The 54,947-nt window shown below is 68.5% G+C and carries 57 protein-coding genes and 1 tRNA gene (2 of these 58 only partly in view); 24 read left to right on the top strand and 34 right to left on the bottom strand.

All coding sequences use genetic code 11. The annotated features are described in order from the left end of the window. From accC to EZ242_RS09275, 4 genes are all read left to right on the top strand, one after another. Nucleotides 1-781, top strand: the 3' portion of a protein-coding gene (gene accC / locus EZ242_RS09260) for an acetyl-CoA carboxylase biotin carboxylase subunit (RefSeq protein ID WP_135284846.1). 569 nt of this gene lie to the left of the window's left edge; only the last 781 of its 1,350 coding nucleotides appear in the window; its start codon lies beyond the left edge, outside the window; the stop codon is at nt 779-781. A 208-nt stretch (nt 782-989) separates the two neighbouring features. Further along, the gene (prmA, locus tag EZ242_RS09265; protein ID WP_135284847.1) at nt 990-1,871 is read left to right on the top strand and encodes a 50S ribosomal protein L11 methyltransferase; all 882 of its coding nucleotides are present in this window, start codon (nt 990-992) and stop codon (nt 1,869-1,871) included. 142 nt (nt 1,872-2,013) lie between these two features. After that, nucleotides 2,014-3,147, top strand: coding sequence for a zinc-ribbon and DUF3426 domain-containing protein (locus EZ242_RS09270; RefSeq protein WP_167784703.1), 1,134 nt, complete (start codon nt 2,014-2,016; stop codon nt 3,145-3,147). Between the two features lie 36 nt (nt 3,148-3,183). Continuing rightward, nucleotides 3,184-4,071, top strand: a complete 888-nt coding sequence (locus EZ242_RS09275; protein WP_135284849.1) for a carbohydrate kinase family protein — start codon at nt 3,184-3,186, stop codon at nt 4,069-4,071. A gap of 27 nt (nt 4,072-4,098) precedes the next feature. Here EZ242_RS09275 and EZ242_RS09280 read toward each other — a convergent pair whose 3' ends face one another. From EZ242_RS09280 to EZ242_RS09325, 10 genes are all read right to left on the bottom strand, one after another. After that, entirely contained in the window at nt 4,099-4,866 is a 768-nt protein-coding gene (locus EZ242_RS09280; RefSeq protein ID WP_135284850.1) for an SDR family oxidoreductase, read from the bottom strand. Further along, on the bottom strand, nt 4,866-5,867 hold the full coding sequence (locus tag EZ242_RS09285; protein WP_135284851.1) for a branched-chain amino acid ABC transporter permease: 1,002 nt from the start codon (nt 5,865-5,867) through the stop codon (nt 4,866-4,868). Before EZ242_RS09285 ends, EZ242_RS09280 begins: the two co-directional genes overlap by 1 nt. After that, a complete protein-coding gene (locus EZ242_RS09290; RefSeq protein WP_135284852.1) occupies nt 5,867-6,751 on the bottom strand; it encodes a branched-chain amino acid ABC transporter permease in 885 nt (294 codons plus the stop codon). The genes EZ242_RS09285 and EZ242_RS09290 overlap by 1 nt, the downstream gene beginning before the upstream one ends. 176 nt (nt 6,752-6,927) lie before the next feature. Beyond that, nucleotides 6,928-8,127, bottom strand: coding sequence for an ABC transporter substrate-binding protein (locus EZ242_RS09295; RefSeq protein WP_135284853.1), 1,200 nt, complete (start codon nt 8,125-8,127; stop codon nt 6,928-6,930). A gap of 54 nt (nt 8,128-8,181) precedes the next feature. Beyond that, a complete protein-coding gene (locus tag EZ242_RS09300; protein WP_135284854.1) occupies nt 8,182-8,889 on the bottom strand; it encodes an ABC transporter ATP-binding protein in 708 nt (235 codons plus the stop codon). A gap of 1 nt (nt 8,890) precedes the next feature. After that, nucleotides 8,891-9,664, bottom strand: coding sequence for an ABC transporter ATP-binding protein (locus EZ242_RS09305; RefSeq protein ID WP_135284855.1), 774 nt, complete (start codon nt 9,662-9,664; stop codon nt 8,891-8,893). A gap of 104 nt (nt 9,665-9,768) precedes the next feature. Continuing rightward, a complete protein-coding gene (icmF, locus tag EZ242_RS09310) occupies nt 9,769-13,068 on the bottom strand; it encodes a fused isobutyryl-CoA mutase/GTPase IcmF (protein WP_135284856.1) in 3,300 nt (1,099 codons plus the stop codon). 71 nt (nt 13,069-13,139) lie between these two features. After that, nucleotides 13,140-15,278, bottom strand: coding sequence for a TRAP transporter large permease subunit (locus tag EZ242_RS09315; protein ID WP_135284857.1), 2,139 nt, complete (start codon nt 15,276-15,278; stop codon nt 13,140-13,142). Further along, complete coding sequence (locus tag EZ242_RS09320; RefSeq protein WP_135284858.1) at nt 15,275-15,892, bottom strand: TRAP transporter small permease subunit; 618 nt, start codon at nt 15,890-15,892, stop codon at nt 15,275-15,277. Before EZ242_RS09320 ends, EZ242_RS09315 begins: the two co-directional genes overlap by 4 nt. A 102-nt stretch (nt 15,893-15,994) precedes the next feature. After that, on the bottom strand, nt 15,995-17,101 hold the full coding sequence (locus EZ242_RS09325) for a TRAP transporter substrate-binding protein (RefSeq protein WP_135284859.1): 1,107 nt from the start codon (nt 17,099-17,101) through the stop codon (nt 15,995-15,997). A gap of 117 nt (nt 17,102-17,218) precedes the next feature. Between EZ242_RS09325 and EZ242_RS09330 the strand changes: the two genes are divergently transcribed. Genes EZ242_RS09330 through EZ242_RS09345 form a run of 4 tightly spaced genes read left to right on the top strand, consistent with a single transcriptional unit; the run spans nt 17,219 to nt 20,259 of the window. After that, the gene (locus EZ242_RS09330) at nt 17,219-17,641 is read left to right on the top strand and encodes a rhodanese-like domain-containing protein (RefSeq protein WP_135284860.1); all 423 of its coding nucleotides are present in this window, start codon (nt 17,219-17,221) and stop codon (nt 17,639-17,641) included. A gap of 34 nt (nt 17,642-17,675) precedes the next feature. After that, nucleotides 17,676-18,905: a bifunctional glutamate N-acetyltransferase/amino-acid acetyltransferase ArgJ gene (argJ, locus tag EZ242_RS09335; protein ID WP_135284861.1), complete on the top strand. Its 1,230-nt coding sequence runs from the start codon at nt 17,676-17,678 to the stop codon at nt 18,903-18,905. Nucleotides 18,906-18,928: 23 nt separating this feature from the next. After that, the gene (locus EZ242_RS09340) at nt 18,929-19,795 is read left to right on the top strand and encodes an ATP-binding protein (protein WP_135284862.1); all 867 of its coding nucleotides are present in this window, start codon (nt 18,929-18,931) and stop codon (nt 19,793-19,795) included. Continuing rightward, nucleotides 19,792-20,259 (top strand): NUDIX domain-containing protein, encoded by a 468-nt coding sequence (locus EZ242_RS09345; protein WP_135284863.1) that lies wholly within the window; start codon nt 19,792-19,794, stop codon nt 20,257-20,259. Before EZ242_RS09340 ends, EZ242_RS09345 begins: the two co-directional genes overlap by 4 nt. A 10-nt stretch (nt 20,260-20,269) precedes the next feature. Here the strand turns inward: EZ242_RS09345 and EZ242_RS09350 are convergent, their stop codons facing one another. From EZ242_RS09350 to EZ242_RS09385, 8 genes are all read right to left on the bottom strand, one after another. Beyond that, nucleotides 20,270-20,497 (bottom strand): DNA gyrase inhibitor YacG, encoded by a 228-nt coding sequence (locus EZ242_RS09350; protein WP_135284864.1) that lies wholly within the window; start codon nt 20,495-20,497, stop codon nt 20,270-20,272. A gap of 13 nt (nt 20,498-20,510) precedes the next feature. Next, nucleotides 20,511-21,266: a cell division protein ZapD gene (gene zapD / locus EZ242_RS09355; RefSeq protein ID WP_135284865.1), complete on the bottom strand. Its 756-nt coding sequence runs from the start codon at nt 21,264-21,266 to the stop codon at nt 20,511-20,513. A 10-nt stretch (nt 21,267-21,276) separates the two neighbouring features. After that, nucleotides 21,277-21,876, bottom strand: a complete 600-nt coding sequence (gene coaE, locus EZ242_RS09360; RefSeq protein ID WP_135284866.1) for a dephospho-CoA kinase — start codon at nt 21,874-21,876, stop codon at nt 21,277-21,279. 17 nt (nt 21,877-21,893) lie between these two features. Beyond that, nucleotides 21,894-22,718 carry a prepilin peptidase gene (locus EZ242_RS09365; RefSeq protein WP_276606535.1) on the bottom strand — a complete coding sequence of 275 codons (825 nt, stop codon included), beginning with the start codon at nt 22,716-22,718 and terminating at the stop codon, nt 21,894-21,896. 14 nt (nt 22,719-22,732) lie between these two features. Next, nucleotides 22,733-23,950, bottom strand: coding sequence for a type II secretion system F family protein (locus tag EZ242_RS09370; protein ID WP_135284868.1), 1,218 nt, complete (start codon nt 23,948-23,950; stop codon nt 22,733-22,735). Nucleotides 23,951-23,983: 33 nt separating this feature from the next. Continuing rightward, the gene (gene pilB, locus EZ242_RS09375; protein ID WP_135284869.1) at nt 23,984-25,723 is read right to left on the bottom strand and encodes a type IV-A pilus assembly ATPase PilB; all 1,740 of its coding nucleotides are present in this window, start codon (nt 25,721-25,723) and stop codon (nt 23,984-23,986) included. A gap of 141 nt (nt 25,724-25,864) precedes the next feature. Next, nucleotides 25,865-25,941 (bottom strand) — tRNA-Pro (locus tag EZ242_RS09380). A gap of 46 nt (nt 25,942-25,987) precedes the next feature. Beyond that, complete coding sequence (locus EZ242_RS09385) at nt 25,988-26,917, bottom strand: polyprenyl synthetase family protein (RefSeq protein WP_135285006.1); 930 nt, start codon at nt 26,915-26,917, stop codon at nt 25,988-25,990. Nucleotides 26,918-27,129: 212 nt separating this feature from the next. On the opposite strand from EZ242_RS09385, the gene rplU reads away from it, so the two are divergent. From rplU to proB, 4 genes are all read left to right on the top strand, one after another. Next, complete coding sequence (gene rplU, locus EZ242_RS09390; protein ID WP_135284870.1) at nt 27,130-27,441, top strand: 50S ribosomal protein L21; 312 nt, start codon at nt 27,130-27,132, stop codon at nt 27,439-27,441. A gap of 15 nt (nt 27,442-27,456) precedes the next feature. Continuing rightward, nucleotides 27,457-27,714, top strand: coding sequence for a 50S ribosomal protein L27 (gene rpmA, locus EZ242_RS09395; protein ID WP_135284871.1), 258 nt, complete (start codon nt 27,457-27,459; stop codon nt 27,712-27,714). Nucleotides 27,715-27,790: 76 nt separating this feature from the next. After that, nucleotides 27,791-28,867 carry an Obg family GTPase CgtA gene (gene cgtA / locus EZ242_RS09400; RefSeq protein ID WP_135284872.1) on the top strand — a complete coding sequence of 359 codons (1,077 nt, stop codon included), beginning with the start codon at nt 27,791-27,793 and terminating at the stop codon, nt 28,865-28,867. A gap of 33 nt (nt 28,868-28,900) precedes the next feature. Continuing rightward, entirely contained in the window at nt 28,901-30,055 is a 1,155-nt protein-coding gene (gene proB, locus EZ242_RS09405; RefSeq protein ID WP_135284873.1) for a glutamate 5-kinase, read from the top strand. Nucleotides 30,056-30,079: 24 nt separating this feature from the next. On the opposite strand, the gene EZ242_RS09410 is transcribed toward proB, so the two are convergent. Then, nucleotides 30,080-30,592, bottom strand: coding sequence for a CNP1-like family protein (locus EZ242_RS09410; RefSeq protein ID WP_135284874.1), 513 nt, complete (start codon nt 30,590-30,592; stop codon nt 30,080-30,082). Continuing rightward, on the bottom strand, nt 30,589-31,254 hold the full coding sequence (locus EZ242_RS09415; protein WP_135284875.1) for an RNA pyrophosphohydrolase: 666 nt from the start codon (nt 31,252-31,254) through the stop codon (nt 30,589-30,591). The genes EZ242_RS09410 and EZ242_RS09415 overlap by 4 nt, the downstream gene beginning before the upstream one ends. 132 nt (nt 31,255-31,386) lie before the next feature. On the opposite strand from EZ242_RS09415, the gene EZ242_RS09420 reads away from it, so the two are divergent. Then, complete coding sequence (locus EZ242_RS09420; protein ID WP_135284876.1) at nt 31,387-33,132, top strand: proline--tRNA ligase; 1,746 nt, start codon at nt 31,387-31,389, stop codon at nt 33,130-33,132. After that, a complete protein-coding gene (locus EZ242_RS09425; RefSeq protein WP_135284877.1) occupies nt 33,129-33,767 on the top strand; it encodes a lytic transglycosylase domain-containing protein in 639 nt (212 codons plus the stop codon). Before EZ242_RS09420 ends, EZ242_RS09425 begins: the two co-directional genes overlap by 4 nt. A gap of 13 nt (nt 33,768-33,780) precedes the next feature. Here EZ242_RS09425 and EZ242_RS09430 read toward each other — a convergent pair whose 3' ends face one another. The 5 genes from EZ242_RS09430 to hemA form a co-directional block, all read right to left on the bottom strand. Then, entirely contained in the window at nt 33,781-34,779 is a 999-nt protein-coding gene (locus EZ242_RS09430; protein ID WP_135284878.1) for an AAA family ATPase, read from the bottom strand. A gap of 133 nt (nt 34,780-34,912) precedes the next feature. Then, nucleotides 34,913-35,248 (bottom strand): Grx4 family monothiol glutaredoxin, encoded by a 336-nt coding sequence (gene grxD, locus EZ242_RS09435; RefSeq protein WP_135284879.1) that lies wholly within the window; start codon nt 35,246-35,248, stop codon nt 34,913-34,915. A 71-nt stretch (nt 35,249-35,319) separates the two neighbouring features. Then, nucleotides 35,320-36,156 carry a peptide chain release factor N(5)-glutamine methyltransferase gene (prmC, locus tag EZ242_RS09440; RefSeq protein WP_135284880.1) on the bottom strand — a complete coding sequence of 279 codons (837 nt, stop codon included), beginning with the start codon at nt 36,154-36,156 and terminating at the stop codon, nt 35,320-35,322. Beyond that, nucleotides 36,153-37,250: a peptide chain release factor 1 gene (gene prfA / locus EZ242_RS09445; protein ID WP_135284881.1), complete on the bottom strand. Its 1,098-nt coding sequence runs from the start codon at nt 37,248-37,250 to the stop codon at nt 36,153-36,155. Before prfA ends, prmC begins: the two co-directional genes overlap by 4 nt. 89 nt (nt 37,251-37,339) lie before the next feature. Beyond that, on the bottom strand, nt 37,340-38,611 hold the full coding sequence (hemA, locus tag EZ242_RS09450) for a glutamyl-tRNA reductase (protein ID WP_135284882.1): 1,272 nt from the start codon (nt 38,609-38,611) through the stop codon (nt 37,340-37,342). A 70-nt stretch (nt 38,612-38,681) separates the two neighbouring features. On the opposite strand from hemA, the gene EZ242_RS09455 reads away from it, so the two are divergent. The 4 genes from EZ242_RS09455 to queF are packed head-to-tail and all read left to right on the top strand — an operon-like array spanning nt 38,682 to nt 41,460. Beyond that, nucleotides 38,682-38,960 carry a hypothetical protein gene (locus tag EZ242_RS09455; RefSeq protein WP_135284883.1) on the top strand — a complete coding sequence of 93 codons (279 nt, stop codon included), beginning with the start codon at nt 38,682-38,684 and terminating at the stop codon, nt 38,958-38,960. 7 nt (nt 38,961-38,967) lie between these two features. Further along, nucleotides 38,968-39,750, top strand: a complete 783-nt coding sequence (gene yaaA / locus EZ242_RS09460) for a peroxide stress protein YaaA (protein WP_135284884.1) — start codon at nt 38,968-38,970, stop codon at nt 39,748-39,750. Then, on the top strand, nt 39,747-40,610 hold the full coding sequence (locus EZ242_RS09465; RefSeq protein WP_135284885.1) for a 2OG-Fe(II) oxygenase: 864 nt from the start codon (nt 39,747-39,749) through the stop codon (nt 40,608-40,610). The genes yaaA and EZ242_RS09465 overlap by 4 nt, the downstream gene beginning before the upstream one ends. Before the next feature lies 1 nt (nt 40,611). After that, complete coding sequence (gene queF / locus EZ242_RS09470; RefSeq protein ID WP_135284886.1) at nt 40,612-41,460, top strand: NADPH-dependent 7-cyano-7-deazaguanine reductase QueF; 849 nt, start codon at nt 40,612-40,614, stop codon at nt 41,458-41,460. Between the two features lie 69 nt (nt 41,461-41,529). Here queF and EZ242_RS09475 read toward each other — a convergent pair whose 3' ends face one another. Genes EZ242_RS09475 through EZ242_RS09500 form a run of 6 tightly spaced genes read right to left on the bottom strand, consistent with a single transcriptional unit; the run spans nt 41,530 to nt 47,947 of the window. After that, nucleotides 41,530-44,745 (bottom strand): pilus assembly protein, encoded by a 3,216-nt coding sequence (locus EZ242_RS09475; protein WP_135284887.1) that lies wholly within the window; start codon nt 44,743-44,745, stop codon nt 41,530-41,532. 8 nt (nt 44,746-44,753) lie between these two features. Beyond that, on the bottom strand, nt 44,754-45,344 hold the full coding sequence (locus tag EZ242_RS09480) for a pilus assembly PilX family protein (RefSeq protein ID WP_135284888.1): 591 nt from the start codon (nt 45,342-45,344) through the stop codon (nt 44,754-44,756). A 2-nt stretch (nt 45,345-45,346) separates the two neighbouring features. Next, nucleotides 45,347-46,450, bottom strand: coding sequence for a PilW family protein (locus EZ242_RS09485; RefSeq protein WP_135284889.1), 1,104 nt, complete (start codon nt 46,448-46,450; stop codon nt 45,347-45,349). After that, the gene (pilV, locus tag EZ242_RS09490; protein ID WP_338101463.1) at nt 46,447-47,025 is read right to left on the bottom strand and encodes a type IV pilus modification protein PilV; all 579 of its coding nucleotides are present in this window, start codon (nt 47,023-47,025) and stop codon (nt 46,447-46,449) included. Before pilV ends, EZ242_RS09485 begins: the two co-directional genes overlap by 4 nt. Beyond that, nucleotides 47,004-47,507, bottom strand: coding sequence for a GspH/FimT family pseudopilin (locus tag EZ242_RS09495; protein ID WP_135284891.1), 504 nt, complete (start codon nt 47,505-47,507; stop codon nt 47,004-47,006). The genes pilV and EZ242_RS09495 overlap by 22 nt, the downstream gene beginning before the upstream one ends. A 5-nt stretch (nt 47,508-47,512) precedes the next feature. Then, entirely contained in the window at nt 47,513-47,947 is a 435-nt protein-coding gene (locus EZ242_RS09500) for a type IV pilin protein (protein WP_135284892.1), read from the bottom strand. A gap of 282 nt (nt 47,948-48,229) precedes the next feature. Between EZ242_RS09500 and EZ242_RS09505 the strand changes: the two genes are divergently transcribed. Together EZ242_RS09505 and EZ242_RS09510 are read left to right on the top strand one after the other, a co-directional pair. Continuing rightward, nucleotides 48,230-48,616 (top strand): response regulator, encoded by a 387-nt coding sequence (locus EZ242_RS09505; RefSeq protein ID WP_135284893.1) that lies wholly within the window; start codon nt 48,230-48,232, stop codon nt 48,614-48,616. 23 nt (nt 48,617-48,639) lie between these two features. Further along, a complete protein-coding gene (locus EZ242_RS09510; protein ID WP_135284894.1) occupies nt 48,640-49,446 on the top strand; it encodes a helix-turn-helix domain-containing protein in 807 nt (268 codons plus the stop codon). Between the two features lie 27 nt (nt 49,447-49,473). On the opposite strand, the gene EZ242_RS09515 is transcribed toward EZ242_RS09510, so the two are convergent. From EZ242_RS09515 to EZ242_RS22380, 3 genes are read right to left on the bottom strand one after another with little or no spacing between them, the layout of a single operon-like run. Then, the gene (locus EZ242_RS09515) at nt 49,474-50,190 is read right to left on the bottom strand and encodes a haloacid dehalogenase type II (protein ID WP_135284895.1); all 717 of its coding nucleotides are present in this window, start codon (nt 50,188-50,190) and stop codon (nt 49,474-49,476) included. A gap of 34 nt (nt 50,191-50,224) precedes the next feature. Continuing rightward, nucleotides 50,225-52,240, bottom strand: a complete 2,016-nt coding sequence (gene ftsH / locus EZ242_RS09520; protein WP_135284896.1) for an ATP-dependent zinc metalloprotease FtsH — start codon at nt 52,238-52,240, stop codon at nt 50,225-50,227. 25 nt (nt 52,241-52,265) lie between these two features. Continuing rightward, nucleotides 52,266-52,460, bottom strand: a complete 195-nt coding sequence (locus tag EZ242_RS22380; protein WP_240787031.1) for a hypothetical protein — start codon at nt 52,458-52,460, stop codon at nt 52,266-52,268. Between the two features lie 120 nt (nt 52,461-52,580). On the opposite strand from EZ242_RS22380, the gene EZ242_RS22385 reads away from it, so the two are divergent. The 4 genes from EZ242_RS22385 to rimO form a co-directional block, all read left to right on the top strand. Next, the gene (locus tag EZ242_RS22385; RefSeq protein WP_240787032.1) at nt 52,581-53,117 is read left to right on the top strand and encodes a DUF4334 domain-containing protein; all 537 of its coding nucleotides are present in this window, start codon (nt 52,581-52,583) and stop codon (nt 53,115-53,117) included. 50 nt (nt 53,118-53,167) lie between these two features. Beyond that, nucleotides 53,168-54,262, top strand: a complete 1,095-nt coding sequence (locus tag EZ242_RS09530) for a CaiB/BaiF CoA transferase family protein (RefSeq protein WP_135284898.1) — start codon at nt 53,168-53,170, stop codon at nt 54,260-54,262. 96 nt (nt 54,263-54,358) lie between these two features. Further along, a complete protein-coding gene (gene phaR / locus EZ242_RS09535) occupies nt 54,359-54,898 on the top strand; it encodes a polyhydroxyalkanoate synthesis repressor PhaR (RefSeq protein WP_240787033.1) in 540 nt (179 codons plus the stop codon). 34 nt (nt 54,899-54,932) lie between these two features. After that, a protein-coding gene (gene rimO, locus EZ242_RS09540) for a 30S ribosomal protein S12 methylthiotransferase RimO (RefSeq protein WP_135284900.1) crosses the window boundary here: on the top strand, nt 54,933-54,947 show its 5' end (the start). 1,386 nt of this gene lie beyond the right edge of the window; only the first 15 of its 1,401 coding nucleotides appear in the window; its start codon is at nt 54,933-54,935; its stop codon lies off the right edge, out of view.

A 54,947-nucleotide genomic window follows, 5' to 3' on the forward strand; every position in this document is an offset into this window, starting at 1 on the left:
CGCCGCCTTCGGCAACCCGGCGGTGTACATGGAGAAGTTCCTCCAGAACCCGCGCCACATCGAGATCCAGGTGCTGGCCGACAAGCACCGCAACGCGGTGTTCCTCGGCGAGCGTGACTGCTCCATGCAGCGGCGCCACCAGAAGATCATCGAGGAAGGGCCGGCGCCGGGCATCCCGCGCAAGCTGATCGACCGCATCGGCGAGCGCTGCGTGGCCGCCTGCAAGAAGATCGGCTACCGCGGCGCCGGCACGTTCGAATTCCTGTACGAGAACGGCGAGTTCTACTTCATCGAGATGAACACGCGCGTGCAGGTGGAGCACCCGGTCACCGAGATGATCACCGGCGTGGACATCGTCAAGACGCAGATCATGGTGGCCGCCGGCGAGAAGCTGCCCTTCACCCAGCGCGACGTCCAGATCCGCGGCCACGCCATCGAGTGCCGCATCAACGCCGAGGACCCGTACAAGTTCGTGCCCTCGCCGGGCCGCATCACCCTGTGGCACGCGCCGGGCGGCCCCGGCGTGCGGGTGGACTCGCACGTCTATCACAACTACTTCGTGCCGCCCAACTACGACTCCATGATCGGCAAGATCATCGTGCACGGCGACACGCGCGAGCAGGCCCTGGCCCGCATGCGCACCGCCCTGCTGGAGACCGTGGTCGAAGGCATCAACACCAACATCCCGCTGCACCGCGAGCTGATGGTGGACGCGAAGTTCATGGCGGGCGGCACCAACATCCACTACCTCGAAGACTGGCTCGCGCACCACAAACGGTAAGGGCTTCCCCCCCCCCCCCGGGGCGGCCTGCGGCCGCTTTCCCTTCAAGGGGGCGGCATCAGCGGCCCGGCGAAGCCGGTTCCGCGATGGCCCTGCCGTGGGGGACACCCCCCTTGCGGCCTGCGGCCGCGTCCCCCGCTTGAGAGCGGGCTTGTTATCGTGAGCTCGCTGCGCGGCGCGTGGCTCCTTATTCGCTTCGGAGCTTTTTATGTTCGAGTTGACCCTGCTGGTTCCCGAGGCGGCCGTCGAGGCCGTGGGCGATGCTCTGGAGGCGTTGGAGGCCTTGAGCGTGTCCGTCGAGGACGCGGACGCGCAGACGCCGGCGGAGCAGGCGCTGTTCGGGGAGCCGGGCATGCCGCCGCCCAAGGAAGGATGGCAGCGCTCGCGGCTGGTGGCCTTGTTCGCCGAGGAGGCGCAGGCGCGCGAGGCGGCGGGCCTGTTGCAGCTGCAGGACTTTTTTGCGGGCAGCGCGGTGCTCGGCATCGCCGAGTTGCCTGAGCAGGACTGGGTGCGCCTGACGCAGTCGCAGTTCGAGCCGGTGGAGATCACGCCGGAGTTCTGGATCGTGCCGAGCTGGCACGCGCCGCCGGCCCAGGCGCGCGAGGTGATCCGCCTGGACCCGGGGCTGGCCTTCGGCACCGGCACCCACCCCACCACGCGCATGTGCCTGCGCTGGATCGCCACGCACCCGGTTGCCGGGCGGCGGGTGCTGGACTACGGCTGCGGCTCGGGCATCCTGGCCATCGGCGCGGCGCGCTTCGGGGCCGGCGAGATCGATGCGGTGGACATCGACGAAGCGGCGGTCCAGGCCACGCGGGACAACGCGGTGGCCAACCAGGCCCTCGTGCGCGCCGGCCTGCCCGACGCGGCCACGGGACGCTATGGCCTGGTGCTGGCGAACATCCTGGCCTCGCCGCTGAAGGTCCTCGCGCCCTTGCTGTGCGCCCATGTGGACGCCGGCGGCGACCTGGTGCTCGCGGGCATCCTGGAGCGGCAGGCCGATGAGCTGCGCGCGGCCTATGCGCCCTGGTGCCGGCTGGACGTGGCCGATACCCAGGAGGGCTGGGTGCTGATGACGGCGCATTTCTGAGCCCGGGCGCGCTGGCCCGCGTGCCGGCCCTGCGCGTGAGGCCGGCGCACTAGAATCGGCGGCTCATGAGCCATACACCCTCGTCGCACCCCAGCCGCTCGAAGCGCCGGGCCAGGCGCACCCGCATGGGAGCATGGCGGGCGTGATCACCCGCTGCCCAGCCTGTGCCACGCTGTTTCGGGTCGTCCCGGACCAGTTGCGCATCGCCGAAGGCTGGGTTCGTTGCGGGCACTGCTCGGAGGTCTTCGACGCCAACGAGCACCTGCATTCGGAGCTCGCGCAAGCGCCCGAGCCGGCGCCGGTTGCGCCCGAGGCGGGCGGGCACGAGGCCCCGGCTCCGGCGCCCGCCGAGGGCGAGGCCGACGTTGAGGCCGACGTTGAGGCCGACGTTGAGGCCTCCAGCGCACCGGAGCTGCCCGGCGCGCTGGACGCGCACCAGCCACTGCCCGGGCCCATGCCCATCGACATCCTCCTGGACGAGCCGGGCCCGCACACGCCTGCGGCGAACGAACCCTTGAGCGCGCCGCCGGACCCGGCGGGCACTGCGGCCGACGCCGATGCCCAGTCCGAGGTCCCTGCATCCGCGAGCGCGACCGCGAGCGCACCCGCGTTGCCCTCCACCGAACTCGTGCCGGTTCAGGCGGGCGCCGCCCCCGCCAACGAGCCCGCCTGGTACGCCGAGTACAAGCGCGGCTTCGACAGCCCACCCGAGCCGGGCGCCGAGGACGAACTCGTCGGCCCCGACCTGGACGAACTCTCCTTCGTGCGCGAGGCGCGCAGCCGCGCCTTCTGGGACAGCCCCGCCGTGAAAACCGTGCTGGCGCTGCTGGCGCTCACGCTGGTGCTGCTGCTGGCCGCGCAGGTGGCCCTGTACTGGCGCGACCGGCTCGCAGCCATGCAGCCGGCCTTGCGGCCGCTGCTGGAGCTGCTGTGCCGGCCGAGCGGCTGCGTGGTCGGCACGCCGCGCCAGATCGAGTCGGTGGTGATCGACAACTCGTCCTTCAACCGGCTGGGCCCCGACAACTACCGGCTCTCGCTCACGCTGCGCAACCGCTCCGTGACGAACGTCGCCTTGCCCTCGATCGAACTCACGCTGACCGACGCGGCCGAACAGCCCCTGGTGCGCCGCGTGCTCTCGCCACAGGAGCTCGGCTTCACCACGCCTGCGGTCATCAGTCCGGGCAGCGAGCGCTCGACCACGGTGGACCTGAGCCTCGGGGCGGACCCGCTCGCCACGCGCGTGGCGGGCTACCGCCTGCTGGCCTTCTACCCCTGATCCCTCTTTTCTTTTTCCTCTCACGGAACGCACCACATGGCAGCAGTGATCTGTGGCTCCCTGGCCTTCGACACCATCATGAATTTCGAGGGCCGCTTCGCGCAGCAGATCCTGCCGGAGCAGCTCCACATCCTGAACGTGTCCTTCCTGGTGCCGGCCCTGCGGCGGGACTTCGGCGGCTGCGCGGGCAATATCGCCTACGCGCTCAAGCAGCTGGGGGGCGAGCCGCTGCCCATGGCCACGCTCGGCAGCGACGGCGGCGAGTACCTCGCGCGCCTGCGTGAACTGGGCATCAGCACCGACTTCGTGCGGCAGGTGGAGGACAGCTACACCGCGCAGGCCATGATCATGACCGACCGTGACAACAACCAGATCACGGCATTCCACCCCGGCGCCATGATGCAGGCGCACGGCACGCGCATCGAGGCACGAGCGGACATCCGCCTGGGCATCATCTCGCCGGATGGCAGGGACGCGATGCTGCAGCACGCCGAGCAGTTCCAGGCCGCCGGCATTCCCTTCGTCTTCGATCCCGGCCAGGGCCTGCCCATGTTCGACGGTCCCGAGCTGGCCCGCTTCGTCGATCAGGCGAGCTGGGTCACCGTGAACGATTACGAGGGCAAGATGCTGTGCGAACGCACCGGCTGGACGCTGGCCGAGATCTCGCGGCGCGTGAAGGGCCTGGTGGTGACACTCGGTGCCGAGGGCTGCGAGCTGTGGATCGATGGCGAACGCACGCATGTCGCGGGCGTGCAGGCCACCGAGGTGGTCGATCCGACGGGCTGCGGCGACGCCTGGCGCGGCGCCCTGCTGCACGGCCTGGAACAGGGCTGGACGCTGGAGCAGTGTGCGGTGCTGGGCAACCGCGTCGGCGCGCTCAAGATCGCGAGCCGTGGGCCGCAGAACTGGAACTACAGGGACTAGGGGCGAGGGGCTGGCGCCGCAGGGTCTTCAGCCCCTTCCGAGCATCGATCCCCCATCCACCACCACGGTGTGCCCCACCACGTAGTCACCCGCGCGTGAGGCGAGGAAGATGGCGGCGCCGGCCATGTCCTCGGTCTGGCCGATCCTCCGCACGGGCACCCGCAGGGCAACCTCGTCGGCGTGGTCGCGCGCCTGCCGGTTCATCTCCGAGGCGAAGGGGCCCGGCGCAATGCCGCTCATGACGATGTTGTCCTGCGCGAGGCGCAGGGCCATCCGGCGGGTGAGGTGGACCAGGCCCGCCTTGCTGGCGGCGTAGGAATAGGTCTCCCACGGATTGACCGAGAGCCCGTCGATGGAGGCGATGTTGATCACCTTCGCGGGCCGCTCGGCGGCGGCCGCCTTGAGCATGCCATGCAGGGCCTGCGTGAGGAAGAAGGGCGCCTTCATGTTCAGGTCCACCACCTTGTCCCAGCCTTGTTCGGGGAAGGTGTCGAAGGACTCTCCCCAGGCTGCGCCGGCGTTGTTCACCAGGATGCCCAGGCGCGGTTCGCGTGCGGCCAGGCGGGCGGCAAGTTCGCGGGCCGCGTCCACGGTAGAGACATCGGCCGGCAGGGAGTGGCATTCGCCCAGGGCCGAGAGTTCCCGTGCAGCCTCGTCGCAGGCCTGCGCCTTGCGGGCGCTGATGTAGACCCGTGCGCCCTGGCGCAGGAAACCCTCGGCGATCATGCGGCCGATGCCGCGTGATCCCCCCGTCACCAGCGCGACGCGGTCCTGGAGCGAGAAGAGGGTGTCCATCAGGAGCTGGCGCTGTGGCCGGCCGCGGGCGCGCCCGCATTCGCTTCGGCGCTTGCGGTGGCGGCACGCGCGCGGCGCCGGTCGTTCCAGGCGAGCAGCTCGCCGACCATGCCCTTGCGGAAGGCCAGCACGCAAACCACGAAGATGGCGCCGATGATCACCGTGACCCAGGCCCCCACCTTGTCGGCCAGCATGTTCTGCAGCGCGATGACCACGCCAGCGCCGAGCACCGGGCCGAAGAAGGTGCCCACGCCGCCCAGCAGGCTCATGAGGATGACCTCGCCGGACATGGACCAGTGCACGTCCGAGAGGGTGGCGAAGCCCATGACCACGGTCTTGAGCGAGCCGGCCAGTCCGGACAGCGCGGCCGACAGCACGAAGGCCAGCAGCTTGTAGCGATCGACCTCGTAGCCCAGCGAGATGGCGCGCGGCTCGTTCTCCCGGATCATCTTGAGCACCTGGCCGAAGGGCGAGGTGACGATGCGCATGATGCCCAGGAAACAGGCCACGAAGACTGCCAGCACCACGTAGTACATGGTGATGTCCGGCCGCAGCGGCAACACGCCGAAGAGGTGGCCGCGCGGCACGCCCTGCAGGCCGTCCTCGCCGCCGGTGAAGGGCGCCTGCAACGCGATGAAGAAGACCATCTGCGCCAGCGCCAGCGTGACCATGGCGAAGTAGATGCCCTGCCGGCGGATGGCCACCGCGCCGAACAGCAGGCCGAGGAAGGCCGCCACCACCACGCCGGCCAGGATGCCCAGCTCCGGCGTCCAGCCCTGGGAGCGGATGAACCAGCCGGTGACGTAGGCTGCGCCGCCGAAGAAGGCCGCGTGCCCGAAGGACAGCAGGCCGGTGAAGCCCAGCAGCAGGTTGAAGGCGCAGGCGAACAGGGCGAAGCACAGGAGCTTCATCACGAAGATCGGGTACAGCCCCAGGAAGGGCGCCGCCAGGCCCAGGGCCAGCAGCAGCAGGTACGTGACGCGAAGGACGTTGCGGCTCATCACGCCACCTTTCCGAACAGGCCCGCCGGCCGCAGCATGAGGACGATGGCCATGATGACGAAGACCACCACGTTGGACGCCTCGGGATAGAAAACGCGCGTGAGCCCCTCGACGATGCCCAGGCCCAGGCCGGTGAGCACCGAGCCCATGATGGAGCCCATGCCGCCGATCACCACCACGGCGAACACCACGATGATGAGGTTGGAGCCCATGAGCGGCGTGACCTGCACGATGGGCGCGGCGAGCACGCCGGCGAAGGCGGCCAGCGCGGCGCCCGCGCCGTAGGTCAGCATGACCATCAGGGGAACGTTCACGCCGAAGGCCTGGACCAGCTTGGAATTTTCGGTGCCGGCGCGCAGGTAGGCGCCCAGGCGCGTGCGCTCGATCAGGAACCACGTGCCCAGGCAGACGATGAGAGAGGCGACCACAACCCAGGCCCGGTAGTTGGGCAGGATCATGAAGCCGAGATTGGTGGCGCCGGACAGCAGCTCCGGCACGGGATAGGACTGCCCCGAGACGCCGTAGCGATCGCGGAACACACCCTCCAGGATCAGGGACAGCCCGAACGTGAGCAGCAGCCCGTAGAGCGGATCGAGCCCGTAGAGGCGCTTGATCATGGTGCGCTCGATGATCACCCCCAGCACACCGACCACCAGCGGCGCGACGATGAGCGCGAGCCAGTAGTTGATGCCGAAGCTGTCCAGCGCGATCCAGGCCGCGAAGGCACCCAGCATGTAGAGCGCTCCGTGCGCGAAGTTCACGATGTCCAGCAGGCCGAAGATCACCGCCAGCCCGAGGCTGAGGATCGCGTAGAACGCGCCGTTGACCAGGCCCAGCATGAGCTGGCCCAGGAAGGCCTGGTGGGGGATGCCGAAGATTTCCATGTTGTTCTAGGGGCTGGAGGCCAGGGGCGAGAGGCTAGAGACTAGAGCCTGGGGAAAGGCGCGGGGCACCGGGGGCGGGTGGGGGCAGGGGCTGCAAGCGCTGGAGGGCGAGGGAATCGGCTGTTTCCCCAGCGTCCAGCCTCCAGCCTCCAGCCTCCAGCCCCTCCCCTAGCAGATCACTTCTTCACCAGCGGGCACTTGCTCTCGGCCAGCGTGGTGAAGGCCTGGTCGCCGGGCACCTTGGTCACGAGCTTGTAGTAGTCCCAGGGCTGGGTGGACTCCTTGGGGCCCTTGACCTGGAACAGCGACATCTCGTGGATCATGCGGCCGTCCTGGCGGATCTTGCCTTTGGAATAGAAGTCGTTGACCTGCATCTTCTTCGCCTGCTCCATGACCTTGTCCGCGTCGGTGGTGCCGGCGGCCTGCACGGCCTTCAGGTAGGTGGTGGTGGCGGAGTAGTCGGCCGCCTGCAAGCTGGAGGGCATGCGCTTGTACTTCTCGAAGAAGCGCTTGGCGAACTTGCGCGATTCGTCGTCCTGGTTCCAGTACCAGCTGTCGGCCAGCTGCAGGCCCTCGGTGTTGTTCAGGCCCAGGCTGTGCACGTCGTTGATGAACACCAGCAGGCCGGCGACTTTCATGCTCTTGTTGACGCCGAACTCCTTGGCCGCCTTCACCGCGTTGGTGAAGTCGCCGCCCGCGTTGGCCAGCCCCAGGATGTCGGCCTTGGAGCCCTGGGCCTGCAGCAGGAAGGAGGAGAAGTCCGAGGCGTTGAGCGGGTGGCGCACGGTGCCCACCACCTGGCCGCCGTTGGCCTTGACCACCGAGGCGGCGTCGTTCTCCAGCGAGTGGCCGAAGGCGTAGTCAGCGGTGAGGAAATACCACTTCTTGTTGCCGGCCTTGACCAGCGCGGAGCCGGCCACCTTGGCCAGTGCCACCGTGTCGTAGGCGTAGTGGACGGTGTAGGGCGTGCAGTCTTCGTTGGTCAGGCGGGCCGAGCCGGCGCCGATCACGAAGAAGGGCACCTTCTTCTGCGAGGCCACCTTGGACATGGCCAGGGCGGTGCCGGAGTTGGTGCCGCCCACCAGCATGGCGAGCTTGTCGTTGTCGATCCACTCGCGGGCCTTGGAGCTCGCGACGTCGGCCTTGTTCTGGTGGTCGGCCGTGAGCACCTCGATCGGGCGGCCCAGCACCTTGCCGCCGAAGTCCTGCACGGCCCACTTGACCATCTCGCCACCGGCGGGGCCGTCGATGTCGGCGTACAGGCTGGACATGTCCGTGATGAAGCCGATGCGCACCGGCTCGTTGTTGCTCTGGGCCAGGACGGTGGTGCCGCCGAGGGCCACGGCCATGGCCGCGACGAGGGTCTTGAGTTTCATCGAACGTCTCCTTGGTTGAAAAGGGAATCGGTGTCCCGGGCCCGGTGGGGGGCCTCAGACACCCAGGTATTCATGGACGACCGCTGTATTGGCCAGCAACTCGTCCTTCGCGAACTCGCGCACGATCTTGCCGTGCTCCATGACATAGAAGCGGTCGGCCAGCGGCGCGGCAAAGCGGAAGTTCTGCTCTACCAGCACGATGGTGTAGCCCCTGGCGCGCAGCGTGCGGATCATCTCGGCGAGCTTTTGCACGATGACGGGGGCCAGGCCCTCGGAGATCTCGTCGAGCAGCAGCAGGCGCGCGCCGGTGCGCAGGATGCGGGCCACCGCCAGCATCTGCTGCTCGCCGCCGGACAGGCGCGTGCCGGGGCTGCTGGCGCGTTCCTTGAGGTTGGGGAACATCTCGTAGATCTCGGCCACGCTCATGCCGCCCGCGCCCACGGTGGGCGGCAGCATCAGGTTCTCCTGCGCCGAGAGGCTGGCGAAGATGCCGCGTTCCTCGGGGCAGTAGCCCACGCCCAGGCGCGCCACCTTGTGCGACGCGAGCTTGATGGCCTCCTGCCCGGCGATGCGGATGGAGCCGGTGCGCCGGCCCGTGAGTCCCACGATGGCGCGCAGCGTGGTGGTCCGGCCGGCGCCGTTGCGCCCCAGCAGCGAGACCACCTCGCCCTCGCGCACCGAGAGGTTCACGCCGTGCAGCACGTGCGACTCGCCGTACCAGGCGTGCAGGTTCTCGATGCGAAGCAGTTCGTTGGCCGCCATGTCAGTGCGCTCCCTGCAGTTCGGTGTCGGCCGAGCCCATGTAGGCCTCGATCACCTGCGGGTTCCGGGAGACTTCCTCGTAGGGGCCGTCGGCAATGACGGCGCCGCGCTGCAGGACCGTGATGCGGTCGGCGATGGAGGAGACCACGTTCATGTTGTGCTCGACCATGAGGATGGTCCGCCCGGCCGAGACCTTCTTGATGAGTTGCGTGACCCGGCCCACGTCTTCATGGCCCATGCCCTGGGTGGGTTCGTCCAGCAGCATCAGCTCGGGTTCCAGGGCCATGGTGGTGGCCAGCTCCAGGGCGCGCTTGCGGCCGTAGGGCAGGTTGACGGTGAGCTCGTCCGCGAAGTCCTGCAGGTCGACCTCGGCCAGCAGCTGGCGGGCGCGCTCGTGCAGGGCGTGCAGGGATGCTTCGGACTTCCAGAAATGGAAGGAGGTGCCCAGGTTGCGCTGCAGGGCCGCGCGCACGTTCTCCAGCACGGTCATGTGCGGGAACACGGCTGAAATCTGGAACGAACGCACGATGCCCCGGCGCGCGGTCTGCGCGGGTTTTTCGTGCGTGATGTCGCGGCCGTTGAAGACGATGCTTCCCCGCGTGGGCGGCAGGAACTTCGTCAACAGGTTGAAGTAGGTGGTCTTGCCGGCGCCGTTGGGACCGATGAGGGCGTGGATGTCGCCCCGGCGCACCTTGAGGTCCACCTCGCTCACGGCGACGAAACCCTTGAACTCCTTGGTCAGGCCCCTGGTTTCCAGGATGTACTCGGATGACAACAGGCTCTCCAGTGCAGGTCGCGCGGAGTCCTCCCTCCGCAAGCCCGCGACTGTAGGCAGGTGCCGGGCACAGCGCCAGAGGGGGAAACCTTAGGTAGTTCCGCTCACATGTTGCGCCGGTACTGGCCGCCCACCTCGAACAGCGCATGCGTGATCTGTCCGAGCGAGCACACCCGCACGGCGTCCATCAGCACCTCGAACACGTTGGCGTCGGCGATCACGGCCTGCTGCAGCCGGCGCAGCTGGACCGGCGCCTCCTCGGCATGGCGCGCCTGGAAGTCGCGCAGGCGCGCCAGCTGGCCCTGCTTTTCCTCCTCGGTGGAGCGGGCCAGCTCCAGGGTCTCGGGGACCACGTCGCCCTGCGGGTTGCGAAAGGTGTTGACGCCGATGATGGGCAGCTCGCCCGTGTGCTTGAGCATCTCGTAATGCATGCTCTCGTCCTGGATGCGGCCGCGCTGGTAGCCGGTCTCCATGGCGCCCAGCACGCCGCCGCGCTCGGCGATGCGCTCGAACTCGGCCAGCACCGCTTCCTCCACCAGTTCGGTCAGCTCCTCGATCACGAAGCTGCCCTGGTTGGGGTTCTCGTTCTTCGCCAGCCCCCACTCGCGGTTGATGATGAGCTGTATGGCCATGGCCCGGCGCACGCTGTCGGCCGTGGGCGTGGTGATGGCCTCGTCGAAGGCATTGGTGTGCAGGCTGTTGCAGTTGTCGTAGATGGCGATCAGCGCCTGCAGCGTGGTGCGGATGTCGTTGAACTGGATCTCCTGCGCGTGCAGGCTGCGGCCCGAGGTCTGGATGTGGTACTTGAGCTTTTGCGAGCGCTCGTTGCCGCCGTACTTCTCCTTCATGGCCACGGCCCAGATGCGCCGCGCCACGCGACCCATCACGGTGTACTCCGGATCCATGCCGTTGCTGAAGAAGAAGCTCAGGTTGGGCGCGAAGTCGTCGATGTGCATGCCCCGCGCGAGGTAGGCCTCCACGAAGGTGAAGCCGTTGGACAGGGTGAAGGCCAGCTGGCTGATCGGGTTGGCGCCGGCCTCGGCGATGTGGTAGCCGCTGATGGAGACCGAATAGAAGTTGCGCACCTTGTGATGCACGAAGTACTGGGCGATGTCGCCCATCACCTTGAGGCTGAACTCGGTGGAGAAGATGCAGGTGTTCTGGCCCTGGTCTTCCTTCAGGATGTCCGCCTGCACGGTGCCGCGCACGTTGGCCAGCACCCATTCGCGGATCTTGGCGGCCTCGGTGTCGGTGGGCTCGCGGCCGTTGTCGGCCTGGAACTTCTCCAGCTGCTGGTCGATGGCCGTGTTCATGAACATGGCCAGGATGCATGGCGCCGGCCCGTTGATGGTCATGGACACCGAGGTGCTGGGCGAGCACAGGTCGAAGCCCGAGTACAGCACCTTCATGTCGTCCAGTGTGGCGATGGACACGCCCGAGTTGCCGACCTTGCCGTAGATGTCCGGCCGGGGGTCGGGGTCCGCGCCGTACAGCGTGACCGAGTCGAAGGCGGTGGACAGGCGCTTGGCCGGCATGCCCTCGGACAGCAGCTTGAAGCGCCGGTTGGTGCGGAAGGCGTCGCCCTCGCCCGCGAACATGCGGGTGGGGTCCTCGTTCTCGCGCTTGAAGGCGAAGGTGCCCGCGGTGTACGGGTAGCTTCCCGGCACGTTGTCCAGCATCAGCCACTTGAGGACCTCGCCGTGGTCCTCGAAGGTGGGCAGCACCACCTTGCGGATGCGCGTGCCCGAGAGCGAGCGCGTGGTGAGCGCGGTGCGGATCTCCCGGTCGCGGATCTTCACGACGTACTCGTCGCCCGCGTAGGCTTCCTGCATGCGCGGCCACTGCGCGAGCAGCTTGCGCGCGTCCGCGTCCAGGCGCGCCTCGCGCCGCTCGGCCAAGTCCAGCGTGGCCTCGGCGGCCGGGGCGCGCTCGGGCTTGTCCACCTTGAGCATGTCGGCGGCGGCGCGCAGTTGCTGGATCTCGCGCGCAAGGCGCGCCTGCGCCCGGGCACGTTGCTTGTAGCCGCGCACCGTGTCGGCGATCTCGGCCAGGTAGCGGCTGCGCGACGCCGGCACGATGGCGTGCTGGTTGGTGCTGTGGCGCCCCGGCACGGCCGCGAGCCGGCCCGGCTGCAAGGGCAGGCCGAGTTCATCCAGGCGCGGCTTGAGGGCCTGGTAGAGCGCCGTGACGCCGTCATCGTTGAAGCGCGCGGCCATGGTGCCGAAGACGGGCATGTCCTCGGGTGGCGTGCCGAAGGCCTCGCGGTTGCGCTGCACCTGCTTGGCCACGTCGCGCAGTGCGTCCATGGCGCCCTTGCGGTCGAACTTGTTGATGGCGACGAACTCGGCGAAGTCCAGCATGTCGATTTTCTCGAGCTGGCTGGCCGCGCCGAACTCGGGCGTCATCACGTACAGCGGCACGTCCACGTGCGGCACGATGGCCGCGTCCCCCTGGCCGATGCCGGAGGTCTCGACGATGACGAGCTCGAAGCCCGCGGCCTTGCAGGCGGCGATGACGTCGGGCAGCGCCGCGGTGATCTCGCTGCCCGCCTCGCGCGTGGCCATGCTGCGCATGAAGACGCGCTGCGCGCCGCTGCCGCCCCAGGGCTGGATGGCGTTCATGCGGATGCGGTCGCCCAGCAGCGCGCCGCCGCTCTTGCGGCGCGAGGGGTCGATGGAGACGATGGCGATGCGAAGCGCGTCGTCCTGGTCCAGGCGCAGCCGGCGCACCAGTTCGTCGGTGAGCGAGGACTTGCCCGCGCCACCCGTGCCGGTGATGCCCAGCACGGGCACCTGGCGCGCGGCAGCGTCCTCGCGCAGGGCGCGCACCAGCTGCGGGTCGGCCTGGCCGTTCTCCAGGGCGGTGAGGAGTTGCGCGAGCGCGCGCCAGGCTGCGTCGCCATGGCCCTGGATGGCCGCCAGCGCACGTGGCGCGTGGCTGCTCAGGTCCACGTCGCAGCGCATGACCATCTCGCCGATCATGCCGGCCAGGCCCATGCGCTGGCCGTCCTCGGGGCTGTAGATGCGCGTGACGCCGTAGTCCTGCAGCTCGCGGATCTCCGCCGGAACGATCACGCCGCCGCCGCCGCCGAAGACCTTCACGTGTGCGCCGCCGCGTTGGCGCAGCAGGTCCACCATGTACTTGAAGTACTCGACGTGGCCGCCCTGGTAGGAGCTCACGGCGATGCCCTGCGCGTCTTCCTGCAGGGCGGCGGTGACCACCTCGTCCACGCTGCGGTTGTGGCCCAGGTGGATCACCTCGGCGCCCATGCCCTGCAGGATGCGCCGCATGATGTTGATGGCCGCGTCGTGCCCGTCGAAGAGGCTGGCGGCGGTGACGAAGCGCACCTTGTGCGTGGGGCGATAGCTCGCCAGGGCCTTGAACTCGGCGGACAGGTCGGTCATCGGGGGTCTCCAGCCCCCGACCTTAAGTGACGTTTACGTCAACGTCAATGTCGCCAGCAGACCGGCCGGACTCAACGCGCGTACAGCACCGACGGCAGCCACAGGCCGATCTCCGGGAAGATGTACAGCAGCACGATGGCCACGATCTGGATCCCCATGAAGGGCAGCATGCCCAGGAAGATCTGGTTCAGCGTGACGTGCGGCGGGCTTACCCCCTTCAGGTAGAAGGCCGACATGGCCACCGGCGGGCTGAGGAAGGCCGTCTGCAGGTTCATGGCCACCAGCAGGCCGAAGAACAGCGGATCGATGCCGAAGTTGTCCAGCAGCGGGATGAAGATGGGCATGAAGATCACGATGATCTCGGTCCATTCCAGCGGCCAGCCCAGCACGAAGATGATGACCTGGGACAGGATGAGGAACTGGATCGGCGTGAGGTTCATCGACAACACCCAGCGCTCGACCAGCTCCTGCCCGCCCAGCAGCGCGAAGGCGGCCGAGAAGATGGCCGAGCCCACGAAGAGCCAGCACACCATGGCCGAGGTCTTAGCCGTGAGGAACACGCTTTCCTTGACCACGTCCAGCGTGAGCTGGCGGTAGGCGATCGCCAGCAGGAAGCCACCGAGCGCGCCCACGGCGGCCGCCTCGGTCGGCGTGGCCAGCCCCATGACGATGGAGCCCAGCACGGCCATGATCAGCAGCACCAGCGGGAAGAAGCTGGTGAGCAGCATCTTGAACACTTCGAGCCGCGCGAAGCTGAGCACGGCGTAGAACACCGCCAGCGCCAGGGCGCCCATGGCCAGGCCGATCCAGAAGCTTCGCGGCGCGTCGCGGGCCTCGGGTGCCGCCGTGGAACCCGGCTCGCCCGCCCCCGGCGGTTCTGCGACCGCGCTCGCGCCAGGAGGTTCGGCGACGCCGCCTGCTGCGCCGGGCGCGGCCGGCTCGGCGACTCCGCCAGCGCCGGGAGGCTCGGCCAGTCCGCCCGTACCGGGCGGCTCGGCCACGCCTGCTGCGGCCGGTGGTTCGGCGACCGTCCCAGCCCCTGGGGGTTCGGCGAGCCCGCCAGCGCCAGGCGGTTCGGCCAGGCCGCCGGCCGCCGGTGGCTCCGCCAGCCCACCCGCACCCGGCGGCTCCGCCAGGCCGCCGGCCGCGCCCGGCGCGGGCAGGCTCGTGCCCGGGGGCTCCTGCAGACCCGTGCCGGCGCTGGAGCGTCGCGTCGTGCCTTCGCCCATGCGCACGAGGTTTTCGTACGCAAGCTCCTGTGGCAGCGGCGCGGTGACGCTGCGATAGGTCCAGAGCGCGACGGCGGCGAAGACGATGAGGGGCAGGGCCACCACGAACAGCTGCTTGAGCAGGTAGCTGGCCGGCACGTCCGCATTGGCGCGCCCCTTCAGGGCGGCCAGCAGGCCGATGACGGCATGGCGGTCGCCCTGGGGACGGGTGATGCGCTGCGTGAGGGGAGGCAGCGGGACGAAACGGTCCTCGGCCGAGAGCGGCGGCGCGAGCGAGGGCTTCACCTTGGCCAGCACGATCATGTACAGGATGTACAGGCCGGCGAGCATGACGCCGGGAAAGAACGCGCCGGCATAGAGCTGCACCACCGACACGCCCGCCGTCGCGCCATAGACGATCAGCAGCACCGAAGGCGGAATGAGGATGCCCAGGCACCCGCCGGCGGTGATGGCGCCCGCCGTCACCTGCACGCTGTAGCCGGCGCGCAGCATGGCCGGCATGGCCAGCAGCCCCATCAGCGTGACGACCGCGCCGACGATGCCGGTGGCGGTGGCGAACACCGTGCAGGTGACCAGCGTGGCCACGCCCAGCGCACCGGGCAGGCGCGCGAGCGCGAGGTGGATGCTGCGGAACAGCTTCTCGATCAGGTTGGCCCGCTCGACCAGGTAGCCCATGAAGACGAACAGCGGAATGGAGATCAGCACGTCGCTGCTCATCACCTTGAAGGCCGACTGCACCATCAGGTTGAGCGTCAGCGGCGTGTCTCGGTTGTAGGCCAGCCAGGTGAAGATCATGCCCATGCCCATGAGCGTGAAGGCCGTGGGGAAGCCGAGCATGATGGCGACCACCACCAGCGAGAGCATGAGCAGGCCGACGTGGCCGCTCTCGATGCGGTCCACGCTCACCAGCATGAAGATCGCCGCCAGCACGATCAGCCCCATGAGGCTGAAGCCGAACCAGAGTTCCTTGCGCACCTTCACAGCTTGCCCTCCGACTCGGCCGGGGGCGCGACCAGCGGCCGGCCAGGCTCGTCCTTGCCGATCGTGGCCTTGATCTTGTCCACGTCCACTTCCTCCACGTCCTCGCCGCGCGAGGGCCACTGGCCCTCGCGGATGCAGATGAGGCAGCGGGCGATCTCCACGAAGCCCTGCAGCAGCAGCAGCGCGCCGGACAGCGGAATGATGAACTTGAAGGGATAGACCGGGATCGGGTCGGCGTTGAAGGTCTGCTCGCGAATGGCCAGCGATTCGGTGAAGTAGGTCCAGCCGGCCCAGGTGAGCGCGACGACGCCGGGCAGGAAGAAGAGGATGTAGAGCACCAGGTCCACCCAGGCCTGCGTGCGCGGACGGAAGAAGCCGTAGAGCACGTCACCGCGCACATGGCCGTTCTTGGACAGGGTGTAGGCGCCGGCCATCATGAAGAGCGCGCCGTACAGCATGATCTGAACGTCCAGCATCCAGCCGTGCGGATTGCCCAGCACGTAGCGTGAAAACACCTCCCACGACACCATCGCGGTCAGCACCACGATGGCCCAGGCGAACAACTTGCCCAGCCAGGTCGAAAGCCGGTCCACGGCCAGCAACACGTTCTGCATCCTCTTCCTCTTCGTCTTCCTCGTTGTCCCAGCCGTGCGGCCCGCAGGCAAACAAAAGGGCGGCCGCTGCGCGACCGCCCTCCGGCCGGCGTGTAGCGGCCCTTACTTCTTGGCGAAGTAGCGGTTGTAGGCCATGCGGAACTCGACCGTGTAGTCGTAATGCCACTGGCCGGCGCGCTGCGCGAAGGTGCGCTGCGAGTCCAGCACCTTCTTGAAGAAGGGGTTCTCCTGCGACTTCTTGGCCGTCACCTTGTCCCAGGCTTCGAGCTGGGCGCGCAGGATGCTGTCCGGTGTCTTGTAGAAGTTGACCTTGTCCTGCGTGCGCAGAGTCTGGTAGTCCTTGGAGTTGCGGTCGATCGCCTTCCAGCTGAAGTCGGCCGAGGAGGCCTGGACGGCGTAGTCGATGATGGCGCGCAGCTCAGGGGCCAGGGCGCTGTACTTGGATTTGTTGAAAAGGATCTCGAACTGCTCGCCCGACTGGTGGAAGCTTTGCAGCATGCAGTTCTTGGCCACGTCGGGGAAGCCCAGCACGCGGTCGGAGGAGGCGTTGTTGAATTCGGCCGCGTCCAGCAGGCCGCGGTCCAGCGCCGGGACGATTTCGCCGCCGGGTAGCGGGTTCACCGCCACGCCGAGTTCATTGAACACGTCGACGGCCAGGCCCACGGTGCGGAACTTCAGGCCCTTCATCTGCGCGACGTTGGCGATGGGCTTGCGGAACCAGCCCAGGGGCTGCGTGGGCATGGGGCCGTACAGGTAGGAGACCACGTCCATGTTGATGGACTTGTAGATCTCCTCCAGCAGTTCCTTGCCGCCGCCGTAGTAGTGCCAGGCCAGGACCATGTTGGGGTCCATGCCGAAGGCCGGGCCCGAGCCCCACAAGGCCAGCGCCGAGTTCTTGCCGTAGTGGTAGGCCACCACGCCGTGGCCGCCGTCGAGCGTGCCCTTGTTGACCGCCTCCAGGAGCTGGAAGGCCGGCACCACGGCGCCGGCCGGCAGCACTTCGATCTTCAAGCGGCTGCCCGCCATGTCGTTCACCTTCTTGGCGAAGTCGTTGGCGAACTCGTGGAAGATGTCCTTGGCGGGCCAGGTGCTCTGGAAGCGCAGGCTGGTGGTCTGCGCGACGGACACCATGGGGGCGGACATGGCGCCGGCGGCGACGGCGGCACCCTTGAGAACGCTGCGGCGGCGCGGCGACTTGGAAACGGTCATCGGTTTGTCTCCTGGTTGGTTAACCCGAAAAATGTCCGGCCTGAGCCTGGCCCGCGCAAGCGGGTTTTCACCGAAGCGGCGGAATCGATCCTCGGGCGCGCTGGCAGAATCCGGCGCATGACGAAGTCTTCCGATCCGATCCAGCCGGCCGAGGGTTATGCCGGCGACGTGACGCCCCAGACCGCCTTCGACTGGTGGCAGGCCGGCCAGGCGGTGATCGTGGACGTGCGCACCGACGCCGAGCGCGACTGGGTGGGTTTCATTCCTGGCGCGGCCCCGGTCGCCTGGAAGCAGTGGCCCGGCATGGCCGTCAACGCCGACTTCGACGCGCAGCTGCGCGCCGCCGTCCCCGCAGGCCGCAAGGCCCTGATGCTGTGCCGAAGCGGCGTGCGCTCCATCGCCGCCGCCCGCCGCGCCACCGAGCTGGGCCTGGAGGCCTACAACATCCTGGAGGGCTTCGAGGGCGACCCCGACGCGCAGGGCCATCGCGGCACCCGCGGCGGCTGGCGCCTGCGGGGCCTCCCCTGGCGCCAGAACTGATCCAAAAGCAATACCGATACAAGAAGGACCCTGAATGCCCGTGAACCTGGCCGCGCCTGCCGCGGCGGATCTCCTGCCCGTCCCCGGCGTGCGCATCGGCGTGGCCGAGGCCGGCGTGCGCAAGGCCGGCCGCAAGGACCTGACCGTGTTCCTGCTGGAGCCGGGCACCGCGGTGGGCGGCGTCTTCACGCGCAACCGCTTCTGCGCCGCACCGGTGCAGGTCTGCCGCGAGCACCTGGCGGCGGGGCAGGGCATCCGCGCCCTCGTGGTCAACACCGGCAATGCGAACGCCGGCACGGGTGAGGACGGCCTGGTGCGGGCCCGCGCGAGCTGCATCGCCCTGGCCCGCCACCTGGACCTGGCGCCCGAGCAGGTGCTGCCCTTTTCCACCGGCGTCATCATGGAGCCGCTGCCGCTGGACCGCATCGAGGCGGGCCTGCCCGCGGCGCTGGCCGATGCGGATGCCGCCCACTGGCTGCGCGCGGCCGAGGGCATCATGACCACCGACACCCTGCCCAAGGCGGTGAGCCGCCGGGTACAGGTGGAGGGGCGCGCGGTCACCATCACCGGCATCAGCAAGGGCGCCGGCATGATCCGGCCGAACATGGCGACCATGCTCGGCTTCCTGGCCACCGACGCCTGCATCGCACCGCAGCTCATGGACTCCTTGGCCCTGGCACTGGCCGAAGGCTCCTTCAACCGGGTCACGGTGGACGGCGACACCTCCACCAACGACGCCTTCGTCGTGATGGCCACCGGCCGGGCCGGACATGCGCCGGTCGAGTCGCTGGACAGCGTCGCGGGCCGCGTGCTGTTCGAGGCCATGCAGGAGGTCGCCCGCCTGCTGGCCCAGGCCATCGTGCGCGACGGGGAGGGCGCGACCAAGTTCATCACCGTGCGCGTGGAGGGCGGCCGCAGCGCCGCCGAGTGCCGGCAGGTGGCCTATGCCATCGCCCATTCACCGCTGGTCAAGACGGCCTTCTTCGCGAGCGACCCAAACCTGGGGCGCATCCTGGCGGCGGTCGGCTACGCGGGCATCGAGGACCTGGACCAGAGCGGCATCGAGCTGCACCTGGACGATGTCCACGTCGCCACGCGCGGCGGGCGCCACCCCGCCTACCGCGAGGAGGACGGCCAGCGCGTGATGAAGCAAAGCGAGATCACGGTTCGCGTCGGCCTGGGCCGGGGCGCGGCGGCCGACACGGTCTGGACCTGCGACTTCAGCCACGACTACGTCACCATCAACGCCGACTACCGGTCCTGATCCGCCTTGCGAAGGAAACCCCGTTGAACGAACAACTCGAGCGCCTGGTGCAGAAAGCCGAACGGCTCATGGCGCGCATCGAAGCCGTGCTGCCGCAGCCGCTGTCCGCGCCTGACTGGGACGCCAGCGTGGCGTTTCGCTTTCGCAAGCGCGCAAGCGGCCACGGCAGCCTGGAGCCCGTGCGGCAGGTGGCGGGCATCCGGCTGGCCGAGCTCAAGGAGATCGACGGCCAGAAGGAGCGCATCGTGCGCAACACGCTCCAGTTCGTGCAGGGCCAGCCCGCCAACAACGTGCTGCTGACCGGTGCGCGGGGCACGGGCAAGTCCTCGCTGATCAAGGCCTGCCTGAACGAGTACAGCGGCCGCGGCCTGCGCCTGATCGAGGTGGACAAGGCCGACCTGGTGGACCTGCCCGACATCGTCGACGTCGTTGCCGACCGGCCCGAGAAGTTCATCGTCTTCTGCGACGACCTGAGCTTCGAGGAAGGCGAGGCCGGCTACAAGGCCCTCAAGTCCATGCTCGACGGCTCGGTCGCGGCGGCCTCGGACAACGTTCTGATCTATGCGACCAGCAACCGCCGCCACCTGCTGCCCGAGTACATGAAGGAGAACCTCAGCTACACGCACACCGAGGACGGCGAGGTGCATCCCGGCGAGGTGGTGGAGGAGAAGATCTCGCTGTCCGAGCGCTTCGGCCTCTGGGTCAGCTTCTATCCCTTCAGCCAGGACGAGTACCTGGCCATCGTGCGGCAGTGGCTCTCGTCCTTCGGCATCGGCGCCGAGCGCATCGAGGCGGCCCGGCCGGAGGCCCTGGTCTGGGCGCTGGAGCGCGGTTCCCGTTCGGGTCGGGTGGCCTACCAGTTCGCCCGCGACTTCGCCGGCCGGCAGTGAGCCCGCGCGCCCCGCTGGTCGCCGACGCGCATCGCCCGCGTGAAGGCGGCGCCGACCGGCAGGCCGTCCAGGTGGCCGTGGGGGTGTTGATCCGGCCCGACGGCAGCTTCCTGCTCACCTCCCGGCCGCCGGGCAAGGTGTATGCCGGCTACTGGGAATTCCCCGGTGGCAAGCTCGAGCCCGGCGAGACCGTCGAGGTGGCCCTGCGCCGCGAGCTGCGCGAGGAGATCGGCGTGGAGATCGGCCCGGTGCATCCCTGGCGCGTGGAGCACGTGGACTACCCCCATGCGCTCGTGCAGCTGAATTTCTGCAAGGTGCACGAATGGTCCGGCACGCTGCACATGCACGAAGGACAGCAGTACGCCTGGGAGCAGCTCCCCGTGCGCTCGGCGCCGGTGTTGCCGGGGACGGTGCCGGTCCTGGAGTGGTTGTCGGCGGAACGCGGCGTGGGCTGGAAGCCCTAGCGCGACAAAGCTACTGCAGGTGGGCGTCGCCGAAGGGCTGGTCGTCCGGCGGCGATTCGGTTTCGACGCGGAAGCTCTCGCTGGCCCAGGCGCCCAGGTCCAGGTTCTTGCAACGCTCGCTGCAGAAGGGACGGTAAGGGTTGGACGTGGCGTAGAGGCTCTCGCCCTTGCACTGCGGGCAGGTGACGATGCGGGGCTTGCTGGCGGCCGGGCCGCCCTCGGGCTTGCTGCTGCTCATGCCGGCTTGGAGGTCAGGCGCAGAGCGTGAGTTCGAAGGGAACGCTCTCGGTGCTGGGGTGCAGGCGCTCGGCCGGTTCGTGCTTCATCAGGCGTACAGAGACCATGAGCCGGTTGCCGCTGATCTCGGGCACGAGGTGGAGCTCCGGGTCGATGCGAAGGCGCAGCAGCTGGAAGGTGCGGCCCTGCGGCAGGGTCTGCTGGAGCTGGCCGTTGCTGGCCATGACCTTCTGCGGCACGCCCGAGTCGCGCAGCAGCCTGAGCAGCACGTGCAGCGACTCGGCCAGGGGCCCCAGCACGCTGGACCAGCGGGCGAGGTCGGCCTGGCGCTGGCCGGGCTCGAGCTGCTGCCAGGCGTAGTAGCCGGGCAGGTCGAACTCGCAGGTGCCGCCCGGGATGCCGATGCGGCTGCGGATGCTCATGAGCCACTCGTTGTCGGTGAGGGACTGGCCAGCCTTGCCGGGCTGCTTGTTCAAGGCCTCGAAGCACCCGTCGAGCTGTCCGATGATCTGGTCCAGCACGCCTTCGGCGATGGCGGGGTTGCCGCGGTAGCCGGCCAGCACGGACTTCTGCTTTTCCAGGTCCTTCATGGCGTCGGACTTGAGGTCCGCGCGCGCGGCCACGTCCATGATCTCGAACAGCGTGGTGAGCGCGAAGTGATGATCGATCGGGTGCTCACGGGGCACCAGCACGGCGAGCCGGCGGAACAGGTGTTCCAGGCGCAGGTAGGTGCGGATGCGTTCGTTGAACGGGTATTCGTAGAGGATCATCGGCGCGTCATCATAGCCCGAAGGATTTCGCGGCCTCGTCCACGAGCGTGCGCAGCTGCGCGAGGTCGATGCCGTCGTTGAAGATGACCAGGTCCGCGGCTGCCAGCCGCAGCGCGCGCGGCGCCTGCGCGGCGATGATGGCCTCCACCTGGGCCTCGCTCAGTCCGCTGCGGGCCTTGACGCGCTCGACCTGCGTGTGGGCACCGCAATCGACCACCAGCACGCGGTCGACCTCGCGGCGCCAGCGGCCCGACTCGACCAGCAGCGGGATGTCGAAGACCAGGCAGCGCCGGCCTTCGGAGCGCGCCTCGTCGACGTCGCGCTGGATGCCCTGGCCCACCAGCGGGTGGATGATGGCTTCGAGTCGTGCGCGTGCGTCCCGGTGCGTGTAGGCGTGCTCGCGCATGCGGGCGCGGTCGAGGCCGCCGTCGGGCGCGATGAACGCGTCGCCGAAGGCCTGGCGGATCGGTTCGATGGCGGCGCCCCCGGGCGCCGTCACCCGGCGGGAGTGCGCGTCCGCATCGATGGCGGCGGCGCCGCGCTCGACCAGCATGGCCAGCACGGTGCTCTTGCCGCTGCCGATCCCCCCGGTGAGCCCGATGCGCAGCATGCCGGCAGCCTCCGCTCTCAGAGCCCCACGATGCGCAGCATGGCCTCGGGCCCGGCCACCATGGCCGTGAGGCCGGCCAGTGCGAGGAAGGGGCCGAAAGGCACGTAGCCGCCCTCGCGCAGCGAGCTGCGCAGCTTCATGCCGATGCCGATCACCGCCCCGATCACCGAGGCCATGAGGATGATGGGCACCAGGGCCTGCCAGCCGAACCACGCGCCCAGGGCCGCGAAGAGCTTGAAGTCGCCGAAGCCCATCCCTTCCTTGCCGGTCAGGAGCTTGAAGCCGTGATAGACCAGCCACAGCGAGAGGTAGCCTGCCACGGCGCCCCAGAGCGCATCGGGCAGGCCGACCGCGCTCCAGCCGAGCGCAGCGGCGATGAGGCCCGCCCAGAGCAGCGGCAGGGTGATGTCGTCCGGCAGCAGGGTCGTGTCCCAGTCGATCAGCGCCAGGGCCAGCAGGGCCGCCGCGAAGAGACACCAGGCCGCCGCCACCGGCGTGAGGCCCCAGCGCCAGCCCACGTAGGCGAACAGGGCGGCGGTGGCGAGCTCGACGGCTGGATAGCGCAGGCCGATGGCGGCGTTGCAGGATGCGCAGCGACCGCGCAGGGCCAGGTAGCTGGCCACCGGAATGTTTTCCCACCAGCGTATCCGGTGACCGCAGTGGGGGCAGGCCGAGCGTGGCCGCATGAGGTCGTAGGGGGGCTGCTCGGGAAGGGGGGTGCCGGCCAGCTCGGCGCACTCGGCGGCCCACTGCCGCTCCATCATCCTGGGCAGGCGATGGATGACCACGTTGAGGAAACTGCCGACCAGCAGCCCCAGAAGCCCGAGCAGCAGGGCGTCCATGACCGCGATCGACATCAGACCACGGCGCCCAGCTTGAAGATGGGGAGGTACATGGACACGACGATGCCACCGATGATGGTGCCGAGGAACACGATGATGATCGGCTCCATCAGGCTGGACAGCCCGCCCACCATGTCGTCCACCTCGGCCTCGTAGAAGTCGGCGGCCTTGGACAGCATGTGGTCCAGCGAGCCGGACTCTTCGCCGATGGCGGACATCTGCAGCACCATGGACGGGAAGACGCCCGCACCGGTCATGGCCGTGGTGAGGCTGGTACCGGTGGAGACTTCCTGCTGGATGCGCTCGGTGGCCTTCTCGTACACCGAATTGCCCGAGGCGCCGCCCACGGAGTCCAGCGCCTCGACCAGCGGGACGCCGGCGGCGAACATGGTCGAGAGCGTGCGGGTCCAGCGGGCGACCGTGGACTTGTAGACCAGGTCGCCGAAGATGGGCAGGCGCAGCATGACGCGGTCCATGAAGTGCTGGACCTTCTCGCTGCGCTTCCAGGATTCCATGAAGAAGTACAGGCCGCCGCCGATGCCGCCGAAGATGGCCCACCAGTAGGCGACGAAGAACTCGCTCAGGCCGATGACGAAGAGGGTGGGGGCGGGCAGGTCGGCGCCGAAGGAGGTGAACACTTCCTTGAAGGCCGGGATGACGAAGATCATGATCACCGACACCACGATGAAGGCCACGGCCACCACCGCAATGGGGTACATGAGCGCGGTCTTGATCTTGCTTTTGACCGCCTCGGTCTTTTCCATGTAGACGGCCAGCCGGTCAAGCAGTGACTCCAGGATACCGGCCGCCTCGCCCGCCTCGACCAGGTTGCAGTAGAGGCTGTTGAAGTGGTTGGGGAACTTGCGGAAGGCCGCCGACAGCGAGGTGCCGGTCTCCACGTCACCGCGGATCTCGGCCAGCATGCGGGTGACGCTGCCGTTGGGGTTGCCGCGGCCGACGATGTCGAAGGCCTGCAGCAGCGGAACGCCCGCCTTCATCATGGTGGCGAGCTGGCGCGTGAAGACGGCGATGTCCTTGGGCCTGATCCGCTGGCCACGGCGCATGCGGCGCTTGCGGATCTTCGTGGGCGTGACGCCCTGGCGGCGCAGGAAGGCCTGAACCTGGTTCTCGCCGCCCGCGCGGGACTCCCCCCGCACGGCCTTGCCGTTGCGGTCCTTGCCCTCCCACTCGAAGACGAACTCGGTGACCTTGCTTGCTGTTGCCGTCGCCATCCCGGGCTACTCCTCTGGCTTGACGCCTTTGTGCTAGATGTTGGTGCAGTTGATCACTTCCTCGAGGGAAGTGACGCCCAGTTTGACTTTGTGCAGTCCCGACTGCCGCAGCGAGCGCACGCCTTCGCGCTGCGCCTGCTCGGCGATTTCCAGCGAGGTGCCGTCGCGCAGGATGATGCGCTGGATGTCCTCGCTCACGGGCATGACCTGGTAGATGCCGACCCGGCCCTTGTAGCCGTTGTTGCAGGCGTTGCAGCCGACCGCGCGGTAGGGCATCCAGCTGCCGTCGAGTTCTTCTTCCCGGTAGCCGGCCTCGAGCAGGGCCTCGGGCGGAACGTCCACCGGGACCTTGCAGGCCGGGCACAGGCGCCGGGCCAGGCGCTGCGCGGAGATGAGGACGACGCTGGAGGCGATGTTGAACGGCGCCACGCCCATGTTGCGCAGGCGCACCAGCGTGCTGGGGGCGTCGTTGGTGTGCAGCGTGGACATGACCATGTGGCCGGTCTGCGCCGCCTTGATGGCGATGTCCGCGGTTTCGAGGTCACGGATTTCGCCGACCATGATCACGTCCGGGTCCTGGCGCAGGAAGGCGCGCAGCGCGGTGGCGAAGGTCAGGCCGGCCTTGTCGTTCACGTTGACCTGGTTGACCCCGGGCAGGTTGATTTCCGCCGGGTCTTCGGCCGTGGAGATGTTCACGCCCGGCTGGTTCAGCAGGTTCAGGCAGGTGTAGAGCGACACGGTCTTGCCCGAGCCCGTGGGACCGGTGACCAGGACCATGCCGTAGGGACGCTTGATCGCGTCGAGAAGGCGCGCCTTCTCCTCGGGTTCGTAGCCGAGCGCGTCGATGCCCAGCTTGGCGCTGCTCGGGTCCAGGATACGGACGACCACCTTTTCGCCGAAGAGCGTGGGCAGCGTGCTCACGCGGAAGTCGATCACGCGGTCGACGCCGATCTTGAGCTTCATGCGGCCGTCCTGCGGGACCCGCTTCTCGGCGATGTCCATGCGCGAGATGACCTTGATGCGCGAGGCGAGCTTCTCCTTGATGGCCACCGGCGGCGAGGCGATGTCGCGCAGCTCGCCGTCGATGCGAAAGCGCACGCGATAGTGGTGCTCGTAGGGCTCGAAGTGCAGGTCCGACGCGCGCATGTTGATCGCGTCCATCAGCATCTTGTGCAGGAACTTGACGACCGGCGCGTCGTCGACTTCGGAGGTGCCCTTGGCTTCTTCTTCGCCGGCGCCGGTGTCGAGCGACGCTTCGTCGAACTGGAAATCCTCGCCGATAAGGCTGTCCATGGCCTCGGTGGCCGTGGTCGCCTGCGCCTCGACCATGCGCGAGAGCTTGTCGTATTCGGCGATGACCCAGTCCACGCCCATCTGGGTCGCGAACTTGATCTTCTCGGCCGCCTGCGGGTCCGCCGGATCGGCGGTGGCCACGGTCAGGCGGTTGCTGCGCTTGGCCAGGACCACCACGCGATAGTCCTGGCAGATCTTGGTGTCCAGCAGGCTCTTGGGCAGCCGCTGCACGTCCACCGCATCGAGGTCCAGCAGCGGCGCGCCGAACGCGGTGGACATGATGTGAGCCAGGTCGAACGCCGAGACGGCGCCCGAGCCGGTGAGTTCGGCGATGAAGGTCGTGCGGTGCGCCTGCGCCTTGCGGTACAGGTCTTCGGCGGCCTTCTGATTCAGCTTGCCGGCCGCGATGAGGGCACGCGCGAGTCCGGGCAGGGCGACGGTGGCGGCGGGGTCGGCAGTGGAAGTTTCTACGGCAGCCATCGGCAGGACACTGCACGCAGGAGCGTGCATGACCAGTTGTAAGAGTGATTGCCGATCATCGCCTAAAGGCTCGGCGGTGTAAATCGAGCGCCCGGCGAGGGGCGTCACGAGTTGGTTGGAACCGACGAACAGCGGAAAAACTGGTCGGGGTGAGAGGATTCGAACCTCCGGCCTCTACGTCCCGAACGTAGCGCTCTACCAGGCTAAGCTACACCCCGATGTTGGACTCGCTGCGGGCGTTCGACTGTGCGTCCCTTTCGGGCCTCAGTGACGCCGCGCGAGCAACGAAGACGCCAATTGTAGCAAACCCTCGCTGTACTCATTTCGCGGCAGCAGCGACACGCAATCCATCGCGCGCCGGGCCTCCTGCGCCGCGGCCTCGCGGGCCACGTCCAGCGCGCCGGTCTTGCGCACGATGTCCACGATGGCGTCGAGTTCGTCCTGCGAGCCTTCTTCGATGGCGCGGCGGATCAGGTCGCGCTCGGAAGGGCTTGCGCGGTGCATGGCGGCGATGAGAGGCAGGGTGGCCTTGCCTTCGCGCAGGTCGTCGCCGAGGTTCTTGCCCATTTCGGCGGCGTCGCCGTCGTAGTCGAGCACGTCGTCGATCACCTGGAAGGCCGTGCCCAGGGCCTGGCCATAGTCGGCGCAGGCCTGCTCCACGTCCGGGGGGCTGCCCGCGAGGATCGCGGCGAGGCGGGTGCTGGCTTCGAACAGCTTGGCCGTCTTGGAGCGGATCACGCGCAGGTAGGACGCTTCGTCCAGCGATGCGTCATGCATGTTCATCAGCTGCAGCACCTCGCCCTCGGCGATCACGTTGGTGGCTTCGGCCAGGATCTCCATCACCCGCATGTCGCGGGCGTCCAGCATCATCTGGAAGGCGCGCGAGTAGAGGAAGTCGCCCACCAGAACACTGGCGGGATTGCCGAAGTGGTGGTTGGCGGTCGGGCGGCCGCGCCGCAGGGTGGACTCGTCCACGACGTCGTCGTGCAGCAGCGTGGCCGTGTGGATGAATTCGACCACCGCCGCCAGGTTGAAGCGCTGCGCGCTGCGCACCTCCAGGGCGCCGGAGACCAGCAGCAGCAGCGCGGGCCGCAGGCGCTTGCCGCCGGCCGAGATGATGTAGCTGCACACCTGGGCCACCAGGGGCACGCCGGAGTCCAGGCGGGCGGCGATCACCGCATCCACCTCGCGCATGTCGTCGGCGATCAGGGCGAGGGCGGAGGCGGTGCTGGAGGCGGAATTCAAGGTCGAGGGCCGGGAAAAGGTCGCGGGATTATAGGGAGGGGCCCCGGGGCGCTGCGGCCTGCAGGGCTGGACGCTGGGCTGGAAAGTGCCGGCGTGCTATAGTCGCGGGCTCCCTCGGAAATCCGTCCGGCTGGGAGCATCTCTATTTCAAGAGGTCCTCAATGTACGCGGTCATAAAAACCGGCGGCAAGCAGTATCGCGTTGCCTCCGGCGAAAAAATCAAAGTAGAACAGATTGCTGCGGACGTAGGCCAGGAAATCGTCATCGATCAGGTGCTGGCCGTCGGCAACGGCAGCGAGCTCAAGGTCGGAACCCCCCTGGTGTCCGGTGCATCTGTGAAAGCCACGGTCGTGGCTCACGGCAAGCATGACAAGGTGCGCATCTTCAAGATGCGTCGTCGCAAGCACTATCAGAAGCGCCAGGGGCATCGCCAGCAGTTCACCGAACTGCAGATCGGCGCCATCGCAGCCTAAGCAAGGAGTACTGACATGGCACAGAAAAAAGGCGGCGGCTCCACGCGCAACGGGCGGGATTCCAAGCCCAAGATGCTCGGCGTGAAGGCCTTCGGCGGCGAGCTCATCAGCGCCGGCTCCATCATCGTGCGCCAGCGCGGCACGCGCTTCCACGCCGGCACCAACGTCGGCATGGGCAAGGACCACACCCTGTTCGCGCTGGTGGACGGCCACGTGAGCTTCGCCGTCAAGGGCGAACTGAACAAGCACACCGTGAACGTCACGCCCGCCTGAACCTCAGGCCCGCTGGAAGAAAGCCCTGCGTTCCTGCGCAGGGCTTTTTTCTTGGGGCCCTCCCTAGAATCGATCCATGAAGTTCGTCGACGAAGCCTATATCGACGTTGCCGCGGGCGACGGTGGCAACGGCTGCGTGTCGTTCCGGCACGAGAAGTACAAGGAGTTCGGCGGACCCAACGGCGGCGACGGCGGCCGGGGCGGCCACGTCTTCGCCGTCGCCGATGCGAGCCTGAACACGCTGGTCGACTTCCGTTTCTCGCGCCGCCACGAGGCGCATCGCGGCCAGCACGGCATGGGCTCGGACATGTTCGGGGCAGCCGGCGACGACATCACCCTGAAGGTGCCCGTGGGCACCATCATCAGCGACGCCGAAACCGGTGAAGTGCTGTGGGAGCTGCTGGTGCCGGGCGAAGTCGTGATGATCGCCAAGGGAGGCGACGGCGGCTTCGGCAACATGCGCTTCAAGAGCGCGATCAACCGCGCGCCGCGGCAGAAGACGCCCGGCTGGCCGGGCGAGCGGCGCAGCCTGAAGCTGGAACTGAAGGTGCTGGCGGACGTGGGCCTGCTGGGCATGCCGAACGCCGGCAAGTCCACGCTGATCGCCGCCATCTCCAACGCGCGGCCCAAGATCGCGGACTATCCCTTCACCACCCTGCATCCCAACCTGGGGGTGGTGCGCGTCGGCCCCGAGCAGAGCTTCGTGGTGGCGGACGTTCCCGGATTGATCGAGGGCGCGGCCGAAGGTGCGGGTCTGGGGCACCAGTTCCTGCGTCACCTGCAACGCACGCGCCTGCTGCTGCACCTGGTGGACATCGCGCCTTTCGACGAGGGGGTCGATCCGGTGGAGCAGGCCAAGGCGATCGTGCAGGAGCTCAAGAAGTACGACAAGGCGCTGTACGAGAAGCCGCGCTGGCTGGTGCTGAACAAGATCGACATGGTCCCTGCCGACGAGCGTGAGGGCCGCATCAAGGATGTCGTCAAGCGGCTGCGTTACAAGGGCCCGGTGTTCCGCATCTCGGCCCTCACGCGCGAAGGCTGTGACGACCTGATCCGGGCCGTCTACCAGCAGGTGCACGCGCAGCATCTGGCCGAGCAGCCGCCCCAGGCCGAGACGGATCCGCGCTTCGCCGAACCCGACGCCGCCGGCTGACGCGCTCGCCCCGTGCGCAGCGCCAACGAACGCATGACAGAAGAACACAGCTCCTCCAGTTCCACGCAGACGGCGGCCGTTCTCCGGGCGGCGCGCCGCATCGTGGTCAAGGTCGGATCGAGCCTGGTCACGAACGAAGGCCGCGGCCTGGACGAAGCGGCCATCCGCGAGTGGTCGCGCCAGCTCGCGGTCCTCGCGCAGGGCGGACGCGAGCTCATCATGGTGTCCAGCGGCGCCATCGCCGAGGGCATGAAGCGACTGGGCTGGCGCAGCCGTCCGCACGAGCTGCACGAGCTGCAGGCCGCCGCCGCGGTGGGGCAGATGGGCCTGGCCCAGATGTACGAGACCAAGCTGCGCGAGCACGGCCTGGGCTCGGCCCAGGTGCTGCTCACGCACGCCGACCTGGCCGACCGCGAGCGCTACCTCAACGCCCGTTCGACGCTGCTGACGCTGCTGCGCCTGAAGATCGTTCCGGTCATCAACGAAAACGACACGGTCGTCAACGACGAGATCAAGTTCGGCGACAACGACACGCTGGGCGCGCTGGTGGCCAACCTGGTCGAGGCCGACGTGCTGGTGATCCTCACGGACCAGAAGGGTCTCTACACGGCCGATCCGCGCAAGGACCCCCAAGCCCGCTTCGTGCACGAAGCGCGCGCCGGTGATCCGGCGCTGGAGGCCATGGCCGGGGGCGCGGGTTCCAGCATCGGCAAGGGCGGGATGATCACCAAGGTGCTCGCGGCCGGCCGTGCCGCGCGCTCCGGCGCCTCCACCGTGATCGCCTGGGGTCGCGAGCCCGATGCGCTGCTGCGCCTCTTCGCGGGGGAGGTGGTCGGCACGGTGCTGGTTGCCCCCACGCAGAAAAGCCAGGCCCGCAAGCGCTGGATCGCGGACCACCTGCAGTTGCGGGGTGCCGTCACGATCGATGACGGCGCCGCCCTGCGACTGCGAGAGGACGGCAAGAGCCTGCTGCCGATCGGCATGGTGACCGTCGAGGGCGAGTTCTCGCGCGGCGACGTGATCGCCATCCGTGATTCGCAGGGCCGGGAGATCGGCCGCGGCCTGGCCAACTACGCAAGCGCCGAGGCGCGGCTCCTGTGCCGCAAGCCCTCGGCGGAGATCGAGAAGCTGCTCGGCTACATGGCCGAGCCGGAGATGATCGACCGCACCAACCTGGTGGTGGTCTGAGGGCGGCGCGGGGGGCGCCGCGCTTCAGCGGAGCTCGATCCGGAAGCGCTCGTCCACCGGCGCGGCCAGGTCGCGCAGCACGCGCTCGGCGCTGGTGTTGGTTCCCCGACCGATGCAGGCGCCGCTGCGCGCGATGGCCAGGCTGTGGCGGTGGCCGGCGTTGTCGTGCAGCGATTCCCAGGGTGCGTCCCTCGTCGGGGTCCAGCCGGCGCCGGGCGTGTGGCGTGCGTAGACCTTGACCTTGCCCTCGTCGCAGCGAATACCTTCGTAAAGCGCGTTGAGCGCGCCGGAGGCGCTGGTGGCGACGACCACGTAGCGGACCACGCGGTCCGGGCCGATCGACACCGAATCCGGCTGCACGCCGAAACGAAGCGTGGAGCGCGGCAGCTCCACCGGCACGAGGCCTTTCAGCCGGAGGGCTGGGGGCTCGGGCGCGGCGCCCTCTTGCCAGGGCTCCTGCGCCAGCAGAGGACTGGCGCACCCAGCCATGAGGGCGGCGCCCGCCCACGCCAGCAGGCCGTGGCGACGCACGCTCACTGGCTCGCCCGCTGCGGATTGGCGGGCTGCGGCGCCAGGGCGGCCTGCGGGTCGGGCTCGAAGGTGGCGCCGGGCGGCAGCTCGAACTCCGGTGGGGGTGCGCGGTGGCGGCCGTTGAACGGCTCCGCGCCGTCGAGGCCGTCGCGCGGACGCAGGCCGCCACGCAGATAGCGGTTGCGATGGTGGTCGCCGCGCGGAACGAAGCGGGCCAGCTCGGTCAGCGCCATCTCGTAGACGCCGCGCTTGAATTCCACCACCACGTCGAGCGGCACCCAGTACTCGTTCCAGCGCCAGGCGTCGAACTCGGGATGGCTGGTGGCACGCAGGTTGAGGTTCCAGTCCTGCCCCATGAGCTGCAGCAGGTACCAGATCTGTTTCTGGCCCTTGTAGTGGCCCCGGGCGTCACGGCGGATGTAGCGGTCCGGCACCTCGTAGCGCAACCAGTCACGGGTGCGGGCAATGATGCGCACATGCTCGGGCCGCAGGCCCACCTCCTCGTGCAGCTCCCGGTACATCGCCTGTTCGGGCGTCTCGCCGCGGTCGATGCCGCCTTGGGGGAACTGCCAGCTGTGGGTGCGTATGCGCTTGCCCCAGAACACCTGGTTCTTCTGATTGAGCAGGATGATGCCGACGTTGGGCCTGAAGCCGTCGCGGTCAAGCATAATCAAACCCCAATTCTTTAACTGAGTTCATTATGCACGCCGCCTGCTTGCGCGGCCAGATGACTCAGCGGCCCCTCACCCCCTTGTCCTGCCTGCGTTCACGCGCGCTGTTCCTCGCCTGAAATCCGTTCGATGAAAGCCTCCCAGTTCCTCATCTCCACCCTCAAGGAAGCGCCGGCCGATGCCGAGGTGGTGAGCCACCGGCTGATGACCCGGGCCGGCATGATCAAGAAGCTGGGCGCCGGCATCTACACCTACATGCCCATGGGGCTGCGCGTGATCCGCAAGGTGGAGGCCATCGTGCGCGAGGAGATGAATCGCGCCGGAGCCGTGGAGTGCACGATGCCCGTGGTCCAGCCGGCGGAGCTGTGGCAGGAGACCGGCCGCTTCGGAAAGATGGGCCCGGAGCTGCTGCGGATCAAGGACCGCCACGACCGCGACTTCGTGGTCCAGCCCACGAGCGAGGAGGTGGTCACCGACATCGCCCGCCAGGAGCTGCGCAGCTACAGGCAGCTGCCCAAAAATCTCTATCAAATCCAGACGAAGTTCCGTGATGAGCGTCGTCCGCGTTTCGGGCTCATGCGCGGACGCGAGTTCATCATGAAGGACGCCTACAGCTTCGACCGCGACCCGGCTGCCGCGCAGGCCAGTTACGCGTCCATGGCGCAGGCCTACCGGCGCATCTTCGACCGCTTCGGCCTGCGTTACCGCGCCGTCGCGGCCGACAGCGGTGCCATCGGCGGCGACCTGTCCGAGGAGTTCCAGGTCATCGCCGCGACGGGCGAGGACGCCATCGTCTACTGCACCGAGAGCGACTACGCGGCCAACCTGGAAAAGGCCGAGGCGCTGGCTCCTGCCGGCCCGCGGCCCGCGCCATCCCAGGCGATGACGCGCACCCCCACCCCTGGCAAGAGCACCTGCGCCGACGTCGCCGATCTGCTGGGCATTCCCCTGCGGCACACGGTCAAGTCCATCGTGCTGGCCACCGACCGCACCGATGCCTCGGGCCAGGGCACGCAGGTGCAGGTCTGGCTGCTGCTGCTGCGCGGCGACCATGACATGAACGAGGTGAAGGTCGGCAAGGTGCCGGGCCTGGAGGCGGGCTTTCGCTTCGCCACCGTGCCCGAGATCGCGGATCACTTCGGCACCCGCCCCGGTTACCTGGGGCCCGTGGGGCTCAAGCGGCCGGTCAAGATCGTGGCCGACCGCGAGGTGAGCCTCATGGCCGACTGGGTCTGCGGCGCCAACGAGGAAGACATGCACCTCACCGGCGTCAACTGGGGCCGCGATCTGCCCGAGCCCGATCTGGTGGCGGACCTGCGCAACGTGGTCGAGGGCGACCTCTCGCCCGACGGCAAGGGGCGCCTGGCCATCGAGCGCGGCATCGAGGTCGGCCATGTCTTCTACCTCGGCACCAAGTACAGCCGCGCCATGGAAGCCACCTTCCTGGACGAGTCCGGCAAGCCGCAGTACCTGGAGATGGGCTGTTACGGCATCGGCATCACCCGGCTGCCGGCGGCGGCCGTGGAGCAGAACCACGACGAGCGCGGCATGATCTGGCCCGATGCCATCGCGCCCTTCACGGTGGTGCTGTGCCCCATCGGCATGGACCGCAGCGCCGAGGTGCGCGAGGCGGCGCAGAAGCTGCACGACGAATTGCAGGCGGCCGGCGTGGACGTGATGCTCGACGACCGGGGCGAGCGCCCCGGCGCCATGTTCGCCGACTGGGAGCTCATCGGTGTGCCGCACCGCGTGGTTCTCTCCGACCGCGGCCTAAAGGAAGGGCAGGTGGAGTACCAGCACCGCCGCGACGCAGCGGCCACGCGCGTGTCGGCGGCCGAGGTGCGGGCCTTCCTGCTCGAGCGCCTGAGCGCATGATCACGCGCCGCAGCTGCCTGCGCGGTGTGGCCGGCTTCGGCCTGCTGCCGCTCGCGGGAGGCGCATTGGCCGGACAGCTGGAAGAGCCGCTCGGGGATTCCGTGCGTTCCGCACTGAGCTCGGCCATCGCCAACGCGGCGCCGCCGGTGCCCGAGTTCCCCAGCACGGAAGCGCGCCTGGCCTACCTGCGCTGGCTGCAGGCCATGAGCACGCGCCTGATGCGGCGCAAGACCAGCTTCAACGAGCGCAAGGAATTCCTGCAGACCGTCTGGTACGAGAGCCGCCGCGCGGGCTTGGACACCAGCCTCGTGCTGGGCCTCATCCAGGTGGAGAGCGCCTTTCGCAAGTTCGCGGTGAGCGTGGCCGGGGCGCGAGGCTACATGCAGGTCATGCCCTTCTGGAGCCGGCTCATCGGGGACGGCGACCCGGGCAAGCTGTTCCACATGCAGACCAACCTGCGTTTCGGCTGCGTCATCCTGCGCCACTACATCGACCGCGAACGCGGCGACCTGTTCATGGCACTGGGTCGCTACAACGGAAGCCGCGGCAGGGCGCCTTACCCCGATGCGGTGTTCGCCGCCCAGCGCCACTGGCAGTGGCGCGACCTGCCGCCGCCCGCCGGCGAGCGTAGCTGATCGGGCGCCCCCGCTACTGCACGAAGCCGATCTTCGCCTTGCCGCCGGAAAGCCGGGGCAGGTCGTCCGTGCGGACCTCGCCGCGGCCGTCCAGGCGCGCGTTGCCGAAGCCCGTCATGAGCGCGCGGCGCATCTCGCGCGGCGCCAGCTCCGCCAGCAGGTCCAGCACGTCCGGTGCGGGTTCCGGATCGAAGCTCGCGCCCCAGCCATGCTCGGCGCAGATCGAGCGGTACAGGTTGCGCGCGATCTGCCGTGCGGCCTCGGCGCTCGGCGGCTCCACCTCGAACACGTTCATCCGGTTGAGGATGGGTTCCGGGATGGCGCGCTCGTCGTTGGCGGTCATGATCCAGATGACCTGGCTCGCGTCGATGGGTACCTCGGCGAACTCGTCCATGAAGCAGCCGGCGGTATCGTGTTCCAGCAACCCGTAGAGCGCGCCCAGCGGGTCGTACTGCGCCTCGCAGGCCGCCTTGTCGATCTCGTCCACCACGATGACCGGATTGGCGTACTGCCCGTCGACGATGGCCTCGAACACCTTGCCCGGCTTGGCCCCCTTCCACTGCGAGGACGCGCCGGAGAGCAGCCAGCCGGCCGTCATGGCGCTCATGGGCACCAGGCACATGCCGGTCCCCAGCAGCTCGGCCAGCTTGCGCGCGAAATGCGTCTTGCCGATGCCCGGCGGGCCCAGCAGCAGCATGGGCGTGACCTCCAGGCCGTCGCGGCAGTCCTGTGACAAGGCGACGTGGCGCTTGACGTCGTCCAGCGCGTCGCTGAAGTTGGGCAACTGCTCGTAGAGCTGCGCCATGTCCGGAATGCCGCTGGGCTTGACCTGGAAGCGCTCGGGGCCGCGCTCGAGCATGCGCTCGTAGGTGCTGCGCAAATTCTCGTGTTCGCGCGCGGGCAGCTTGGCCAGCTTGCGCTCCACGTCCTGCGGCCGATAGACGTGGCGGACCTGCGCGATCGGAAGGCTGAAGATCGCCGGATCGCAGGGCACCAGGGGGTTGGTCGACATGCGCACCTCCTTGCACGACTTGCTGGACATTCCAGCACAGGCCGTGCCAGCCCGGCAATCCGGATTGCCTCGACTGCGCGTCGGGCGATGGCCGACGCGACTGGCAGCCGCCGGCCGCGGCTGCTGACGGGAATCAGGACGAGCGCGCGGCGGACGAGCTCAGCACCTGCTGCAGCTCGCCGCTTTCGTACATCTCCATCATGATGTCCGAGCCGCCGATGAATTCGCCCTTGACGTACAGCTGCGGGATGGTGGGCCAGTTGCTGTATTCCTTGATGCCCTGGCGGATGCCGTCGTCCTCGAGCACGTTCACGGTGGTGACGCTGCGCGGATCGACGCCGCAGGCCTTGAGGATCTGGATGGCACGGCCGGAGAAGCCGCACATGGGGAAGCTGGCGTTGCCCTTCATGAACAGCAGCACGTCGCTGTTCTTCACGAGTTGGTCGATGCGTTGCTGGGTGTCGCTCATGGTGTCTCTCGCAAGGTGAGGGCTGGGACGGTGAGGCGCCCCAGCCATGGTCTGGGCGTGATTATCCCGCTTCAGGCCGGTCGCTGCCCGCCGCTGCATCGTTCGACGCCGGCCAGGTCGCGGCGGCTGTGCACCTGCACCAGGCCCGCCTCGCGCAGCAGCACGCGCACCGCTTCGGCCTGGTCGAAGCCGTGCTCCAGCAGCAGCCAGCCGCCCGGGGCCAGGTGGCGGGGTGCCTGCGCCACGATGAGCCGGATATCGTCCAGCCCGTCGGCGCCCGAGACCAGCGCGCTGCGCGGCTCGTGGACGAGGTCGGGCAGGTGTGGGTCGCCCTCGGCGATGTAGGGCGGATTGCTCAGGATGAGGTTCCAGTCGCCCGCCGCGCCATCCAGCCAGGACGCCTGCCGCAGGGGCAGCCGCAGCCCCAGGGCGAGCGCGTTCTCCGCTGCCACCGCCAGGGCTTCGGCGCTGCGATCCACCGCCTCGACCCGTGCGTCGGGCCGTCGATGGGCCAGGGCCAGGGCGATCGCGCCGCTGCCGGTGCCCAGGTCGATGATGCGCGGGCTGTCCATGCCTTCGGCGCACTCCAGCGCCCAGTCCACCAGGGTTTCCGTATCGGGGCGCGGCACCAGCACGCGGGCGTCCACGCGCAGGGGCAGGCCGTGGAATTCCTTGTGGCCCACGAGATAGGCCAGCGGCTCGCCGCGCCCGCGCCGGGTGCACAGCGCCTCGAACTGGTGCTGCTGCGCGGCATCCATCGCATCGTTGTCGTGCGCGATCAGCCAGGCGCGGTTGGCGCCTTCCCGGCCCAGCGCGTGCAGCAGCAGCAACTGCGCATCGAGCCGCGCGAGCCCTCGCGCCTGCGCCCACGCCAGCGCCCGCGCCACCGTGAGCAAGGGCGTGTTCACGCGCGCGCTCCGTGGGGGTTGGCCTCCAGCTCGGCCAGCTGTTCGGCCTTGCGGGCGAGCAGCAGGCCCTCGATCAGCTCGTCGAGCTCGCCTTCCATCACGAAACCCAGCTTGTACAGGGTCAGGTTGATGCGGTGGTCCGTCACGCGGCCCTGCGGGAAGTTGTAGGTGCGGATGCGGTCGCTGCGGTCGCCGCTGCCGATCAGCCCCTTGCGCGTGGCCGCCTCGCGCGCGGCGCGCTCGGCCCGCTCGGCCTCCTGGATGCGCGCGGCCAGCACCTGCAGTGCCTTGGCCTTGTTGCGGTGCTGCGAGCGGTCGTCCTGGCACTCGGCGACGATGCCGGTGGGCAGGTGCGTCACGCGCACCGCCGAATCGGTCTTGTTGATGTGCTGGCCGCCCGCGCCCGAGGCACGGAAGGTGTCGATGCGAAGCTCGGCCGGGTTGATCTGCACCGCCTGCGCTTCGTCCGGCTCGGCCAGCGCCGCGACGGTGCAGGCGCTGGTGTGGATGCGCCCCTGCGTCTCAGTGGCGGGAACGCGCTGCACGCGGTGGCCGCCCGACTCGAACTTCAGCTTGCCGTAGGCGCCTTCGCCCACCACGCGCACCACAACCTCCTTGAAGCCGCCGACCTCGCCCTCGCTCTGGCTCACGAGTTCGCAGCGCCAGCCCTGGCGCTCGGCATAGCGGGTGTACATGCGAAGCAGGTCGCCGGCGAAGAGGGCGGATTCATCGCCGCCCGTGCCGGCGCGGATCTCCAGGAACACGTTGCGAACATCGTCCGGATCGCGGGGCAGCAGCAACTGCTGCAGCTGCTCCTCCAGGCCGGGCAGTTCGGCTTCGACGGCCTCGATCTCCTCCCGGGCCATCTCGGCCATGTCCGGGTCCGCCGCCATCTGGCGCGCCTCGGCCAGGTCCGCTTCGCGCTGGCGATAGCGCTCGAAGAGGGCCGCCACCTCGCTGACCTCCGCATGCTCGCGGGTGAGCGTGCGCAGGCGCTCCATGTCCTGGGCCACCTCGGGCTGCTGCAGGAAGAAGTCCAGCTCCTGCAGGCGGACGGGGTAGCGCTCGAGTTGCTGGCGGAGAAAGGGTTTCATGGACGGGCAAGGAAGCAAGGGCCGGCTGGCTGCCGGGGAAGCAGGACGCCCGCCGCCGGTCGGCGCAGGCGCGGCGGCGGCGAACGCCGCTAACGTTCCTTGCGCAGGAAGAAGTGCTGGATGGCCGTCGTGGCGCGCTCGCGCGCCTGCTCGTCGCCGGCGTGCAGTTCGGCCATGGCGCCGTGCAGCATCTTCTGGGTGAGGCCGCGCGAGAGGGCTTCCATCACGGTGTCCACGTCCTCGCCGCGCGCGAGCAGCCGGCGAGCGCGCGCGATCTCCAGCTCGCGCCACTCGTCGGCCTGCGCCTGCAGCTGCCGGATCAGCGGCACGGCGCGCCGCTGGTCCATCCAGTGCAGGAAGCTCTGCACCCCGGCATCGACGATGGCCTCGGCCTGGGCCACGGCGGCTTCGCGGTGCGCCTGCCCCGTCTGCACCACGTGGGCCAGGTCGTCCACGGTGTAGAGGTACACGTCTTCCAGCGCCTTGACCTCCGGCTCGATGTCGCGCGGCACGGCCAGGTCCACCATGAACATGGGACGGTGCTTGCGCGCCTTGAGCGCGCGCTCCACCGCGCCCAGGCCGATGATGGGAAGCTGCGAAGCGGTGGAGCTGATGACCGCGTCGAACTCGTGCAGGCGGTCGGGAATCTCGGACAGGCGCATCGTCTCCGCGCCGAAGCGCGTGGCGAGCTTCTCGCCGCGCTCCAGCGTGCGGTTGGCGATGGCGATGGACCGGGGCTCGCGCGCCGCGAAGTGCGTGGCGGCCAGCTCGATCATCTCGCCCGCGCCGACGAAGAGCACTCGGATCTGGCGCAGGTCCTCGAAAAGCTGCGCGGCCAGGCGCACGGCAGCGGCCGACATGCTGATCGAGTGCGCGCCGATCTCGGTGGCCGTGCGCACCTCCTTCGCCACGGCGAAGGAGCGCTGGAACAGCTGGTTGAGCGTGGTGCCCAGGGCGCCGGCCTGGTCGGCCGCACGCACCGCGTCCTTGAGCTGCCCGAGGATCTGCGCCTCGCCCAGCACCATGGAGTCCAGCCCGCTGGCCACGCGGAAGGCGTGCCGCGCGGCGCCGCCGTCCTGCAGGGTGTAGGCATGCGAGCGCAGCAGCGCCGGGGCCACGCCGCCGGATTGCGCCAGCCATTCGATGGTGGGCTCCAGGACCTGGCCGTCGCCGGCGCAGTAGATCTCGGTGCGGTTGCAGGTGGAGAGGATGGCGGCCTCGGGATGCTCGCCGGCGTGGCCGTGAAGACGCTGGCGCAAGGCGCCCAAGGTGGGGCCGATCTGGTCCACGGCGAACGCGAAGCGGCCCCGCAGGTCCAGCGGCGCGGTCGTGTGATTGATGCCAAGGGCCCAGACTGCCATGGCTGAATTATAAAATTCAGGATGGCGCCGGCGCTCGTGTCCGGGCTCCCCGGCGTCTGCCCCCTACGGCATGGGACCGATCGACTTCCTCATCCACCTGTTCAACTTCGTGCTGCCCGCGCTCGCGCTGGGCCTGGTGCTGCCGCTGGCCGGGCGCTGGCTGGGCGGCAGCCGGCGCCTGGTGGTGCGCTACTGGCCGCAGGTGGGCGTGTGCGTGGGCGCCGGCGTGGCGGTGCTATTGCTGGGCTTGTGGGGCTTCGGCCGCGACGGAAAGATGGCCACCTACGGCGCGCTGGTGCTGGCCGTGGCCACGGTGCAGTGGCTCATGGCCGGGGGCTGGCGCCGATAATCGGCTCATGCTTTTCGTCCTGTCTCCGGCCAAGTCGCTGGACTATGAGAGTCCGCTCGCTTCGCTGCCGCACACCCTGCCGCGCTTCACCAAGGACTCGGCGCAGCTGGTCGATGTCCTGCGTGCCAAGTCGCCCCAGCAGATCGCTGAACTCATGAGCCTGAGCGACTCGCTGGCGGCGCTGAATGCGGCCCGCTACGAGGCCTGGTCGCCGCGCTTCAGCGCCCGCAATTCACGGCAGGCCGTGCTGGCCTTCGATGGCGACGTGTACGACGGGCTGGCCGCGCGCAGCCTCTCGCCCGAAGACCTGGAGTGGGCGCAGGCGCATCTGGCCATCCTCAGTGGCCTGTACGGCGTGCTGCGGCCGCTGGACTGGATGCAGCCCTACCGGCTGGAAATGGGCACGACGCTCGCGGTCGGCTCCTCGGCCAACCTCTACCAGTTCTGGGGGCCGCGCATCGCCGACTGCCTGAACAGGCAGCTTGCGGCCGATGCCACGCCCGTGCTGGTGAACCTCGCCTCGCAGGAGTACTTCAAGGCCGTGGACCGCAAGGTGCTCAAGGCGCGCATCATCGAATGCGTGTTCGAGGACTGGAAGGGCGGGCAGTACAAGATCATCAGCTTCTTCGCCAAGAAGGCCCGCGGCCTGATGGCGCGCTATGCCATCACGCACCGGGTGGCCACGCCCCGCCAGCTCGAAGGATTCGATTTGGACGGCTATGCCTTCCACGCGGCCGCGTCCGAGCCGGACCGGCTGGTGTTCCGCAGAAGATTGGAGACATCGTCATGAACAACGCGCAATCCACCCAGACCGTCACGCCCGAGCTGCGGGCCTGGATCGTGGCCCAGGCCCAGGCCGGGCAGCCGGCCGAGGCCGTGCTGCGTTCCATGAAAGCCTCCGGCTGGGACGAGGACGTCGCCATCGAGGCCATGGAAAGCACGCTGCGCGGCCACCTGGAAACCCAGGCGGTGGCGCAGGGGCTGCCGCCCGCGGTGCCGGTGCCGCAGCCTGCCATCGAGGAATCCCCCGTGTACCTGGACGTGGGCGACCGCCGCGTGCACGTGCTCCAGCAGCTCGCGCACCCGCGCGTGGTGGTCTTCGGCAACGTGGTCTCGGACGAGGAGTGCGACCAGCTCATCGAGCTGGCGCGGCCGCGCATGGTGCGCTCGCTCACCGTCGCCACCAAGACCGGCGGCGAGGAACTGCACGACGACCGCACCAGCAACGGCATGTTCTTCCAGCGCGGCGAGAACGAGCTGGTCACGCGCATCGAGGCGCGGCTGGCCCAGCTGGTGAACTGGCCGGTGGAAAACGGCGAGGGCCTGCAGATCCTGCAGTACCGCCCCGGGGCCGAGTACAAGCCGCACTACGACTACTTCGAGCCCAAGGAGCCGGGCACGCCCAGCATCCTCAAGCGCGGCGGCCAGCGCGTAGGCACCATCATCATCTACCTGGCCGAACCGAAGAAGGGCGGGGGCACCACCTTCCCGGACGTGAACCTGGAGGTCTTCCCCAAGCGCGGGCATGCGGTCTTCTTCAGCTACGACCGGCCGCATCCTTCCACGCGCACGCTGCACGGCGGCGCGCCGGTCATCGAAGGGGAGAAGTGGATCGCGACCAAGTGGCTGCGCGAAGGACGCTTTGATTGACATGAGCAATTCGCCTGAGCAGTCCCTGCTCGGTAAACCCGCTGCCTACGCCGACCGGTACGACGCCTCGCTGCTGTACCCCCTCTCGCGCGCCGGCCACCGCGCCGAGCTGGGCATCGGCACACGCCCCCCCTTCTTCGGCGCCGACCTCTGGACCGCCTACGAGCTGTCCTGGCTCACGCCGCGCGGCAAGCCGCAGGTGGCGCTGGCGCATGTCACCATCCCCTGCGAATCCCCCAACCTGGTGGAGAGCAAGTCCTTCAAGCTGTACCTGAACAGCTTCACCAACACGCCCTTCGCCTCGGCCGATGCTGTGCGCGACCGCATCCGCGCCGACGTCAGCGAAGCGGTGTGGCGCGGTGCGCCGGCGGCGTCCACCGTGGGCGTGCGCCTGCTCATGCCCGAGCAGTTCGACCTGGAGCTGGTGTCCGAGCTGGACGGCGTGAACCTGGACCGGCTGGACATCGAGTGCACGCAGTACACCCCTGCGCCCGAGCTGCTCACAGCGGCCTTCGACGAGCAGCCGGTGGAGGAGGTGCTCACCAGCAACCTCCTCAAGAGCAATTGCCTGGTCACCGGCCAGCCCGACTGGGGCAGCGTGCAGATCCGCTACAGCGGCCCGCAGATCGACCAGGGCCAGCTGCTGCGCTACCTGGTGAGCTTTCGCAACCACAACGAATTCCACGAGCAGTGCGTCGAGCGCATCTTCATGGACATCCGCGAGCGCTGCCGGCCGGTGAAGCTGTCGGTGTATGCGCGGTATACGCGGCGGGGTGGCCTGGATATCAATCCGTTCCGGACCAGCCATCCGGGAGGGGTGCCGGCGAATGTGAGGACGGCGCGGCAGTAGTCCGGAGGCTGAAGTGGAAAGGGCGGCCATGGGCCGCCCTTTCCACTTCAGATGCTCCCGAACCGGCTCTCAGCGCGGGTTTTCCACGAACCAGTACTTGCGCGCGCGGTTGGGCGCCACGGGGATCACTGGCCTGCAGCCTGCGAGGCCGCAGCCCGTGTCGTTTCCGGTGGTGTTCGGGTTGGCGGCTCCAGGGTCGGCGATGCCGCCGATCACGAAGGGCACCTGCTTGTTCACCGTGGCATTGGTGGTGGGATCGACATAGCTGACCGCGACCACGCCGCTGACCGGGCTGGGGGGCATGCCACCGCCGTTACGGATTTCGGAGATGGCGCCCTGGCAGAAAGCCTTGGCACCGTACACCTTGGCTTGGCCGAGGTTGCCGGTGCAGGTGCTGCCGGAGCTGCTGGGAGGACGGTTGGTGGAGAAGTAGGTGTAGCCCGCGACCGTGAGCGGGGCGTTGATCACTTTTTCTCCGCCGGTGTTCATTGGAATCACGCAGCCCTTGACCTGCGTTTGCGAGGTACCCACCCGCCCGACATCGGCCAGGGCAATCTCCGGGTAGGTGTAGTTGGCGTTCGGACGCTTGGGCTGCGTGTCGAAGAGCGTGTAGAAGCCGTCGCTCGTCGTCGTGCAACCGTAGTAGGAAACCGCCGAGTCGGTCGTCGGCTTGCCGCACAAGGGCTTCTCGCGGTCGCCCGTGCCCACCATCACGGCCGTGAAGTCCCCCCGCACGGTGTCCTTGCTGTTGACCACGTCGGGCGGGAAGAAGACCTTGCGTTTGGTCGTTCCGTCCGAGAGGGACGCAATCTTGCGGATCTGCCAGTCGTCCTTGGTCTTGCCGCACAGCGCGGAGCTGTCCGCACAGGTCTTGGTCACTTCGAAATCGATGCGGAACACGTTGCCGTGCACGTCCGAGCCGTAGGCGCGGTCCACGAACCCGTCGTAGTCGGCGTCCATCAGCGTCAGGTCGGCCGGCACGCTGCGCATGCCGTCGAAGCTGAGTTCCGCCAGCTTGGTGCCGTCGGCGGCGTCCAGGACATACACCCGGTTGCCCACCGTGGTGCTGGCCGCCGGGGTCAGCGTGTCCTCGGCCGCTGCGTCGTAGCCGCCGCCCATGATCAGTACGGGCTTCGGCGTGACCTTGCCCTCTCCATCCACGTCCCCATACCCCTTCAGTCGCGTGACCTTGGCCTCCGACCACGTCTGGCCCAGGCCTGCCAGATCAGACGGTGTCTTGGTCCACATCAGCTTCGGCGCATTGACGTTGGTCACGTCGAAGGCATAGAGCGCATTGCCGCCGCGGCGCAGGCCGACGTACAGGTACACCTTCTCCGCGGCGCCCGACGCGTTCATTTTCGCGTAATAGGACACCGGCCCGTCCACGAAGTAGTCGCGCGCCGTCGGCGGGTTGGTGGCGTTGCTCGGAACGATCGTAGTGGCCAGTCGTACCTCGGGGGAGTTCGTGCGCAGCCGATTCAGCTTGGAAATGGTCTCCTTGGGAATGAAGGACCAGTACTCGTTCCCGGCCGCCACGCCGCCGTAGGTTGCAGTCTGGTTTCCGTTGATGGCGCGGATGGTTCCGTCGTTGGATCCATAGAAGACAACGATGTTGTTCGCGCCGCCCGTGCCGCCGTAGTTCACGACCGCCGGCCGCGAATGGAGCACGTCGCCGTGGATGGAGGGGCGAACGGTGATGCTGCCGCCGGGCCCGAGGTCATACCCGTCGTTGGCGACGTTGTTGGCGCCGCGCACCCAGTTGATCAAGTCCTGTTTGGATGTGCTGTCAAGAGAGCCGAAGTGGCTCGAGCTCGTCAGGCTGCTGTTGCTCGTCGAGAAGGCACTGCCGGAGCTTGTGAGATCGTTGCAAGTGCCCGAGAGGCAGGTATAGACTTTTCGCGTCGCCTGACTGCTTGCGTAAGTTGTACGCAAGCGCTGCGCCGCGCCACCCTTTTCGACGACTTCGCCATCGGGCGAGTCAGAACTGGAAGCAGGCGTTCCCATCGGGTCGTTGATGAAGAACGTGCTGGCCTCGGTCCAGAAAGACACCGCCTCCGGCTTGATGAAGCCTGTAGTCCCACTGGTCACGGCCTGCCCTCCGTTCGAATCCTGCAGGCTCAGCGTGTCGGTGACGGGGTCGTAGCCGAACTTGTACTGCTTGAGGTTGCCGCGCCAGCGCGGCTTGCCCTGCGCGTCGGGGCGGAACATGCCCATGAACACCTGGTTCAGGTAGGAGCCCCGCGTGTTCACGCTGACCGGCAGGCTCGCGGAGGCGAACACACTGTTGACGGCCAGGATCTGGTTCAGGATGTTCTGGAACGCCGCGGCGATTTCGGCGCCGTTGTTGGTGGACGAGTTCACGGCGAAGTACTCGCCGCCGCTGCGCACGGCCATGCTGCGCAGGGCGGCCGACCAGCCGGGGCCCTGGCCCGTCGTGATGGGATCCACGTCCATGGTGAACGTGGTGATGCCTTCCGGCGCGGCCTTCATGAAGCGGGCCCACTCGTCGATCGGATTGCCCTGGGAGCCGCTGGGGTTAAGGGTGATCTCGCCCGGATAGCTCATGTTCAGCCGCGTGTACTGGGCCTGCAGGTGTGTATTGGCCGTGGACATCGAGTTGTTGTCGTCCTGCGAGGGCCCGTTACTCACGAACACGATGTAGTTGCGCGAACAACCGTCCTGCGGCGGCTTGTTGTACTCGGAGGCGGCATAGCCGGACAGGGCGTTGCCCGACTGCTGGTACACCGCATTGCTGGCGGCACTGCCGCCGTTGGTGTTGCCCGAATAGTCCGTCTTGATCTTCTGGTTCCCCGAGTAGGGCGCTAGACCCGCGAAATAGCGGTAGGCCTCCGCCATGGACAACGAAGACAGGCCCTTGCTGCCCTTGTCGTTGCCGATGTCCAGCGTCCTGATCAGTTCGCGAAAGACCGGTTTGTAGGTGGCGTCCGCAGTGCGCACAGCGGCGCGGACGTAGCCGCCAGAGTCGCCCTTGTTGTCCCCGCCGGTTTCGTTGTACAGCATCAAGCCGATGCGGACCGCACCGACCGGCAGGCTGTCGATGGTGCTGAGGAGGGCCGCGCGCTCGCGCTCGAACATCGAGTTCCAGTTGGCGGTGTTGTCGAAGACGAACAGGATGTTGGGGGGCGCCACGCTGCCGTCGCCCGTGCTGTAGATGTCGATGTCGCTCATGTACGGCGGCCCCGACTGGGCCACCGAGGGCGCGGTGTGCAAGGCGGTGAAAAGGGCCAGGAACACGCCCAGCATCTGTCGGAGGAGTCGGATCATGGCGGACCTCAATTGCAATAGGAGCTGGCGTCGGCGGTCAGGATCTTCAGGCCCGCGCCTTGATTGACGGCGACCTGCGCGGCGCTGCGCGCGTCGGTGACCACGGCCCGCAGGTTCCACTCGGTCGTGGCGCACAGCGAGTCGTCCACGGACACGCTGCCGCTGGGGTATTCGATGTGGCCGCCGCCGCCGTTGCCGCTGGTGCTGAGGCACACGCGGTCGGTTTCGACGGCGGCATTGAGTTCGTAGTTCTTGATCGGCCGCACGCGGTAGCAGGTGGGCTGCGGCGTCATGTTCACCACGTAGTCGTTGGCGCCGTCCTTGTCGATGTCCACGTTGATCGGCGTGGCCGCGACGGTGGCGGGCGTGGTGCTGAAGGCGGTGCTGCTGATCACGGTCTCGATGGCCAGGTTGGCCGCGGCGATCGCCTCCTGGCGCGATTGCATGTTGCCCACCACGCGCACGTTGGTGGTGGACGAGTTGAAGGCGTTGATGGCGAAGACGCTCAGGAGCACGAGGAAGATCAGCGCCACGACCAAAGTGGCGCCGCGTTGCGCGGTTGGCGTCGAGCGCAGGAAGCGGGTTCGGCAAGGCGTCATGGTCAGGATTCCCGCAGGCCCGCCCAGTTGTTCAGGCGAATGGTGGTCACGTAGCCGCGGCGCTTGAAGTTCAGGGCGGTCGACGGCGGCGAGTAGCTGAAGGCGGTGGTGTTGGTCTGGCCGGCGGCGTAGGTGCCCACGTCGCTCCAGCCGGCGGTGAATTCGGGGCTGCGCGAGACCAGGCTGATGCGCACGGCCACCACATCGACCCAGCGAGTGCTCATGTAAGTGGTTTCGGTCGCGCCAGCGGACGGGCCGTTCAGACCGTACCAGGTGTCCGGCACGCCATCACGAGTCGCAGGGCTGTCGTCGATCCCGAAGTCGAACCCGATCTGGTCGATCCCTTCGGCCAGGGGCTGGTTGGTGAACGTGGCGCCATTGAGCTCGCTCACACGCAGCGTCGGGATGCCGTCGCCGGCGCCGCTGCAGTCGTTGCAATTGGCGATGTAGTAGATGCGGCTGATGAAGCGGCGCGCCGGATTGGCGGACGCCGCGCCGCCGCCGGCGGGCGGCAGGGCCTTGAGGTTGAAGTTGGTGGCGTTACTCCCGCTGCCGACCGCGGCCTTGTAGCTGGCGTAGTTGTCGAACTGGTTGTGCGAGGTCTGCACGTACAGCACGCCGTTGGTCAGCGAACCGATGGCCGTGGTGGCGGTGTCCAGGCGCCGGATCGCCAGCACCGGCGTGCCGCTCTTGTAGTTGGGTATGCAGGTGAGCGATGCGGCGGCGGCGGGCGTAAAGCCCTGCACCGGTGCAGGCACGGTCACCGGCACCGTGTTCTGCATGGTGACCAGCGCCGTGGCCAGCGTGGTGCTGTCCTGGCAGGGAGAATTGGTGAGCGTTCCGCCCGCCGTCGCTGGCACCGTGCCGTAGTAGCCCGCCAGCGAGATTTCCTGCGTCAGCAGGTCCAGCGCGTAGCGGCCGTTCTCGATGTGCCGCACGCTCTTGTCCAGCTCGCTATTGGCACGGCTCGCATTGCCGAACATCAGGGCGAGGCCCGCCACCAGCAGCATGCCGATGGTCAGGCCGACCATTACCTCGACCAGGCTCACGCCGCGCATGGCGCGAAGCCGAGGAAGCGAACGCGCGTTCTTGACCACCGATGTCATGAGAGCACTCCGATGCGCACGACCGTGCTGACGGCGCGGCGCAGCGTGGCGTCGCCGTAGGTGGGGGCGGTGGTGCCGCCATAGCCGCAGGCCACGGTCGTCGACGCGGTGGACTGCACGCCCTCCCAGAACACTGCGACCACGAATTCGTTGGTGGTGCCGGCGACCTGCTGCACGCAGCCACGTGCGGTCCTGATCGCTCCCACGCTCTGGCCGGCCTGCACTTCGGCCGCGCCGAGCAGCAGCTTGGTCCATTCGCACTTGTCGCGGTCGGCGACGCTGGTGGTCGGGCAGTTGGTCGGGGGTAACGTGTTGCCCAGGTACTCCGTGGTGAGCACATAGGAGCCGGCGGCGCTGCGATTGGTGTTGATCCGCTGCACCATATCGTTCAGCAGGATCATGGCCTGGGCGCGCTGGTAACCCTCCAGGTTGGTCACCGCGGTGCGGGCCTGCAGCCCGACGAAACCGAGCACCCCGAAGGCCACGATCAGCATGGCGATCAGGGATTCCATCATGGCGGCGCCACGCTGCCGCCGGAGTGCCTTGCGCGAGTTCATGTGGTGGAGGTGGTGCATGCGGACGTGACGGAGCGCGGCCGGCCCGAGGGGTCGACCGTGATGCAGCGATGGTTGCCGTAACTGTTGGAGAAGCCGAACCGTGCAGTTCCGCCCCCCGCCACCGTGGCTCGCCCGTTGGCCTCGAAGACGATGCCGGCGGGCGGCGTGGTGGAGTTGACGCTCAAGCCGTGGATAGCGCCGCGCTGCCCGAGGGCGGTGCTGCCGACGACCGTCTGCACTGTCCAGCCGTTGGCCCAGCTGCCCGAAGTGGGAACGATGCTGACCTGCGCCGCGCGCTTGATCGCCTCGCTGCGGGCGAGGGTGAGGTCGGCCACCAGGTCGTACCCGACGGACCGCAGCCGCTGGGCCGCGATCAGGCGTTGCATGCCGGGTGCGGCGAGCGAAGCGACCAGGGCCAGCAAGGCCACGGCCACCATCATCTCCAGAAGGGTGAAGCCACTGTTGCAGCGTCGCCCGAGGGCGGAGGGGGGGCGGAGCATTGGACTCACCAGCAGTTCACAGGTGACTTCGCACCGATCTGGGAAACGGCGAGGGTTCCGCAGCTGTCCTTGAGCTGGCCGCCCTGCGGGATCGCCTGAACCGAGAACGTCGGAGGCGACGCCGTGCTGATGCTGACCTGCGCGCAAAACGTGTAGTGGCCGTTCAGGCTGGACGGCGGGTTGACGTTCAACTCGCTTGACAGTGCGGCGCAGGCGTTCGAGGTGCCCGCCGCAGGCGAATAGAAGCGGCGGTCAAGCATCCACTGCTGCTGCCGGCTCGCCACTTCCATCAGGAACTGCTGCGCCTCGGCGCGCCGCGACTTGCGGATCTGATCCATGAACGAGGGATACGCCACCGCGGCCAGGATCGCGACCACCGCCACGGCGATCATCAGTTCGATCAGGGTGAAGCCGCGCTGCGCCCGGCGTTGCTTGAACATGGATTCCCTTCCTTGGCTTGCGGACTGCTGACAAGATGACGGAGGCCACCTTATCGCTGAGCCTGTGACAGCGCTTACCAAATCTGACAAACGGCTGAGGCATCGTGACGAGCGGTAACGCAGGAGCTATTTCGGCCTAATTCCTGTGGTAAGCGCGTGGAAGGCTCGGAATCGTCCGATCCGCACTCGGATTCGTGCCCGCCCGCGTTCCGGACGAATCCGAGCCCCGCATTCAGCGCACGCCGATGGGCCGCCCGGGGCTGCGCCGGCACAGTCACGGTCATGGCCTCGACCCCTTCGACCCGTGTGTTCCTCGCCGACGACTCCGGAATGATCCGCTCGCGCGTCGCGGCACTGCTGCGCTCGCACGACATGGAGGTGGTGGGGCAGGCCGGCACCCCGCAGGCCTGCATCGACGGCATCCTGGCCGCCCATCCGCAGGTGGTCGTGCTGGACGTGCAGCTGGAAGGCGGCACGGGCCTGCAGGTGCTCAGGGCCGTGCGCCACGCCGCGCCCGAGATCGCCTTCGTCGTCTTCAGCAACAACGCCGGCCCCGCCTACCGCAAGCGCTACCTGGAGGAAGGCGCCGCCGTCTTCCTCGACAAGAGCCGCGAATTCGAACAACTGCCTGCTGCCGTCACCGATGCCGGCCCGCTGTTGCCGCATTGACCCGATTTCCTGGAGTAGTACGAATGAACCTCGAAGCAACGATTGCCCCGATCCGGCTCGTCCCCCGCCACGAGCCGTCCAGGACCGCCGCGGCAGCGCCCACGCCGACGCCGACGCCGACGCCGGCACTGCGCACCCTGTGCTCCAACTGCCACCTGCGCGACATCTGCCTGCCCTGCGGCATGGCGCACCCGGACCTCGCGCGCCTGGACGGCCTGCATTTCGGCCGCCGCAAGGTCAAGGCGGGCGAGGAGCTGTACCGCGGCGGCGACCGCTTCGCCTTCATCTACGCCGTGCGCACCGGCACCTTCAAGTCCAGCCTGATGCTGGCCGACGGCCGCGAGCAGGTTTCGGGCTTCCACATGGCTGGCGAGCTGATGGGGCTGGACGGCGTGGCCAACGGCCGCCACGCCAGCGCCGCCACGGCCCTGGAAGACGCCGAGGTCTGCGCCATCCCCTATGGGCACCTGTCGGAACTCGCCAGCGGGAGCGCCGAGATGCAGATGGTCATGGCCCGCCTCATGAGTCGCGAGATCGTGCGCGAGCACAGCCTCATGATGCTCCTGGGCAGCATGAGCGCCGAGGAGCGGCTGGCGGCCTTCCTGGTCAACCTGTCGCAGCGCATGAAGGCGCGCGGCTACTCGCCCAGCGAGTTCCACCTGCGCATGTCGCGGGCGGAGATCGGCAGCTACCTGGGCATGAAGCTGGAGACGGTGAGCCGTACCTTCTCCTCCTTCCAGCAACGCGGCATGCTGGAGGTGGACAAGCGGCACATCCGCATCGTGGACCTGGATTCGCTCACCCGCGCCTTCGAGCCGAAGGTGCACTGAGGGTGGCGCAGATCCGGCCGGAACGCCTCAGGCGCCCAACTGCCCGGCCAGGTCCAGCAGGTCCCGGCAATGCAGATCGTTGCCCGCCTGGGGCGACACGTCCTTCGGATGCCCCGCGCCGAACTCCAGCGGCCGCTCGATGAACGCCGTGCGCAGGCCGTGCTGCCGGGCGGCGGCGAGGTCGTTGGCGTGCGCGGCAACCATCATCACCTCGGCCGGCTCGATGTCGAAGACGCGCGCCACGCCCGTGTAGGTGGCCGCATCGGGCTTGTACGCGCGGAACACCTCGGCCGAAAGCACGCAGTCCCAGGGCAGGCCGGCATGCCGGGCCATGTCGGTGAGCAGGCCGATGTTGCCGTTGGAGAGGGTGCAGATCGTGAAGCGGCGCTTCAGGCGCGTGAGCGCGGGCGCGCTGTCGGGCCAGCCGTCGAGGCGGTGCCAGACCCGGTTCAGGTGGCGACGCTGGGCTTCGTCCAGGTGCGCCAGGCCGAAGCGGCCGAGGATCTCCTCGAGGATCTGCCGGTGCAGCGTATCCAGCAGCGTCCAGCCCTGCTCGCCCGACATGACGCGCGCCATGGCCGGTGCGTAGCCGGCGCGCCAGGCGCGGGCGAAGGCGTCGCCGTCCACCTGCGGGTAGCGTTCGCGCATTTCGCGCACGATGCTGCCGTGCCAGTCCACCACGGTGCCGAAGACATCGAAGGCCAGCACCTTGACGGTGTCCGCGAGGGCGCGGTTATCGGTCATCTCCAGGGTCCTTTCTGCGGGGAGGGACAGGACGTCAAGCCTGGCTCGCCGCATTCGGGACCATGGGGCGGCCGTGGAGCTGCGGCGCCGGCTGCAGCCCCGTGGCCTGGAGGATCTCATGCTCCGAGAGCGTTTCCTGTCGCAGCAGCGAGGCCACGAGCGCGTCGAGGGCCTTGCGGTGCTGGTGCAGCAGGCGCTTGGCCTGCACGTGGCACTCGTTGATGATGCGCTGCACTTCGGCATCGATCAGGCTGGCGGTCTGCTCGCTGAAGGGCCTGTCGCCGCCAAAGCCTGCCGGGCCGCCCAGGAAGGCGTTCTGGCGCGGCGCGAGCTGCACCATGCCCACCGCGTCGCTCATGCCCCAGCGCGTGACCATGTTGCGCGCGAGCTGGGTGGCCTGCTCGATGTCGTTCTCTGCGCCGGTGGTGCGCGTGCCGTACACCACTTCCTCGGCCGCGCGGCCGCCGAGCATGCCGATGATGCGGGCGCGCAGGTAGTCCTCCGGGTAGTTGTAGCGGTCCGCCGAGGGTCGCTGGTAGGTCACGCCCAGGGCCTGGCCGCGCGGCACGATGCTGACCCGATGCACCGGGTCGGCCCCGGGCACCAGCAGGCCGAGGATGGCGTGGCCACTCTCATGGTAGGCAATGCGCTCGCGGTCCTCGGCGCTGAGCAGGAGCGGCCGTTCCGGGCCGAGCACGATCTTCTCCAGCGAGTCCAGGAAGTCCTTCTGCTGGACCGCCGCCTCACCCCGGCGCGCCGCGAGCAGGGCGGCCTCGTTGACCAGGTTCTTGAGGTCGGCGCCCGAGAAGCCGGGTGTGGCCTGGGCGAGTTCCTCCAGGTTGGCGTCGGCGGCCAGCGGCACCTTGCGCACGTGCACGTCCAGGATGGCCCGGCGGCCGGCCTTGTCGGGCAGGTTCACCACCACGCGCCGGTCGAAGCGGCCCGGGCGCAGCAGCGCGCGGTCGAGCACGTCGGGCTGGTTGGTGGCGGCCAGGACGATGATGCCCTCGCGCCCGGTGAAGCCGTCCATCTCCGTGAGGATCTGCTGCAGCGTGTGCTCCTGCTCGCTCGCCCCGCCCAGCACCGCCTGGCCCCGCGCGCGGCCGATGGCGTCGACCTCGTCGATGAAGATGATGGCCGGTGCGCTTTCTCGCGCCTGCTTGAAGAGATCGCGCACGCGTGCTGCGCCCACGCCCACGATCATCTCCACGAACTCGGCCGCGCTCATGGAGAAGAAGGGAACGCCGGCCTCCCCGGCCACGGCCTTGGCCAGCAGGGTCTTGCCGGTGCCGGGCGAGCCCACCAGCAGCACGCCCTTGGGCGCGGTGCCGCCCAGGCGGGTGTACTTCTGCGGCGACTTGAGGAAGTCCACGATCTCCACCAGCTCGGCCTCGGCCTCGTCGATGCCTGCCACGTCGTCGAAGGTGACGCGAGTGTCCTTGTCGATGTCGTAGCGCTTGGCCTTGCTGCGCCCGATGCCGAAGAGGCCGCCGCCGCCCATGCCGCCCTGCGCCGAAGCGCGGCGCCAGAGCCAGACATAGAAGGCGATGATCAGCAGGGCCGGACCAAAGCCGAACAGCAGCGTGGCCCAGCCGCTTCCCTGCCGGATGGGCGTCGCGCTGATCTCCACGCCGTGGCGAATGAGGAAGTCTTCCAGGCCGCGGTCGAAGAAGGTGGGCAGCTCGGTGGTGAAGGTGGCCGAGGTGCGCGATGGTGCCCGCGATGCGATCGGGCCGACCCCGGGCGCCGGCGCCGCCGATCCGGCGCCCGCGGCATTCGCCGGCGGCCAGGTGACCGGCGACTTGAAGCGGCCCTCGATGCTGGTGCCCTGGCTGTAGATCGCGCTGACGTTGTCCTGGGCCACCTGCTCGCGGAAGGTGGTGTAGGGCACCGTGACCGGTTCGTCGGCACCGGGCAGCAGCTGGCTGAAGACCCAATAGTTGATCAGCAGGATGACCAGGAAGACCGCCCAGGAGCGGCGCGGCGGCATGCCGCCCAGGGGCGTGCCGCCAGGTCGGGGTGGCAGCTTGGGATTCGGCGGGGGTGCCATGGGGCGTTCGCGCCGCTCCGCCGGCTCAGCGCTCGCCTTCGGGCTTGTCGGGCTGCGAGGCTTCCTCGTCTTTCGTCACGATGCCCGCCTTGCGCACCCCCTGCTCGCGGTCCTGCTCCAGGTGGCGTGCCTGGGCGCCGTCTTCGCTGCCGCCCTGCACGGGCAGGTCGCGTTCGATCTCGGGCTTGTGGGTGTCACCGGATTTCTTCTCGCCTGGCATGTTCATACTCCTTCACAGTGCAGGCCAATCTATGCCGATGGCCGCGCCGGGCGAGTAGGAGACGACCGCTTGGCCGGCCTCAACAGGAGCCGACATGACCCTGTGCGATGGAGGTCCGAGGTGAACGCCTTCTACCGGACCGTCAGTCGCGGCAGCGTGCGCTTCGAAGACGCGCTGTCGCTCTTCGACAGCCTGGATGCCGTCGAGCTCGATGCCATGCTGGGCCGCTGGCTCGGGGCCGAGTTTCCGACCGGCCATCCGCTGGACGGCGTGCTGAGCGCCTACGGCTGGCAGGGCAAGCACTTCAGGACCGCCGAGCACGTCGATCCGCTGCTGTTCACGGCAGGCGATGCATGCAGCTACCGGCTCCGCCCCTTGGGCGCGACCTGGGCCGTGCAGGCACTCCAGGCCTGGCCCGCGTTGAAGACCCCCGCCGCGGCGCGCTGGGCCAGGCCGCTGCTGCCGCTCTTGTCCACGCAGCGCTCGCAGGCGCGCCTGCGCATGCTCGAATTCCGCGGCGTGGCCACTGCCGCCATGGTGTACGACACGGTCCCCATCATCGACGTGTTCCGCCGCATCGACGAGGCGCGCGTGCTCGGGCTGATGGACATGAAGGGCCTGGACCGACCGTTCTTCTTCCTGCTGCGCCGCGGCTGATCCGCACGCGGGGCCGACAATGGCCGGGTCGAATTGGTGAAGGAGGCCCCATGCCGGGACCGCTGCAGGGATTGAAGGTCATCGAGCTGGCCGGGCTCGGCCCCGCGCCGTTCTGCGCCATGCTGTTGGCGGACATGGGTGCCCAGGTGCTGCGCATCGAACGGCCGGGCGGCGCGGCGCGCCTGGACCGTTACGAGGTGACGGCCCGGGGGCGGCCGGCACTGGAGCTGGACCTGCGCTCGCCGGAGGGCCTGCAGACCCTGCTGGCGCTGGTGGACCGCGCCGACGTGCTGATTGAGGGCTTCCGACCCGGGGTCATGGAACGGCTGGGCGCCGGACCCGACACCTGCCTGGCGCGCCGGCCGGCACTGGTCTACGGCCGCATGACCGGCTGGGGCCAGGACGGGCCGCTGTCGCAAGCGGCGGGGCATGACATCAACTACATCGCCCTGAGCGGCGCGCTGAATGCCATCGGGCCGAAGGAAGGGCCGCCCACGGTTCCCCTGAACCTCGTCGGCGATTTCGGCGGCGGCGCGATGCTGCTGGCCTTCGGTGTGCTGGCGGCGGTGCTGGAGGCACGGCAGTCGGGCCGCGGGCAGGTGGTCGATGCCGCCATGACGGACGGCACTGCGCTGCTGTCGGCCATGATGTGGGGCTTCCGCGCCAGCGGCCGCTGGACCTCGCAGCGCGAGGACAACTGGCTCGACGGCGGCGCGCACTTCTATCGCAACTACGCCTGCGCCGATGGTCGCTTCATCGCGGTCGGGGCGCTGGAGCCGCAGTTCTATGCGCTGCTGATGGAGCGCTGCGGCATCGACGATGCAGAGCTGCGCGAGCTGCAGAACGAGCGCGCCCGCTGGCCCGAGTTCGCCGGCCGGCTGGCGGCCCTCTTCAAGACCCGCACGCGCGACGAGTGGTGCGCGCTGCTGGAGGGCACCGACGCCTGCGTCGCCCCGGTGCTGGATTGGGACGAGGCCCCGCGCCACCCGCACAATCGCGCCCGCGGCACCTTCGTGGAGATCGACGGCGTGACGCAACCGGCAGCGGCCCCCCGCCTGAGCCGCACGCCGGGGAACGCCGGGCCGGTGGACCCCGGCCGCCGCGACGACATCCTGCGCGCCTGGGGCCTGGAGGCCGAGCGCTAGGGTAACCTCCGGACGGGGCGCGCCAGCGCGCTTCCTACAATGCCGGCCACAGCCAACCACAGTCGCGCCCCAGGTGGGCGGGCCAGGAGTGTCGAATTGCAAGGCAAGAAAGCCCAGGCCAGCGCCGTCAAGCCGGCGCAGCGCGTGATCAAGAAGTACCCCAACCGGCGCCTCTACGACACCAACACGTCCGCCTACATCACGCTCGCACAGGTCAAGCAGCTCGTGCTGGACAGCGAGCCCTTCGTCGTGCGCGATGCGAAGAGCAACGACGACATCACGCGCAGCATCCTGCTGCAGATCATCCTGGAGGAGGAGGCCGGCGGCGCGCCGATGTTCAGCGAGGCGGCGCTGGCCAACATCATCCGGTTCTATGGCCATGCCATGCAGGGCTTCATGGGCACCTCCCTGGAGCGCAACGTGCAGGCCTTCACCGACCTGCAGGCCAAGCTGGCCGAGCAGTCCAAGAACTTCACGCCGGAGATGTGGGCCCAGTTCGGGAACATGCAGAACCCGCTGATGCAGGGCGTGATGGGCAGCTACCTGGAGCAGTCCAAGACCCTCTTCGAGCAGATGCAGGAGCAGATGCAGAAGCAGACGGAGCAGATGTTCGGGGCATTCGGCATCAAGCGGTAGGGTCCCTTCGACAAGCTGGGACAATGCGGCCCCTATGAGCGAAACCGCT

It is taken from the genome of Ramlibacter rhizophilus (assembly GCF_004681965.1).
In the GTDB taxonomy this organism is placed as follows: domain Bacteria; phylum Pseudomonadota; class Gammaproteobacteria; order Burkholderiales; family Burkholderiaceae_C; genus Ramlibacter; species Ramlibacter rhizophilus.

Bases quoted from the DNA above. Each gene is read 5' to 3' on its own strand.
- argJ (WP_135284861.1), top strand. From the start codon at position 17,676: ATGCCCGTGAACCTGGCCGCGCCTGCCGCGGCGGATCTCCTGCCCGTC.
- grxD (WP_135284879.1), bottom strand. From the start codon at position 35,248: ATGAGCGACACCCAGCAACGCATCGACCAACTCGTGAAGAACAGCGAC.
- EZ242_RS09320 (WP_135284858.1), bottom strand. From the start codon at position 15,892: ATGCAGAACGTGTTGCTGGCCGTGGACCGGCTTTCGACCTGGCTGGGC.
- EZ242_RS09295 (WP_135284853.1), bottom strand. From the start codon at position 8,127: ATGAAACTCAAGACCCTCGTCGCGGCCATGGCCGTGGCCCTCGGCGGC.
- EZ242_RS09415 (WP_135284875.1), bottom strand. From the start codon at position 31,254: ATGCTTGACCGCGACGGCTTCAGGCCCAACGTCGGCATCATCCTGCTC.
- pilB (WP_135284869.1), bottom strand. From the start codon at position 25,723: ATGGCTGCCGTAGAAACTTCCACTGCCGACCCCGCCGCCACCGTCGCC.
- prfA (WP_135284881.1), bottom strand. From the start codon at position 37,250: ATGAAACCCTTTCTCCGCCAGCAACTCGAGCGCTACCCCGTCCGCCTG.
- EZ242_RS09280 (WP_135284850.1), bottom strand. From the start codon at position 4,866: ATGGACACCCTCTTCTCGCTCCAGGACCGCGTCGCGCTGGTGACGGGG.
- cgtA (WP_135284872.1), top strand. From the start codon at position 27,791: ATGAAGTTCGTCGACGAAGCCTATATCGACGTTGCCGCGGGCGACGGT.
- EZ242_RS09480 (WP_135284888.1), bottom strand. From the start codon at position 45,344: ATGACGCCTTGCCGAACCCGCTTCCTGCGCTCGACGCCAACCGCGCAA.
- yaaA (WP_135284884.1), top strand. From the start codon at position 38,968: ATGCTTTTCGTCCTGTCTCCGGCCAAGTCGCTGGACTATGAGAGTCCG.
- rpmA (WP_135284871.1), top strand. From the start codon at position 27,457: ATGGCACAGAAAAAAGGCGGCGGCTCCACGCGCAACGGGCGGGATTCC.
- EZ242_RS09330 (WP_135284860.1), top strand. From the start codon at position 17,219: ATGACGAAGTCTTCCGATCCGATCCAGCCGGCCGAGGGTTATGCCGGC.
- EZ242_RS09475 (WP_135284887.1), bottom strand. From the start codon at position 44,745: ATGATCCGACTCCTCCGACAGATGCTGGGCGTGTTCCTGGCCCTTTTC.
- EZ242_RS09485 (WP_135284889.1), bottom strand. From the start codon at position 46,450: ATGACATCGGTGGTCAAGAACGCGCGTTCGCTTCCTCGGCTTCGCGCC.
- EZ242_RS09290 (WP_135284852.1), bottom strand. From the start codon at position 6,751: ATGGAAATCTTCGGCATCCCCCACCAGGCCTTCCTGGGCCAGCTCATG.
- prmA (WP_135284847.1), top strand. From the start codon at position 990: ATGTTCGAGTTGACCCTGCTGGTTCCCGAGGCGGCCGTCGAGGCCGTG.
- pilV (WP_338101463.1), bottom strand. From the start codon at position 47,025: ATGCACCACCTCCACCACATGAACTCGCGCAAGGCACTCCGGCGGCAG.
- proB (WP_135284873.1), top strand. From the start codon at position 28,901: ATGACAGAAGAACACAGCTCCTCCAGTTCCACGCAGACGGCGGCCGTT.
- zapD (WP_135284865.1), bottom strand. From the start codon at position 21,266: ATGATCCTCTACGAATACCCGTTCAACGAACGCATCCGCACCTACCTG.
- ftsH (WP_135284896.1), bottom strand. From the start codon at position 52,240: ATGGCACCCCCGCCGAATCCCAAGCTGCCACCCCGACCTGGCGGCACG.
- icmF (WP_135284856.1), bottom strand. From the start codon at position 13,068: ATGACCGACCTGTCCGCCGAGTTCAAGGCCCTGGCGAGCTATCGCCCC.
- EZ242_RS09285 (WP_135284851.1), bottom strand. From the start codon at position 5,867: ATGAGCCGCAACGTCCTTCGCGTCACGTACCTGCTGCTGCTGGCCCTG.
- EZ242_RS09370 (WP_135284868.1), bottom strand. From the start codon at position 23,950: ATGGCGACGGCAACAGCAAGCAAGGTCACCGAGTTCGTCTTCGAGTGG.
- coaE (WP_135284866.1), bottom strand. From the start codon at position 21,876: ATGCTGCGCATCGGGCTCACCGGGGGGATCGGCAGCGGCAAGAGCACC.
- EZ242_RS09275 (WP_135284849.1), top strand. From the start codon at position 3,184: ATGGCAGCAGTGATCTGTGGCTCCCTGGCCTTCGACACCATCATGAAT.
- EZ242_RS09495 (WP_135284891.1), bottom strand. From the start codon at position 47,507: ATGCTCCGCCCCCCCTCCGCCCTCGGGCGACGCTGCAACAGTGGCTTC.
- EZ242_RS09420 (WP_135284876.1), top strand. From the start codon at position 31,387: ATGAAAGCCTCCCAGTTCCTCATCTCCACCCTCAAGGAAGCGCCGGCC.
- EZ242_RS09385 (WP_135285006.1), bottom strand. From the start codon at position 26,917: ATGCGCGAGGTGGATGCGGTGATCGCCGCCCGCCTGGACTCCGGCGTG.
- EZ242_RS09505 (WP_135284893.1), top strand. From the start codon at position 48,230: ATGGCCTCGACCCCTTCGACCCGTGTGTTCCTCGCCGACGACTCCGGA.
- EZ242_RS09430 (WP_135284878.1), bottom strand. From the start codon at position 34,779: ATGTCGACCAACCCCCTGGTGCCCTGCGATCCGGCGATCTTCAGCCTT.
- EZ242_RS09365 (WP_276606535.1), bottom strand. From the start codon at position 22,718: ATGGACGCCCTGCTGCTCGGGCTTCTGGGGCTGCTGGTCGGCAGTTTC.
- EZ242_RS22380 (WP_240787031.1), bottom strand. From the start codon at position 52,460: ATGCCAGGCGAGAAGAAATCCGGTGACACCCACAAGCCCGAGATCGAA.
- EZ242_RS09530 (WP_135284898.1), top strand. From the start codon at position 53,168: ATGCCGGGACCGCTGCAGGGATTGAAGGTCATCGAGCTGGCCGGGCTC.
- EZ242_RS09300 (WP_135284854.1), bottom strand. From the start codon at position 8,889: ATGGCGGCCAACGAACTGCTTCGCATCGAGAACCTGCACGCCTGGTAC.
- EZ242_RS09455 (WP_135284883.1), top strand. From the start codon at position 38,682: ATGGGACCGATCGACTTCCTCATCCACCTGTTCAACTTCGTGCTGCCC.
- hemA (WP_135284882.1), bottom strand. From the start codon at position 38,611: ATGGCAGTCTGGGCCCTTGGCATCAATCACACGACCGCGCCGCTGGAC.
- EZ242_RS09425 (WP_135284877.1), top strand. From the start codon at position 33,129: ATGATCACGCGCCGCAGCTGCCTGCGCGGTGTGGCCGGCTTCGGCCTG.
- EZ242_RS09350 (WP_135284864.1), bottom strand. From the start codon at position 20,497: ATGAGCAGCAGCAAGCCCGAGGGCGGCCCGGCCGCCAGCAAGCCCCGC.
- rplU (WP_135284870.1), top strand. From the start codon at position 27,130: ATGTACGCGGTCATAAAAACCGGCGGCAAGCAGTATCGCGTTGCCTCC.
- EZ242_RS09465 (WP_135284885.1), top strand. From the start codon at position 39,747: ATGAACAACGCGCAATCCACCCAGACCGTCACGCCCGAGCTGCGGGCC.
- EZ242_RS09515 (WP_135284895.1), bottom strand. From the start codon at position 50,190: ATGACCGATAACCGCGCCCTCGCGGACACCGTCAAGGTGCTGGCCTTC.
- EZ242_RS09500 (WP_135284892.1), bottom strand. From the start codon at position 47,947: ATGTTCAAGCAACGCCGGGCGCAGCGCGGCTTCACCCTGATCGAACTG.
- queF (WP_135284886.1), top strand. From the start codon at position 40,612: ATGAGCAATTCGCCTGAGCAGTCCCTGCTCGGTAAACCCGCTGCCTAC.
- EZ242_RS09325 (WP_135284859.1), bottom strand. From the start codon at position 17,101: ATGACCGTTTCCAAGTCGCCGCGCCGCCGCAGCGTTCTCAAGGGTGCC.
- EZ242_RS09510 (WP_135284894.1), top strand. From the start codon at position 48,640: ATGAACCTCGAAGCAACGATTGCCCCGATCCGGCTCGTCCCCCGCCAC.